This is a genomic window from Microcoleus sp. CAWBG58 (assembly GCF_020883045.1).
Classification (GTDB): domain Bacteria; phylum Cyanobacteriota; class Cyanobacteriia; order Cyanobacteriales; family Microcoleaceae; genus Microcoleus.
This window is the reverse complement of sequence record NZ_JAHRFA010000029.1, coordinates 1-57,671: the sequence shown is the minus strand read 5'-3', so window position 1 is coordinate 57,671 and position 57,671 is coordinate 1. Positions and strand designations below refer to the sequence as shown.

The window sequence follows — 57,671 nt, the reverse complement described above, 5'->3', positions numbered from 1 at the left end:
GAAATTTAGACTTGCTGCTGGGCTTAGAAAACCGCATTGTTTACACGGCATTAGAAGTTCTCGCCGGAGAGTGTCGCTTAGAGCAAGCTTTGGTGAAAGATAAGCGGCAGCCGCGCTTGGTGCTGTTGCCGGCGGCTCAAACTCGCATGAAGGATGCCATCAGCGCCGACCAAATGAAGCAGCTTGTGGGGATGTTGGGAGCAAAATATGACTATATTTTGATCGATTCTCCGGCTGGAATTGAGCAGGGTTTCCAAAATGCGATCGCCCCAGCGCAAGAAGGTATCATTGTCACGACTCCAGAAATCGCTGCTGTCCGCGATGCCGATCGAGTCATCGGCCTGCTGGAAGCCAACAATGTCAAGAAAATCAGGCTAATCGTCAACCGGATCAGGCCTGCAATGGTGCTGGCAAATGATATGATGTCGGTGCAAGACGTGCGAGAAATCCTTGCAATTCCGCTGTTAGGCGTCGTTCCCGACGACGAGCGGGTCATCGTTTCTACCAATCGAGGCGAACCATTAGTATTGTCGGAAACGACCTCTTTAGCTGGAACTGCCTTCGACAATATTGCCCGCCGTTTAGAAGGCGAAAAAGTTGATTTTTTAGATCTCACTCCTCGTCGGGAAACGTTTTTCACTCGCCTCCGCAAGTTTTTCAATACTAAAATTATGTGATGTGCTGCCCTATTGGCGATCGACCTTTAACAGCAGCCACTGCATCGCAAAAACTAGCCCAAAAATTCCCGGAGTAAAACCATTTCGCAAAAAGCATCAAACTGCTGCCCCCGACTCCAAACCAGACGGGAATAAATCATTCCCCAATCTAAAATTTCAAATCTAAAATCGACTGACTTTTTCTATGCCCAACCCTTGACAAAACCGCCTTAACTATGATATATACACTTCTCGAACGACTTTTCCCGCGCCTCCCTGACAACAGCCGCGACGATGTAAAACGCCGCCTCAAACTGGTTCTAGCCCACGATCGGTCAGAACTCAGCCCCGAAATGGTTGAGTCTATGCGCCGAGAAATTCTAGAGGTGGTATCTCGCTACGTAGAAATTGATACTACTGAGTCAGAGTTCGGTCTCGAAAGCGACCAGCGGGCAACATCACTGATCGCAAATCTGCCGATCCGGCGAGTTAGACCGGAAAATCCACCGGAAAATTTGCCCTATAAATTACCTGAGAAATCGCCGGAGAATCAACCCGAAAAGGTGGCTGAGTATGTACCGGAGTATGTAGTCGAAACTCTCCCCGAAACTAAAGAGGGATAGGAATTGGGATTTTCTGTTCGCTAAATGAGTGCGATCGGCTCGCCATTGAAATTAAACTATAGAAAACATATCGAGAACCCCGTCCTTTCAAGGCCCGGATGAAGGCTAGCCACAGCTTTTAAGCTGCCAGTCACCCAGCAAGATTTTGTTGTTGTCACGATATCTACAAAATGGTACAATATTTTGTAGAGTTGGTCAATAACCATGCTAAATCTCAGTTACGAGTACAAACTAAAGCCGACAAAAGAACAGATTTCTCAAATCGAACGAATTCTAGTGATTTGTAGTAAGGTCTGGAACTACGCATTGAGAGAACGGAAGGACTGGATTAACTCTCGTAAATGCTCGATTAATGCTTGCTCGATTGTGAACGAGTACATTATTCGTGCTGATGCTCCCTACCCAAATTATTATGTTCAGGCTGCCTTGCTCACTAAGGCTAAAGAGTTGTTTCCCGAACTAAAAACGGTTAACGCAAAAAGATGCTTCAACAGGTGTTAAGAAAGCTGGAGACAGCCTTCCTAGACATGAAGCGTAAGGGTATGGGGTTTCCGAGATTTAAAAGCAAATACCGAATGCGGTCATTTGTATTTCCTCAAATGCTCAAAAACTGCATCCAAGGAAATAGCATTAAGCTGCCACAATTAGGTGTTGTTGAGTTCATAAAATCTAGGGAGATTCCTAATGGGTTTGCAGTCAAACAAGCTCGAATCGTTCGTAAGGCTAGCGGATATTTCGTCATAATTTCACTAGAATGTGATGTTAATGTGCCTGAGCCTGTTGCAACTGGATATCCGATTGGCATAGATTTAGGCTTAGACCAATTTTTAGCAACCTCTGAGGGTAAATTAATTAAACGTCCTAAGTTTCTAGCAGTCGAACACCGCAAGCTGAAATTGCTGCAACGTCGGCTCAAGAACAAGAAGAAGGGATCTAACAACCGCCATAAGTTAAATCGAAAAATTGCTAGACTACATCAGCGTGTAACCGACACTAGAAAAGACTGGCATTTTAAATTGGCTCACGAAGTAGTAAAAGATGCGGGAATGATATTTGTTGAAGATATCGATTTTCGAGTTTGGGCTAAAGGTATGTTTTGCAAACACACTTTAGATGCTGGCTTTGGTCAATTTATTGCGATTCTTGCTTGGGTGTGCTGGAAGCGTGGGGTTTACTTTGAAAAAGTAAATAAGGATTTTACCTCTCAGGTATGCCCTAATTGTGATACGCATACTGGCAAGAAAGAGCTTAATAATCGAGTTCACACCTGTCCAGAATGCGGGTATACAACGCATCGAGATGTAGCAGCATCTCAAGTTATTCGTAATCGCGGATTATCCGCCGAGGGACGCTCGGTAGATATAAAAGAAATTGCCTGTGGAGATGGTCTGGCGGGGACTGGTAACAGTCTAGTTAAGAATCCGAGAAGCAGGAAAAAGAAGGCATGAAGGCGTGGCTAAAGCCCGCTTTCATGCAACCTTTGAGAATCCTCGCGCATTCATGCCGAGGAGTACGTCAACTCTCTACAATTAAAATCTTGTGGGGTGGGCTAAGATTGTCCGCCCCAAATATGTTATTTAAATAGCAAAAAGCTTGCCCTCTCGTTTGCGTTTGCATCAGAATCATGATTTTACCAGTGCGAGCTTAAGAGCTCGCAAGTTATCTCCTCTGGCGAGCGGGGACGATCGCACTTTCGACAATTCTGCTGTCACCGGATTTAATACGATCGCGGAAAACTCATCACTCAATCTTAATAACTAATTGCTCTTTCTAAAGCATCTTGTAACTGAAGTTCTAAAGGTCTATCCGAGCGAATTTGCAAACCAGGTAAATCGTGTTTCACTAACAGTTTTTCGCCTGTTTGGGCAGTGGAACTCGGCCAGAGCACCCAACGACTACCTGGTGTAAGAGTGCTTAAACTTGCAGAGTTTTGAGTCAGCCAAATTATCGATAGTTGCGATCGACTATCGATCGCATCTTCCCCAGCATTAACCGCCGCCAAGGTTTCCAAAACTACCCGGTTCCCCGATACAAGTCCGGTTCCGGCCGTCCAAAGTTTGACGTTTAACAGGCGCTTGCTAGCATAGAAGTAAAGAGACGCTGCTACTGTCACCGCTCGTTCAAATTCCTCTGGTTGCCACAATGCAGCGCTGTCGAGAGCAATAATAATTTCTTGACCGCCTGCTGCAACTTCTAACTCTCTCACCCGCAGTTCTCCGTAGCGGGCGCTGGTACGCCAGTGAATCAGGCGGGTGGGGTCTCCGTGACGGTAAGGTCTTAGGTTGCGGGTGAGGCCTTCGGTAGCGGTTTGCGATCGCAGGCGATCGTACAATTGCGGACTGTCTTCTTGACCGATGCGATCGATCAAAGGGCAAGTGCTCAACGGCAAAACCTGCGGGTAAACCACCGCCACCGCTTTTACCGGGCGGCTGCGACGGCACCAAAACAACCCTAAAGGCGCGGCAGTCCTCAAGTGCACCTCTTGCCAGCGATAGACGCCCCGCTGCCGGACTTCCAAGTAGTATGTATCCCTGTAGATACTTTTAGGCTCTACGATCTCGATCGGGCGGACAAGCTCTTTTCCCAATACAAACGGTAAGATGTCTACCACTTGCAACAAGGTTTTAGGTTGGCGGGCGCTATTTTCGATTTCTAGTTCCACGGTGATTTTATCGCCCGCACTCACAGGTTCGATCGGGTGGCGGCGCACTTCCAAGGAACGCAGCGATTTTGCAGGCAAAACCGCAGCTACTGCCAGCAGTGCCAAACTGCCACCGCTGAGCGCGTACAGCCACCCAGCCATTGTATTAGTAGCAGATCCAAAAAAGAACACCGTCATCCCTGAGAGCAGCCAACCCGCGTAGGCAGGAGTAACAGCCCGATTTTCGAGCCAATCGGCAATTTTGTGACGGATGTTCATAGAAGTTAAAATTGTTAATTACTCGATCGCCCATCAAGCCTAATTGTAAAATATTCTCAGCATTTGGCACCGAATTAGCAAGCGAGCGATTAGATTATAAATCGGGAATTTTTTCACTCATACCTTGACCCCGCCCAATAACGGATACAAGATCCCGACACTGAATCGCGCACGGTCAATCCCCAAATTTTAGACCATAGTTGAAACTCCCAGATTCAAACCTGCGAGTTAATCTAAAATCTAAAATCTAAAATCTAAAATCGACTGACTGGAGACTAAAAAATGAACCCATTAAACAATCCTACACCAGTTAAACCCGACCCTCAAGCCCGCCGCACCCCCCCGCCACCGCCACCCTTGGCTGCAACTCCTGCGCCACCACCACCACCCCCGGCGCCTGCTGCACACCCGCCGGCGCAGCAACAGCAGCAGCAACAGCAGCATCATCATCAGCGGGCTGTTGAGACTCCCATAAGTACGATCGAACAAATGGTCAGAGATGCCCATAGCGCCTCGGCTTCCGATATTCACATTCGAGTCGGCCAAGTACCTCGATTTCGGATTCGCGGCGTGATGCAAGTAGCAACCACCCACCCCAAAGTCACGCCAGAAATTTTTGAACAATACTTAGCCGAAATTCTCACCCCCGAACAGCGAAAACAGTTTGCAACTACCAAGGAATTAGATTCAGCAATTTTTTACCCAGGCTTCGTGCGGTGTCGGCTAAACTGTTTTGATTCCCTCAGCGGCGGCGCCCTAGTATTGCGGTTAATCAGTTTAGAAATACCCACTATCGACTCCTTGAGGTTGCCCGACGTTCTCAAAAAGATCATTTTGCGATCGCAAGGATTAATTTTGATTACAGGGCCTACGGGTTCAGGGAAATCGACAACAGTAGCTGCGATGATCGACCACCTCAATCAGACGGAACAGAAGCACGTAGTTACAATTGAAGACCCGATCGAATTCATTCACCCTTCTAAAAAATGCTTGGTCAGCCAGCGGGAAGTCGGCTTGCACACCCACGAGTTCCAGCAGGCTTTGCGGGCAGTTTTGCGGGAAGACCCCGATGTCATCCTGATCGGGGAAATGCGCGATCGCGTTACCATCAATACAGCCTTGCAAGCAGCTCAAACTGGTCACTTAGTATTGGGAACCCTCCACACTCGCAGCGCCATCAACGCTCTTAACCGCTTGTTAAACCTCTACCCGCCCGAGGAACAGCAGGCAATGCGGATTCAAATTTGCGATTCTTTAGTAGCAGTAATTGCCCAACTTTTGCTGCCAACAGTTGACAACCGCCGCGTCGCAGTTCACGATATTTTGGTGAACACGCCAGCCATGCACGATTACTTGATGAAAGGTGATGATGATGAAGCTTTCCGGTTGATGCAAAATGACACCTACGAAGGCATGAAGATTATCAACCAGGATCTTTACAAACTCGTACTTGAAGGTAGAGTGACAATCGAAGAAGCCACAAAAACTTCTCCCGAAGCCAGCGATTTAGACCGCCGCTTGCGGACAGGAGGCTACGAAGTTGGGTCGGCTCGAGACTTTGAAGGTAGCAAAAAAGAAAGGAGCGTTCGCGCCTAGCCTAATAGCAACATACATACAGGGGTAGGCACAGCAAGCCTACCCCACAAATTAATACCATTTAACGCACTTGCCATCTAGGTTGTAGGACTGCTACTTTGAGAGAGTTCAGGGAGCGCTGCGACTAATACCTTCAGCATATAGTCATCGCTCATAAAAATCAATACCGGATGCGGGAAACAAGCGTGACTTTAGTCCTTCCTAGGGAAGCGGCTCGGGGGACTTCAGTCAAGAGTGTTCTTTCTTTGCTATTTCTATTAAAATATTGTATTACGATCGAGAAGTGAGTAAGAACAACCATCTACGTGTTGAAACATCCTAGTTGGCGTGAAATTCCCGTCCCTGGAAACAACGGAAAGAGTGCAAACTTGATGACAGTATGACAGTAAAGGGCAAGTAATAGTAGGTTGTTGAGCGTACCGCATGAAGGCCGAGCGTGATGGACTTGGAAAGCGTTGAAACAGTAAAAGTAACTGGAAACCTAAATTAAATTTAGGTGACTAAGTAGACGGCGTTTGATGGTCGTAGCGGGAGTAAAACTTAAAGCTTACTTTGTCAGCAGAATCTCAGCGGCTTTAGCCCGCTCGAGTATCAACGCAGCCCGTCTCATTTTATGGACTAAACTGCGTTTTTTACGTGAGGATTGTCGATTGAGGGCATTGAGGGCGAACCGTCGTAAAACGGCCAGGTTCTGGGGATCAGGCATCGACCGAACGCGACAGGCATCTTCGCTAAAGGTGACATCGAGAACCCAATGTTGTGAGTTCTCAATGCCACAATGCTGGCGAATGGCACCGCCAATGCGTGGGTTATCGGCGTCCAGACTCGTGAGATAAAACTGGATCTCATGGGTGGTTTTGTTCCAAAATTGACGCGTTCGTTCCACATGGCCGGATTCCACCGTGTAGTCTGCACTTTTGGGTAAGGTGTTCTCAGTCTGTGCCGTCTCAAACCACGTCTGAACTTGCTGGAAGAGGGTGGGATGATTCTTTTTTGGCGTTGCTTAATCATGGTATGAAAAAAATAAGTTTAAAATCCAAAACCTTTGTGGATACTGGTTTCTATGACAGACCTATTTAGCCTTTCATACCGTAAATCAGCAACGCCCCCAGTTATCGAAGGCGGCTTCCATCTGTTTGGGGTGGAGACGTTCAATCACCCGCCGAAAGCTATCTGGGCTGGGGATGCCATTGGGGAGTGCTAAGAAGGTGGAGAGCCAAGCTTGTTTGCTACTGCCATAGAGTTCCACCATGGCTTAAGAGCTTTGTCCGCCTGCAATGGTGGAGAGAATCGCCACGATCAGAATATCGGATAAAGGATGCCATTGTCCCCGTTCGACTCGCTCGATCTTCGACGGATTTAAAACAGTCTACTAATCCTTGGCTTAAGGCTGATATTTCTAAGGGAACCGCACGAGGTGTGGGCAGCTCAACAGCGGGCAGCGGGCGCAAATCCTTGAGACATAACGGTAACCAAGAGGTGGGAATACCCTCCAGTGTTACCTTGTGTCAGCCTCGAAGCGAGGAAATCTAACAAACCTTTAGCATTGCACCTTTAACCTCAGTATCTGGCTTATTAATCTGTATCCTGAGCTACTATTTAACGTGCGCTTACCCTGCCTACAGTTAGCTACTATTTCGCTGATTTCTGTGCCTTTTTTTCCGATTCTACAGATTGCAAAGCTTCGTCCAGAATTGCCCGAGCTTCCTCAGCTTTGCCCCTAGCTTCTCGATAGCGGACATTAGCTTGAGCGAAGTTTTTGAGAACCTTAAAACCGTCTTTCAGACGACCAATTTCCTCCGCAGTCACAGGCTCATCTGTAAACAAAATATCGATCGCCTCCCGGATTTTTAGGGCTTCTTCCCGCGATTCCATCACCTTCAATTTGAGACTTGCCAAATTGCTCAAAATCTGCACTGCTTCAGTAATTGCGTCCTCGCCGTCAGACACAGCAGCATCTTCGATAACTTCAACAAACTGCTTTGGCCCAAATCCTTCTGCGAGCTCTGTAGGTAGCTTACCTTCATCCATCAGCAGCATCAGCTTATCCATTGCTTCTTCGCGGGCTTTCGCTGAATCTTTCCCTTTGACGGTTAAAATAATTTCGGGGCTTTGAGGAAGTGTATAACGAACCATATTTTGACCACAAGTATGCGAAAACAATTGAATGATATTTTATTTTATCTTGATTCGATCGCCTGTTGCAGCTATCCATCGGCCCCCTTACCAGAAAGAATTGGTTGAAAGCCCGCCCGCCGGAGTGGGAGAAATTAAAATCGGACTATTGATTACTTCAATCCTCTTTCTTCTAAGTAGAGGTCGCTCTCAAACTGTCAACTGTCAACTGTCAACTGTCAACTGTTGAACAATCGCTTGTCAAAAGTTGACACACATACACTCAAAAAGGAATCCTCGACCATGAAAGATAAAATTCTTAACTTCCTCAACTTGATTTTAGTCGCTGATGTGTTTTTCGTCTTGGCGATTTTTGCGTGGTTTGCGATCGCCGTTGCAGGGCGATCGACTGGCGTAAATCTCGGTTTCGATTTATGGTACAGTCTTTGGCAGCCCGTATTTAATCCTGCCCTCGGTATTCTCATGGGCGGTGCAATTCTCAGCGGTATCGTTAACCAAGTTTCTAAACGCCTCAATCCCAAGTAAAATTTATGTTGTATTTGAGACGGTGATTTGGGACGCTACGAAAGTTGGCGATCGAGCTTGTAGGGTGCATCAGAGATGAGCTGCTCAATTAGGTCGCTGAAGCTTGAAGATACATAAGTATGTTATTGCCAGTGAAACAAAGTGAAACGTTAGCGGAGCGATCCGAAGGAAAGCAATTACAAAGGTTATTATAGCTTTACATTCTGTTACAGAGTAAGGTTTATTTGTAACTACTTACGTCGAAAATCAGGATTGAACGAATCGGAATCTAAAAATATCAACCGTGTTCTGAGGAACAAAAGTCTGGCTAAATTATGGGAGAACAAAAACGTATCGGCATTCTCACCAGCGGGGGTGACTGTGCAGGCTTAAACGCCGTGATTAGAGCCGTTGTTTACCGCGCGACGGGAACATACAATTGGCAAGTGATGGGCATTCGTCAAGCCACCAAAGGGTTGATGAGTCGCCCTCCTGAAGCTACACCCTTGAATATTGAGAAAGTAGATTCCTGGCTGACTGTTGGGGGTACGATGCTAGGCACTACCAATGAGGGCAATCCTTTTGCTTTCCCGATGCCTGATGGAACTTTGCGCGATCGCTCTGATGATATTATTGAAGGCTACCATCAACTAGGTTTGGATGCCTTAATTGGGATTGGTGGTGATGGCAGTCTCGCCATTCTCAGAAAGATTGCTAAAGAAGGCAATTTGAATTTAGTTGCTATTCCTAAAACTATTGATAATGATGTCGGAATTACCGAGCGTTCGATCGGTTTTGATACTGCTGTCAATATTGCCACAGAAGCACTCGATCGCTTACATTTTACAGCGGCCAGTCACAGCCGCGTGATGATTGTTGAAGTCATGGGACGCGATGCCGGACATATTGCGATTAGTGCCGGAATTGCTGGCGGTGCTGATATAATTCTGATTCCCGAAATTCCTTACAAAATTTCCGAAATCTGCGCCAAAGTTCAAGAACGCCAACAACGCGGAAAAAACTACTGTTTAATTATAGTAGCGGAGGCTGTGCGGACAGAAGCAGGCGAGTTAGTAATGCACACAAATCGCTTAGGCCAAAGTCGATTAGGTGGAATTGGTCAGTATTTAGCTGATACAATTTCTGATTGTAGCGGTGCAGAAACTCGCGTCACAGTTTTGGGACACATTCAACGCGGAGGAACGCCTTCTCCGCTAGAAAGATTAATTGCTTCGGCTTTTGGTGTCGCAGCAGTTGATTTAGTTGCCGAAAAGAAATTTGACCGGATGGTATCTTGGCAACAGCGGGAAGTTGTGAGTGTTCCGTTGGAAGATGCGATCGCCAAATACAGACCTGTAGACTTCGATGGTACTTTGGTTAAAACGGCCCGCGGTTTGGGAATTTGTCTGGGAGATTAGTCAATTATCTGTCCGATTTCTCAAAGATTAACGAAGTTCAAGAAACTGGGTTTTTTGGCGATAGAGGGTTTATGGCTGCTATTTAGTTAAAAAACCCGGTTTCTGGCACCATATTTTTCACTTTCCCGTTAGGAAATCATCTGCGTTTATCTGTGTTTATCTGCTTAGCATCTGCGGTTACTCTATTAAGTTGATTTTGCGCTTGTCAAAAAAGTTTAGGGTGCAATCCGCCCGATCGCCCGATCGGCAGTTTGGATGTCGCAGAGGTACGATGGAATATAGGGAGGGAGACCAAGCCCGGTAAGGTTAAGCTTGGCGATAATACCCACAGGAAGGGAAAAATGACACTTAACTTGCGGCGACCAATTTTGATAGGCGGAATAGGACTTTCAGCAGCGCTGTGGCTGTTGGAAACTCTACAGTATTCGGGTTCAGAAATGGGAGAAACGGCACTCATCGGCTTGACGGCTGCCGGTGCGGGGTATTGGTGGTGGAAACAACAATCCCCCAAACTGGAACTCGAACTCCCGCAGCCCCTGGCGAAGCGGGAAGCTGCCGAAAAAGCGATCGCGACTGCCGAAGCAGCAATTAAATTGCTCGCCTCAGAAGCTCAAAACTCGCTAAATCCGGCTCATCTAACAGCAAAGCTCGATCGACTCAAAGCCGAATTAGACAGACAAGATTTGCGGATTACCGTAACTGGTGGCAAATCAGTCGGTAAAACCGCCTTAATTCAAGTTTTAAATTCTGATTGGACATCCCAACAGCCACAACAGCAGATTTTCTCAGAAACAGTACCGCTGTTTGCCAATACCACAAATTCCGATGCCAAAATCGGCGGTGATTTAGTGCTGTTTGTCACGGCGGGCGATATCACGGATTCCGAGTTTCAAACATTATCTCAACTAGCGTCCGCAGGTCAGCGCGTGCTGCTAGTTTTGAACAAACTAGACCAATATTTGCCAGCGCAGCAGTCACAAATTTTGCAGCAGTTGCACCAAAGAATGCAAGGAATATTGGGGACAGAAGATATAATTGCGATCGCAGCTTCTCCCAATTCGATTAAAGTGCGGCAGCACCAAGCGGACGGCACTGTTCAAGAACGGATTGAAACTCAAGTCTCTCAACTCGAACCGCTGACAGCAAGATTGACTCAAATCGTAACTGAAGAACGGCAACAGTTGGTCTGGGCGAGTGCAGTGCGCGAGGCTGCAACGGTTAAATTAGAAGCAAAAACTTTATTAAATGGCGTCAGGCGCGATCGGGCAATGCCCATCATCGAACAATATCAGTATATCGCCGCCGCCGCCGTTTTTGCTAACCCGGTTGCAGCCTTAGACTTGTTAGCCACAACCGCCATCAGCACCCAACTGGTAATCGACCTCGGCGCTATCTACAAGCAACAGTTTTCCTTAGATCAAGCTAAGACAGTAGCGGCAACTTTGGCAACCCAAATGTTCAAACTGGGATTGGTAGAAGTGTCTACCCAAACTATTGCTGGACTGCTCAAAAGCAATGCCGTTACCTATGCAGCCGGAGGCGCGGTGCAGGGAATTAGTGCAGCCTATTTTACCAGAATAGCTGGACTGAGTTTGATTGAATATTTCCAAAGTCAAGAACTGGAAAATGCTGCCAAAGGCATTTTCAGTCTCAATCAGTTGACTAAGACTTTGCAAGCAGTATTTCAGCAAAATCAACAAGTTTCCTTCTTGCAATCTTTCGTCAACCAAGTTGCAAGTCGTCTCTTGCCTCAGCCATCTGGGGCACAGTAGGTACGTAGTTGCGCTTGAGCGCTCTTATTCTATATATGAAAGAGCGCTAAAGCGCAACTACATACCTTGTTTGTGCGATATTTGCGCTCTTATTATGTATATGAAATATATGAAAGAGCGCCCAAGCGCAACTACATACCTTGTTTGTGCGATATTTGCGCTTTTATTATATATATGAAAGAGCGCTCAAGCGCAACTACGTACCTTGATTTCGTGGGACAGTTGGGTAAGTCATAAAATTTATCAAAAATTGTATTAAAATAAGAAATAGGATGTTATATTTCCACGCTCAATTACATAGCTTAAAAAAGCCGATCGCCAATGGCTGACAATTCCCTTCAAGAAAATCGCCTATCCCTAGCCCGCGCCAGTTTGCGCCAAGCCCTCGCGCGCTACTCCTACCTGCGCCAAGGCAAAAAAAACTCGAACAACACAGAATTAGAAGCCGCGCTGCAAACTCAGTTAGATATTTTAACTTCCACTTCCGAAAAACTCGACCATAATGTCATTCGCATTGCTACATTTGGGCTTGTCAGTCGCGGCAAATCAGCCGTATTAAACGCGCTGTTAGGTCAAAAAATCCTGCAAACAGGCCCCCTCAACGGCGTGACTCAGTGGCCGCGTTCGGTACGTTGGACAATTCCTTCTATTCCCACCGCCGACGGCACAGAAAAAATTCAAGTAGAATTAATTGATACTCCCGGACTTGATGAAGTTGGCGGGGAAGTACGGGGCGAGATGGCGAAACAAGTAACTCGCCAAGCTGACTTAATTCTGTTTGTTGTAGCTGGCGATATTACTCGCACTGAATATCAAGCTTTGTGCGAATTACAAACTGCTCAAAAGCCGCTAATTTTAGTTTTTAATAAAATTGACCTGTATCCAGAATTAGACCGAAAAGCTATTTACGAAAGCTTGCAAGCCCTGGGAAATTCCGAACAGCTAGCAGCCGACGCAGTAACAGATAAGGAAGAGTGGGATGATTTGGACGATCGCCAAAATAACATCCCTGCTCCTAAATCTACAGCAAAACCACCCGCTAAAATTGCCAAATCCTTAGAAATAGTCATGGTAGCCGCCGAACCCGCACCGGTGCAAGTGCGGGTAGAATGGTCAGATGGAAGTGTCACTCACGAATGGGAGTCCCCGCCTCCCCAAATAGACGAACTCAAGCACACAATTTTGACAATTCTTAACAGAGAAGGGCGATCGCTCCTCGCACTTAATGCTTTAGTAGAAGCTAGAGATGCCGAAACAAATCTTGCCCATCAAGTGCTCAAATTGCGGCAAACAGAAGCCGATGATTTAATCTGGCAATTCGCCAAATATAAAGCTTTGGCGGTAGGCTTAAATCCCGTTGCTTTCCTAGACATAATGGGCGCAACAGTCGCAGATTTAGCCTTAATTCGTTCTTTATCCAGACTTTACTGTTTACCGATGACTGGTTACGAAGCCGGCAAACTTTGGCAAACTATTTTCTCCAGCGCTGGCGGCGTACTTTTGGGAGAATTAGGTAGCAGTTTCCTCTTGGGATTTGGGAAAAGTGCGGCCGCTGTCGCCCCACAAATCGGCTTTTCGACTTTCGCCGGAGTCGCTGTCACTCAAGCTAGTTTAGCAGCCTACGGAACCTACGCTGTCGGTCGCGCCGCCCAAGTTTATTTAGAAAGAGGCTGCACCTGGGGCCCTCTGGGACAGGATACTGTCATTCAAGAGATTCTAGCTACCATCGAGCGCAATACAATTATCGATCGCTTGCAGCAAGAATTCAAAATTGGTAATTAAAAAAAGGCGATCGATATCTAGCAGCTATTGTCAATAATACTACATCCGATTGAGCTATCATCAACTTGGTTCGATCGTTCGGAATGTGAGTCCTAGTCATGAGAGATGCGGACTGAAGTCCTCACTACAAACCTAATGCGGACTGAAGTCCTCACTACAAACTTTTAAGGACTGAAGTCCTCACTACAAACCTAATGCGGATTATATTCTTATCGTCCGGCGATTCTCACACCTTCCCTAAAATGAACAATCGTCGCAATTACCGCAATACAAAAGTAAAATATTCTAATCAGCCAAAAACAAACCCGCATTGACCAAGAAACAATCGTCGGAGCAACACCAGTTAACTGCACAAATCTCGAATTAACCTTTTTTTCAAAGCTGTCGAGGTCTTTCATCTCAGATTGTTTTGTGGGAATCACCGGAAACTGACCGGTATATACATAATAACCGAGAAAACGCTCCACTCCTACCTTTCGCTTCAAAAATGAGTTAGTTAATGTTGCAGTTTCCGTCGGCGATAAGTTATCCGATTCCGCTACTTTGTCCAGCCAAGAATTATATCTGATGGCTGGCGTACTCATGAAAACTATGGGAACTATAGGTATCAACAAAGCCGCACTAATTTGGCGACTGTATTTAGGAGGTAGGAGTTTTGTCGCGATACCAAATCCCATGCCGATAAAAGCAAATACCAAGATATTTAACAGTTCAATAATTTCGATGCCCCTCAACAAATCACCGATAATCAGAATTGTATATAATAATTTATCTGCCAGCAGCAGAGCTGCGAACTTGATGAGAATTGACACGCCTACAATAATAGCTGCAATCGCCAGATAACCTATGCCACCTAGGACGTACAAGAAAATTGAACCGACTTGTTTTAATGGCTGCATGGAATTATTCACTCTTGTGAAAGTTTAGGAGTCTGATTGACAAAACAATTTAAAATTTTAGATAAATCTGGCTCTCCACATTTGATTCTTAAAATTGATTAGTTTGACATTTTGCAGTCAATCTAAAATCTAAAATCTAAAATCACTTGACAAGTTCCTGGGCGGCCGCTTTTGCGACTCGTGCGATCCGTTCCTTCACAACACCCTCTTCGTTAGCGCAGCCCTCGAAGAGGATCGCACTTTGGTCTGGTTCCTGTTCGCGATCGATCCCCAACCATAAAAGATACTCGATATTACCGGCCGGGCCAAGTAAAGGCGACCACGTTAAGCCTCTTTCCTGCCATCCTAAAGCTGTAGCTGCCTTCCACACTTGAAAAATCGCATCGGCTTGAGTTGCCGAGTCTCTGACTACGCCTTTTTTCCCGACGCGATCGCGCCCCACCTCAAATTGCGGCTTTACCAACAATACCGCTTCTCGCGGTGGTGCCAACAATTCCCACAGCGCCGGTAAAACCTTATCCAGCGAAATAAACGACACATCTACTACCGCCAAATCTGCATAAACTCCTTTTGGCAAAGCATCACCCAGGGGCAATTCTTGCTCCCCCCCTTGACAAGGGGGGGCTGGGGGGGGTGAGTCGCCGTAAAGCTCCGTAGCAGTCATGTAGCGCAAATTGGTGCGTTCTTTCAAAATTACCCTCGGATCGTTGCGTAAGCGCCAATCAGCTTGACCGTAGCCAACATCGATCCCGTATACCAGGGCCGCGCCGGCTTGCAGCAAACAGTCGGTAAAACCGCCTGTGGAAATACCCCCATCCAGACAAATTCTGTCCGTGACGGGAATTGCAAATATTTCTAAAGCTTTGGCTAATTTGTCGCCGCCTCTGGAAACGTAGCGCGATCGCTGTTTAATCAAAATATTGGCTGCAATGTCAACCTCAGTGCCCGGTTTGTCAATTACCTGTTGGTCGATCGAGACTTGGCCAGTCCGAATCAACGCTTGAGCTTGTTGTCGGGAGGTACATAAATCCAGGTCTACCAATAAAGTGTCTATTCGTTGTTTAGCCAAGGTGTTTAATCTGTACGGATAGGGTTAAGGACAGTATCAGATTAGCACTTACGCAAAAACCCGACTGCGGATTTTTTATAATTATTTGGGTTTTCCGAGGGCGATGCCCTCACATCAGCATTTTTATAGTATTTTGAAGCTCGATCGCCGATCGCTCCCACCCCACATGATGTGACTTAGATCGCTATGAGCCTGTAGTTTTATCACACATCGACATTCGTAGAATCACATAAAAAATGTCGCAAATCAAAGATTATGTAAATACAGGGGAATGCGCTACAAACACAATCAGGGCGATGGACATGAAAAAAACGAACTTTCCGATCAGAAATTCTGACATTTGTCAAGAAAATCCTCTGGCCTTCGTCAGTGGCAACATAATCCACATTCTTTACCCCAACGGCGAAGTAGAAGCAATCAGCACCGACCAAATCAACCGCCACCACACGAAAAATCCCCTCGACAAATGCCTCGTCTGGGGATATGTCGGCGATTTTTAATACCAATTTCCAACAAGAATACAACTTTCAACAGTTGACAGTTGACAGTTGACAGTTGACAGTTGGAGAGCGAACTCTACTAATACCCATTTCCCAACAGAATGCAACTTTCAACTTTCAACAGTTGACAGGTAAGCCAACTCCAAACCCTTATACAGCAAGTCATTCCCAATTCTTTACCGACTCTCGATCGAAAATGATATATAGCCTTTCTCAAAAAGATGAGGTACGTCTGAGAGCTGGTATAACCGCTTAGACGTATAGGGCTCGCATCCCAACAACATACCTCATCTTTCTGATAACCGCTATAAGTCATAAAAAAGATCGCTTTTCTGCTGCGATCCCAAAAAAGCGATCGAGAGCCTGCTACGTGCAAGCCACAAAAGCAATTTGCTGCTAAAAAAACCAGCTTGCTTGACTTAAATATCTTGTTCGCTCAATTCGCGAATCATATAATCAAAAGGCTGTTCTAGAAAAGGCCCGACAGACAAGCCGGCAGATTCAACCTGAGCCTTAACCATCTCCTTCATAATGCTAATCCCCATCACAGTCGGGCCGATGGGAACGCTCAGAGAATTGTAAGTTTCCCGCAAACCTTGGAGCACGCGCTCGTCCAGCACATCGGTACTTCCAGCCACCAAGGCGTAGGTAGCGTAGCGCAAGTAGTAGTCCATATCTCGCAGACAAGCCGCGTAGCGACGAGTTGTGTAGGCATTACCACCGGGACGAATCAGTTCGGGCTGTTCTGCAAATAGCTGAATACCAGCTTGCTTGACAATAGCCGCAGCATTGCTGTTAATCGCTGCTGCTGCTTGTACCCGTGCTGTGCCAGTTGCAAAATAAGATTTCAACCGATCGATACCATCTCGGTCTAAATACCTACCAGCAACATCATAATTTTCAATCAGACTCGTCACGGCATCGCGCATAAGTTTCTCTCCCAAAAATCTTTATCAATACTTTGCTATCTGAGATAGACCGCCTATTGTAGACTACTACAAATCGGCCTTTGATTAAGATTTGAGATAGGATTTGCACACAGGGTAGTCCCTCCCCGGCAAATGACCGCCAAATTCAGCCGTTTGCCCGATCTCAACAGCCGAAACACAGACAAGGCAATCATCACAAATTGTCCTGCTCCACTGGGCCCACTTTAATATTTTGTATCTATTGTTACAAAACTGTGGGTACTCAAGGCATAGGATCGCGCAAACAGTCTGAAATTTGCCGTTAGCGAAGCCCGCCCCTACGGGGGCTACGCCAACGAAGAGGATCGCCCGCAACAAAACCAATATCAGGAGTAAGTCATGTTCCAGACACCCCAAGAAGCCCTAAACTACATAAAAGAAAATAAGATCCAGATCGTTGACCTGAAATTCATCGATATGCCGGGGATCTGGCAACACCTTTCCCTGTACCACGACCAAATCGACGAAACCGCCTTCACCGACGGCGTACCCTTCGACGGTTCCAGCATTCGGGGCTGGAAAGCCATCAACGAATCAGACATGACAATGGTCATCGATCCTACCACTGCGTGGATGGATCCGTTCATGGCAGAACCCACCATCAGCTTTATTTGCAGCATCAAAGAACCCCGCACCGGCCAACCCTACAGCCGCTGTCCCCGCACCATTGCCCAAAAAGCCATAGACTACCTGCTGACCACCGGTCTCGGCGATACAGCATTCTTCGGCCCAGAAGCAGAATTCTTCATTTTTGACGATGTTCGCTTCGACCAAACGCAAAATTCTGGGTATTATTACGTAGATTCCGTCGAAGGTCGCTGGAATTCCGGCAAAGAAGAAGCAGGTGGCAACCTCGGCTACAAACCGCGTTACAAAGAAGGTTATTTCCCAGTAGCACCAACCGATACCTCTCAAGACATGAGAACGGAAATGTTGCTGACAATGGCCAAATGCGGCGTACCAATCGAAAAGCACCACCACGAAGTCGCCACCGGCGGACAGTGCGAACTCGGTTTCCGCTTTGCCACCTTAGTCCAAGCCGCTGACTATCTGCTGACATACAAATACGTCATCAAAAACGTCGGCAAAAAATACGGCAAAACCATCACCTTTATGCCCAAACCGCTGTTTAACGACAACGGTTCCGGGATGCACGTTCACCAGTCGATTTGGAAAGACGGCCAACCGCTATTTGCTGGCGATCAATATGCTGGTTTCAGTCAAATGGGACTGCATTATATCGGCGGCATTCTCAAGCACGCCCCGGCACTTTTGGCAATCACCAACCCGACGACTAACTCTTACAAGCGGTTGGTTCCCGGTTTTGAAGCGCCTGTAAACTTAGCTTATTCTCAAGGAAATCGATCGGCATCAGTGCGAATTCCCCTTTCTGGAAATAACCCGAAAGCCAAGCGCTTAGAATTCCGCTGCCCCGACGCGACATCCAATCCCTATTTAGCCTTTGCAGCCATGCTGTGTGCAGGCTTAGACGGCATCAAAAATCAAATCGATCCGGGCGAACCTTTGGACGTAGATATCTACGATTTGTCTCCCGAAGAATTAGCCAAAGTTCCTTCTACTCCCGGTTCCTTGGAAGGCGCGTTAGAAGCTTTAGAAAAAGACCACGCTTTCTTAACAGAAACAGGCGTCTTTACCGAAGACTTCATCCAAACCTGGATTTCTTACAAACTCGACAACGAAGTCAACCCGATGCGGTTGCGCCCTCACCCTTACGAGTTTGCTTTGTACTACGATTGTTAAAAACTTAAGAATCAAAAATGGAAATTATGCCATTTTTAATGCTTAGTTAAAAAGAACGCCGCCCTACAAAGCGGCGTTTTTTTATAGTTTAGAACTTCTGGATCGGCGCCCAGACTTTGCCTTTTTGTTAGCGTGCATCTGGTATGAATGAAAATATACTCGTAGGGGCGAAGCATTTCGGCAGTAAATCTGTAATTTCCACTGATAAATTATGTGCCGAAATGCTTCGCCCTTGCCTTGCGCCAGATGCACCCTTTTGTTAACATAAAAATTATAGCCTTTGTCAAAAAGATTAGGTATAACTGACAGCTTACATAACCAATGAAGCCAAGAGGGCCCAAGCCCAACAACGTCCGCGAATCTTTATGAGAACCGCTATAGATGTGTTCAACAATCAACAATTAACAGTCAACAGTCAACATCACCAGACGCTGCAACCGGAATTGTATTAGATGCAAACTAGATCGAGTACGTACTGAATCGGGACTTTGGGAGGCGTAAAGTATAGAAGTTGCCGAACAGGCGCACCGCGAGGTCGATCGACGGCCAGCAATTTGTTACCCTAAAAGTAGAATCATCCCTCCCTCAACGCATCCCATGAACAACGCCTCTCCCCTGATTCAAACTGTGACTCCAGAACGCTGGGCCGGGTTTAGCATGGACTTCATAGGGGCGGGTTGCACAGGTTTGTTGGTCAAAAACGGCCGCGCCGTGCGTACCCTGAAATCCGGGCGCCATTTCAGCTTCGCCCTTCCCCTGCTGGAACAGTGTCAAATTGTCCTCGTAGATACCAAACTTCGCAACTTGGACGTGCAGTCCCACGGAGATTTTTTGTCTAAGGATAGATTTTTAATTGATGCGACTTTGACGGTTATTTATCAAGTTATAGATCCGAAACGAGTAGCTTTGGAATTGTCCGATCCGATCGCAGCTTTGGCAAGTGCAGTGAAGGATTGTATGGGATTGGCGATCGGGCAATTTTCCTTACAACAGCTTATCACCCAAGGCCGGTTGTTGCTGCGCCAAAATTTGCTCGATCGCGTCCAAGACTTTTATCCCCTAGGTTTTAATTTAGAAGACGTGCGAATTGGCGATGTCAGCTTTCCCGAAACCAACGGAGTGATCCGCCAAGTTGAGGGAATGAGTGCGCGACAGGAAGCAGAAAATTCGGCCGCCCTGCAAATGAGAATTGCTGAAGCTGGCCGCCCGATCGTTCCTCAAGCTCCCGTCCAGCAGTTAAACTTAATTTCAGGTCATTCTCCTGCGAGTCTTCCAGCTTCTGAAACAGTCGCAGGATTCGATCGCGATTTGCAACAACTGAGCGAACAACTCGCTCAAAACAGTCTACCGCCCGCGAGAAATGCACCTTCACTTGCACCGACTGTACTCGCCAGCAGCGATCGCAAAAATACTGCCTATTTAATCTACAAGTTTTCTGGACAGGCGATCGGTTTAACTGCCAATCCTTTTACAATTGGACGAGAACCGACTAACACTTTGGTATTGCAAGATCCGCAAAGTTCCCGCTACCACGCCCAAATCCGCCGCGCCACTGACGAAGTTGGCAAACAGCGATATCAACTTGTCGATAGCGGTAGTTCCAACGGTACTTTTGTCGGAGGACAGAAACTGGCTGCTAACGAACCTTTTTGGTTGGCAAATGGTTGCGAAATTGCGATCGGCGACCAAAAATGGGTGTTTCAAGATGGGTAAAAACTACCATTTTTTCGATCGAACTTAACGCTCTGTCCAAACTCGGACTACGGGTATTTTGTGATACTGATTTTATCTATTTGTACTTAGGCTAACTGTAGGATAATCTGTGGCAATAGTAGCTGTGAAAATCGGATTTTTAAACTCATGCCGAGATTGGTGTCAGGCTGAAAGCCAGTTACCACGAGCATTGCAGCAAATAGCTTATAGGATGAATGTGTATTTTGAGTGAGTTTCGACTGTCAAAATGTCAGTAATTCGGGCGATCGGCTGCATCCTAACTATCAAAAAAAACAGGTGTCAGTTTATACCCAAAAACTGTTCCTTATTGTACATTTTTTGGGGTTGAAATAGGACTGCCCCTAACCCAAGATATTTTGAATTGCGGCGATCGAAATATCAGCAAGCAACCAATAAACTACAGACTTTCGATCGAGAGCATCCCATTTTTGTAGGGGCGAAGCATTCGCGCTAAAAATCTCTTTTATAATCGATAAAATACAAACGCGAATGCTTCGCCCTTGCAGATATGTTTGCACAATCGGGATGCTCCCCTTTCGATCTCCCATATCAGGTACTCATGGGAATAGGGCATAGGGCATCGGGATATCTAACTTTTTTTAGAACCGCAATACATCGCCCAAATAAAAATAACGGGTGTTGTTTTATACAAAAAAAAGGTTCTTGCACGAACATTTTGATTGTTGAAAATATTAGCAGGCAATCAGACTAATTGAAGATTGAGGGAGAGAAATAAATTGAGCTGATAAATTGCGTGCAAATCACGATCGCGTAAAAGTACAAAATTTAGGCAAAATCTGTAGTTGTCTATATTTTAGCCGTAGATTGCATCGCCCGGGCGATCGAACTGAACAAAGCCAAATAGCTGAGATTAGCTCAAACCGACCCGGACTTAAAGTCTTTGCACAAAACAAAAACAAGCGCTTTCAAAAGTTGGTAGGAAAAACGTTTTGAATCGGAGTTTAAATCACCGAAAATATTAGATTTCAAGCCTCCCCGTTTAGGCGGAAATCAAATAAAATGATTCATTGCTCCAATCCTCTTCTATCGACGGCTATGGGTAGCTGTCCCAGGTCAACTGTCCCAGGTCAACTGTCAACTGTCAAACGCACATCGCCCGTACCCAATTCCAAATATCTCAGAGTAGAATTGTCTTCCCAACCCTAGGGGGGATATCTCCACAAGCATTTCGAGCGAGAATTTGTCAAGATTGAAAATATAACGAGAGGACAACCCCATGAGCTTTTCTATAGAATCTGTTTACAACTGGTACCGCAACACGCTCCGCAACCCCAAGTACCGCTGGTGGATTATTCTGGGAACGCTGGCATATTTGGTAAGCCCGATCGACATTGCGCCGGATTTCCTCCCGGTAGTCGGACAAATTGACGATGTGGCGATCGCGGTATTGCTGATTTCGGAACTGTCCCAAATGGCGACTGACTATTTTAAATCCCGCCAAACACAGACAGCATCAGCTTCAGAACCAACGGACACCTATTCAGAAGGGACGACACCCCGCACCGTAGATGTAGAAGCCTCTTCGGTACAATAGTTGTCAAAAATAACTCAATACTTTTCAGCTTTTTAAAAGCGAGTGGGAGCAGAGGACATCGGCTCCCTTTTGCATGGACGCTGGTAAACTCATGGGTGGGCGATCGAACAGGTTCGATCGTTCGGACTTCAGTCCTTTCCAGGTTCGATCGTTCGGACTTCGGAAGCATCTGATTTTTGCAAAAAGCATTTTTTCTTTCAGTGCGAGCGTCCCCGCTCGCGTGCTTTATAAAGCACGCGAGCGAGACGCTCGCACTATAAATGCAAAACTGAGATGCTCCCAGGACTTCAGTCCTTTCCAGGTTCGTAGCGAGGACTTCAGTCCTTATAATTTTAGACAATCAAAACCGAAGACTAAATTTCTGACTGCAAACAATCGAACATGATATGATTTTGAGCTTGAGGAATCGGTGTTAACAGCAAATTTTCATTTATGCAGTTTAGCGACTTAGTAGAAAAACTGAATTTAGCCAACAGCCACAGCCTAAAAGCCTCCAGCGCTGCCGATCGAGAAATTACAGGCACCGCCCCAGTCGATGAAGCCACCGAGGGTACGATCAGTTACATAGAAGGAGCTAAATTTGCCGCTCATGCAGCCACTACAAACGCTTCAGCCTTAATTTTACCCTTAGATGAAGGCTTGCAAGCTCAATGCAGCGATCGCAACATTGCTTGGATTGCCGCAGCCGATCCCCGATTGCTATTTGCTCAAACCATCGGCATTTTTTACCAACCATTTCGCCCAGCATCCGAAATACATCCCTCCGCTACAATTCACCCCGAAGCCGAAATCGGTGAAAATGTCAGTATCGGCCCCCACACAGTTATTCAAGCAAAAGTCAAAATCGGCAATAACGTTTGCATTCATCCAAATGTCGTAATTTATCCAGATGCAGTAATTGGCGAAAATACAGTTTTACACGCTAACTGTGTGATTCACGAACGTGCTCGCATCGGGGCAAATTGCGTCATTCACAGCGGTGCGGCGATCGGGAGCGAAGGTTTTGGGTTTGTGCCGACAGCCTCAGGATGGGTCAAAATGGAGCAATCTGGCTGCACGGTATTGGAAGAGGGCGTTGAGGTGGGCTGCAACAGCACGATCGACAGGCCCGCCGTCGGAGAAACCCGCATCGGCCAGAATACGAAAATCGACAATTTAGTACACGTAGGTCACGGCTGTCAAATCGGGAAAAATTGCGCTTTTGCCGCCCACGTCGGCTTAGCGGGCGGAGTAATAATTGGCAATAATGTAATTTTGGCGGGTCAAGTAGGAATAGCCAATCAAGCTAAAATTGGAGATGGCGCGATCGCCACAGCCAAAGCCGGAATTCACAGCGACGTGCCCGCAGGTGCGATCGTGACTGGGGTTCCAGCAATTCCCCACAAACTCTTTCTCAAAGCCGCTGCTGTGTACAACCGCTTACCCGAAATGTACCAGTCCCTGAGACAAATTCAGCGCCGGATCGATCGCCTTTGAAGCCACTAAGGAACTCCGGTAACGAATACAGGATTTGATATTATATCATTTGCAGTCAATTCCTCAGCCTAAAAACAGTTTGTAGTGAGGACTTTAGTCCGCAGTTTGTAGTGAGGACTTTAGTCCGCAGTTTGTAGTGAGGACTTTAGTCCGCATCCATAATTACGACTAGAGTCTTGAGTGCGAACCAATTTTATTGTGTGGTTTTAGCGAACATAATTTTAGTAGTAAATATCCCATCGCCAAACCAAGCATATTCGGCAGAAACCTGGTTTAACAGCGTAAGTCCTATTACCCCTAAATCGCTGCACACTCTTCTATTTGTGAGAAAATCGCTTAAATGTGGAACAGCCTGAATAACCTGCGACTGATGTCGCCGTCAATACCGGCAATTGTCAAAGTAATTGTTTTTTTCTCAACTTGGGCTTGTTTGTGGCTACCTATAGCAATTATATTGGCGATCGCCCTAAAATGGCATCCGCCCCAACCTTTAGGCAACAAAAAACTGCCTTTACTCGCTTCCCTCTACTTAATTGTACCCTTAATTTTGTGGGCGACAACTTGGATCGAAGGCGCATCTTTGGCTGACTGGGGTTGGGATTGGCAACCCGCAACTTTCATATCCTCGCTGGTGGGATTAACATTAGCAGTAGTCAGCTTAACCATTTTGTTCGGCGTGCAATTAAGCGCTGGTTGGCTGGAACTACAAAACACCAAAGTTCAAACCGAAACAGGCGAAACAATCATTAATTTTCCCGCTGCAATTCTGAAGCCTTCAACTCTAATTACTCTGTTATTAGCCCTGTGGATTAGCGCGACAGAAGAGTTAATCTTTCGCGGCTGTTTGCAAAATCTACTTCAGCAAGATTACTCAATCTTAACCGCAGGGGCGATCGCCAGTTTGATTTTTGCGATCGCCCACCTAATTTGGGAGCCAAAAGAAACTATACCGCAACTACCAGGATTGTGGCTGATGGGTCTGGTTTTAAGCTTAGCCCGCATCGCCGACAATGGTAGCTTAGGATTGGCGATCGGACTCCACGCCGGTTGGATTTGGGGTATAACTACCGTAGATACAGAAGGACTAATTAATCAAACCAACAAAGTACCCGAATGGATTACAGGAATAGCAGAAAAACCCCTCGCAGGTGCGGCCGGAATCCTGTTATTGCTAGCAACAGCAGCCGTACTTTTGTTAATTTAAACCAGACTTATTGCATGAGGTATGTTGTTGGGCTTTAGCCCCAAGAGAGTTAAGGTACGTTGTTGGGCTTTAGCCCTCAGATAGTTGAAGTATGAGGTATGTTGTTGGGCTTTAGCCCTCAGATAGGCCTAGGGTGCGTCGCCACCAATAATTCTCGCTCTCAACCAAACTCCCAGCGAGCGACGCACCCCACAATTGATCGCTAAACTATTTTCCTATTACGCTGCATCGCGGACAGGAACAGGTTCAGACTTTTTTTGGGTGAAGTGTGCGGGGATTACAGATTGTCTGACACATCTCGATATCGATCGCAAATATCCCACTTCTGCTTGAATAGAATCCAGCGTAGAAAGACTGTCAACTAATTGCTCAAATTCATCAGCAGTAATTCCGGCACTCTTCAAGACTTCTTCGTTGAGCCGCCCGTACATTCCTTGCAGGAGGAGTTCGATAATCTCCGTGTAGTCAGCAATTTCTGTTCCGTAACCTTGCAATTTCTTGGGATTGATTCCCCACTGCAAAATCTTTAACAACTCTTGGGGAGAACTCCATGCAAAAGAAGAAGCAATCACTTCTTTTTCTGCTGCGACTAGAGCGTGCTTGATTTCCACTTCCGGTAAATCTGGAGTGTTGATTAATTTTTCCAGATTCGACACTTGTTCATCTAACACGCGCAAAGAAAAAGGAGCTAATTCTACAGTTACCATGTCGCCAGAATCATCCATGATTCTAAAAGGATCTTCCAGAACATTAATTAGCAGATGGATGTCTGTAGGCTTGTTCCAGTCAAACTGTCCGAGGAAAAACGGTTCTTCGTATCCCGGTAAAAGTCCTTGAAAATAAATCGGCAGATTTTTGCCTGATTCAAGAATTTTATAAAGAGCGACTTCCAAGGTTTCTGTCGGCCACCCGAGATTGCTGACGGCGACAAATTTGAGTTTTCCGGGAACTGACACTACCAGAGAGTTCAGCAATAAATGTACGGCTTCGACAAGATTTTGAGCGGTGACGTAGCGGTGGGGAGCGTGAACGTTGACAGTTTTACTTTGCTCTACTTTTTTGGACATTTGCTCGCAGAACAAGCTATTTTCCAACATATGAGTAAAGCGAACCATCCCGTAAGTGACGTTTCCTGCTTGAGCTGCTTTGGCAAATTGCCATTCGGCAAACTTTTTGGAGGCTGCGTAAACTTCGGTTGTAAAGTATCGAGATGTTTTGCCTGTTGAAGAGAATACGCAGTCTGCTACACCGTATTCTTCGCATAGCTGGATGACGTGTTTGCATCCTAACAGGCTGGTTGTAACTGTTTCTCGGATTTTGATTTCAGCTAGTCCGGGTTGGCGTTGGGCTGCTAGGTGAAAAACAATCTCTGGTTTTTCTACCTCAAATATATGTTTCAGTGCATCGAAGTTGCGAATGTCGGCCGCATAGAAAGTTACTGCACCTTCTTTGTTAAAATGCGGGAGAGTGTCTTCGGGGTTTTGACATCGGGCTTTATCTGCGGAAATGATTTTGGTTGCGCCTAATTCGAGAAGTTTTTCGATTAAGAAAGCACCGACGCATCCTTCTCCTCCGGTTACGAGAATGGTTTTTCCTTTGATTTTCCTGTTGACTGCGGATGCGTGCAGGTGAATTGTACGATCGCGCACGTCGGTAAAAGGATCGCTTTCTAGTTGTCCGTCGGCTTGATAGGCGGTGATTAGCTGTGCGGTGAGAGTTTGTAGGGCTGCTAGGATTTCAGGATCTTGGGGTTCCAGGGAACCTGGGGGAACTAACCGTTGGATGCGATCGATTATTTCGGCTTTGCTAGCACCTTCAAACACTTCTGAGGGGTTAATTACACTTTTCACTGTTGGCTCCTTGAGATTCTAGAAATACGGTTGCTGATAAGCGAGTTGTTAAACTGATTTTCGAGGGACAGAATCTTTTAAAGTCTGCTTGATTTTAAGATTTTTTGGACTGAAAGCGACTTGATGGGAAAGACACCCTATGGTAAAGACACCCTATCGGCTCTCATACTAATTACTTGTCTTCAGCCTACTTGTAGTTTTATTAAGCATTTTTTTACCGATTTATTTTGGCGATCGACTAAGTTGGAACACGATCTATCAAACATTTGTCTCTACAACTATAAACTTAAGTTGCTGGCTGTTGGCAATACTCAAAACATATCTTTACTATTTCTTTGCAATCACCTACGAGTTTTGACGCAATTTTAAAGTTCATATAAAGTAGCGCAAGCGTTAAAACTCTTAACATTATATTTGACAGCGATTCCACAGCCTTTTACTACTCAAGCTATCTGTATGGCAGGTTACCAAATATAGCTAATGTTTCAGTAAATTAGGACTTAAGCATTGACAAAATAACCAAATAGTGCATTGATAAAGAGGGAACATCTACGTGCCAGGTATCGGACAATCAGAAAAATAACTAAAACCTCGACAGCGCGATGCAATAAGGAGCTATACACCTTATTTTTACTCTCAGAACTCAAGTTTGGGGGGTGCAGTAGGCACTTCAGAGATATTGGGAGACGTTTCCGATGATAGTATTAATCGCTTTTTGGTGAGAGAGATATGAACCGTCAGATTTATTTTCGATAATAGAAAAGTTTATCAACTTAGAAGGAGGTATATTAAGTGTTGACGATACAGTCATATAAAAGCTGTATAGTGAACCAAAACATACAGAATTAATTAGCTATTTTTGGTCAGGTAAATACCATAAGCCGATCAGAGGATTAAACTCGATCGCGCTATATTATAGTGACATCTATGGTAATTCAGTGCCAATCAATTACAGAATTTACGATAAAAGAGAGGGAAAAACCAAAAACGATTATTTTAGATAAATGGTGAGGGAAATCACAGAATGGGGAGTACAACCAAGAATAGTAACGGGAGATATAGCCTTTCTCAAAAAGATGAGGTATAACTGACAGCTTATATAACCGCTTAAACCAAGAGGGCTGAAGCCCAACAACGTCCGCGAATCTTTGTGAGAACCGCTATAGTTGGTATTCAGGAGTAGAAAACTTAAAGTTTCTAAGAAACCAGAAACTGTTTTTTTATTCGGGATTTAAAAAAACAGAACCGTCTCTAATGAGCCGCACAAGTATTGCCAGGTAAGTAATTTAGAGATAGCAGATGAAGGATTAATAACTCATTTGAAAGAATTTGAATTTATAAAATTGTTTAGGAAAGACTTTAAAAAAGAAGACTCTAGACATTATATTTTATATCTGCCAGAACTGTCCAAGCTGCAAGAAACAAGTCGAAGTGAATTTATCACAATTCACGATATACATTGGGGCATTGAAACTTTTCATAGAGGACTCAAACAAGTATGTGGAATTTGTCGGTTCATGGTGAGAGACACCTCTGCGATCAAAACTCACATATAGCGGTTATCAGAAAGATGAGGTATGTTGTTGGGATGCGAGCCCTATACGTCTAAGCGGTTATACCAGCTCTCAGACGTACCTCATCTTTTTGAGAAAGGCTATATTTTGCTCACTTCACGCATTTATCAAATAGGAGTTGATGCGCTCTAAAAAGATAATTAGCAATTGGTATGAAGTCCAAAGGAATCTGTTCACTTTAGTTGTCCGTGAGCATATTTTGGCGAACCGATTCAGTGATGGCATTATCTAGAATACATAGGGCTTGCTGAATAAGCCTAAAACCCTTAGCTCAAAAGACTTTGACTCGCGATCGGCGCTGAAAATCTGTAATACCATTTTTTAAAGTTATGCTAGAGTTACCTGCCAAGTAAAGGAGAACATTAAAATGTCTGGGCGTCCTCATATAAAGATTACCGAATCTATAGAAGTATTGCTAGAGATTCGGAAAAAACAAAAAAGAATTTTAGCATATAATAAAGTTCAAATGCTTTATTTGTTTCAGTCAAGACAAGTAGAAACAGTCCGAGAAGTATCGTCATTTTTGGGTAAAAGTGAAACCACAATTCATCGCTGGCTCTTTCAATATAAAGAGGGTGGCATAGAAAACTTGTTAAAAAATCGGCAGATTTTTGGTAGACCAAAAAAAAAATCGGTTGAAGTAGCGGCTGCATTACAACAAGAATTGAGAGACCCCGAAGGATTTTCCAGTTAGTTATAAAGAAGTTCATCTCTGGCTATGGTTTATCAAAGAGATACCTAGTAGTTATCAAGCTGTATACTCATTGGTTAAAGGGGAGTTGAAAAGTAAATTAAAAATCCCAAGGCCCCGGAGTAGTGAACAAAATTTAACTGCAATCAATGAATTCAAGAATAGCCTGTCTCAAAAAATCAAAGCCTTGCTGAATAAAGCTCCTGACCAAGTAAAGAAATACAAAAAATTTCTGTTTTGGTGTAGTGATGAAACTCGATTAGGACTACATACAATTCAGAGACGAAGAATAACACTACGGGGTGTAAAACCCGTAGGAAAACATCAATGGAAATTTAAATATTTCTGGCTTTACGGAGCAGTATCTCCATCTACTGGACGAAGTTTTTTTTGGGAGTTTTCCCATTTAGATAAAGTTTGTTTTCAAGCATATTTGGAACAATTGTCGCTTGAATATCCCGATGAATTGCATATAGCCTTTCTCAAAAAGATGAGGTATGGCTGACAGCTTACATAACCGCTAAAATCAAGAGGGCTCTCTTCCCAACAACGTCCGCGAATCTTTGTGAAAACCGCTATATCATTCAAGTCGATAATGCTCCGGGTCATCTTTTAAGCACATTTGAATTGCCAGACAATATTATTTTACTATTTCAGCCTCTTCATTGTTCTGAAGTAAATCCAACAGAAAAAGTGTGGGAATACATCAAAGAATTTTAAGCGAAAGTTAGTTTTTAGTGATCTTGACAAACTCCGCGTAAAAGTTCAGGAAATCTTAGCATCTTTAACGAATCATGTCATTGGTTTTCTCACAGGATGGTCTTTAATTTTACATTATTTATTTCTAGCACATCTTTAAAAAAAATCGTATTACGCGACAAAAAAGCAGGCTATCTAAGCACTTGAATCACATCTGAAAGCTGATCGGGAAGGTTTTATTAAACATATTGATACTTATTACAGCGACCCTGTAGAGCCGGAACCGCAGGTTAGTGAAGCTGTTTTAAGGGAGGGATATGTCATTATTTAATGTCCACTAAAACAGGCGCTCTGGGTTCGTAGTGAGGACTTCAGTCCGCATAAATTCAGAGGACTGAAGTCCTCACTACGAACCTATGCTGATTAACTTAAATAAGGTAGGTTTACTACTTCTCCGGCAATTTCTCCTAGCTGCACTTTCAGTCCTTCGCCTCCGGCTTTGGTGCGGATGTAAGCAAGTCCAAAATAGCCGGATTCGGTTTTGACAAAACTGGTGAGTTTGCCGACTTTTTCTTCTCCAATTGTGATGACTGTTCCGGGTTCAACGGGGCCGCTCAATTGCACGCCCCAAAGTTCCTGTTTGACTCCTTGGTAGGTGTTCAACCGGGCAATTGTTTCTTGGCCGATGTAGCAGCCTTTGTCATAGGTAATTGTGTGTAAAAGGCGCGCTTCTAGGGGGTTGTAATCGTCTGTGAGTTCAAAATCGGGTGCGGGGCGTCCTTGTTCGATTCTCAGTTGTTCCCAAATTCGATCGCCCATTGGTACGGCCCCAGCTTTAACTAACTCAGTCCACAAGCGGGCTGCGTCGCTGGCTGGCGCAATTAACGTGTATCCAGGAGTTGCTAAACCGCTACCAACAGCAACTCGAACCTCCCCTTCATCCGCCGAAAGAGGGGGGGTTTTTATCGATTTGTGAGTAGCGTAGGATTGATTGTCTAGTTCGGTAACTCCGAGTTTTTCTAGTAGTTGAGTGCTTTCGGGGCCGAGGAGACTGAAAGCAACGGTTGTATCGGTTATATCTGTTAATTCTACGCGATCCATTGGGAAAATATAGCGATCGAGCAATTCGAGCAATTGGCGCCGGCGGTTGGCTGAAACTAGCAATATGACAGCATCTTCTGTAGCATAGGCTGTCGCGAGGTCGATCGTCCGTGCGGTGGATGTGACGAACACGGTGTCGCAACCTTGACCGGGTTTGAGTATGTTAAAGTTATTGGTACTTTGATTGTGCAAGAACCGCAGGCGATCGCTATCGGAGATTTGAATGCGTCCCCAGTGAGTGCGATCGCACAAAGCCACACCTTGTTTAGTTGCTGCCATGGCGGCAGCGTCGTTACCAAAACTGATAGGGACTGTTTCTGTGGTTGCTAACTCTGCAAAAGTAGCGCCTGCTGCGGCTTGAATGTCGTGCAATTCTTGAATTAGCATAGGATTTGAGATTTGAGATTTAAGCTTTCAGCGTGTATTGAATTATTAATGCTTGCTTTTGAGTTTGCGATCGCACTCCGAGGCCGAGAAACCGGATTTTTTACATAATCTTGGGATTGTAACCAATTATTATCGTGAAAAAACCCGGTTTCTGACTACCGATGACAACTGTCAACTTACAACTAAGAGGGCAGGCACGGGGGCACTGCCCCTACAACTGTCAACTGTCAACTGTCAACTGTCAACTGACTCAAATTAGCAAAAACTTCTTGTATTAATTGACTCGCTTTGGCATCAAGACGATTCCAATGTACATCACCAGTGTCTTCGTCAATTAAATCAGTGTCAATTACAACTTCCTGGCTTTGCATTGGAGTGTGGGCTGGCTGGTAGTTGACAAAGCAGACTCGATAGCAAAGTTCCCAAATATCGACGGATCTGCGATCGCCTTGATGCTCTAAAATTAGTTGATAGCCGGGAATCGGAACCTGTACTTCTTGATAAGTTCCTGTCCAGACTGACTCCTCTAGTTGTTTGCGGATGTTGTCTAGCACTCGGATCATCGCCGGCTGCATGAGTAGTTCAGCTTGTTTCCAGGCGATCGGGCTAGTTATTTTAGGCTTCATATATCTGACGATGTTAAAAAGGAAAATCAATCAATAGATTAATTTTCCAGCATTGAGTGCCTACTTGTGGGACATCCGCCACAAAATGTTAAGTTTGGTCGATCGCACATCTTGCACCATTCCCCATAAGTTTTTTTAACAACAGGCAAGATGCCTGTTGCACAAGAAATTAAATCTGTTGTGGAACAGGCAAGATGCCTGTTCCCAAGCAAAAGCTGTTACCAAAGGTTTAAAAATTTAATCCCTTAGTAATAGCTTTTCAATTGGATATGGGCGATGTAGGATTTGAACCTACGGCATCCTGCGTGTAAAGCAGGCGCTCTACCACTGAGCTAATCGCCCAATTGCGCTTACAGGGACTTATCATATCACAGTATCCCAGAAAGATCAACTAAAAAAATCATAAACTTTTAATGCCCTCTGGCCGCACGCACGATCGAATCACCCTATGGTGTTTGCCCCTGGTGGCAGGCGTCACCTTTGGCCACACTCAAAACAGCAACCTGACTTTGCTCGTTTCCGGCAGCTTCCTAGTCGGCGGACTGATGTTTGGCCCGGATTTAGATATTTACTCCTGTCAGTACCAGCGCTGGGGATGGTTCAAATTTATTTGGCTTCCCTACCAAAAAAGCCTGCGCCACCGATCTTTTTTGTCCCACGGGCCTCTGATCGGCACTGCTTTGCGAATCTTGTACCTCGCTATCTGGATCGCCGTTATAGGAGTCTTGGGATTGACGATCGCCGAAAAAATTGGCAACTTAGCCGGAAATTGGCAGGAAGCGGTTTTGGGTTACGGTCGATCGCTCTTGGAACACTATATCGAATTTATAGCCATCTACGTCGGTCTGGAATTGGGCGCGATGAGCCACTATCTCAGCGATTGGGGCGGTTCGGCTTACAAACAGTTCAAAAAGAAAGGATTGAGCGGGTTGCACGCTCCTAAGACTATTAAGAGGCGCAAAAGCAAAGCTCCCCGCCGCACGTCTAGCAAATCTAAGAGGTGAACAAGTAAATCCACCTAATAAAATGTAAAAATATCGCTCGCGATCGAGCTGGCTGTCTATGTATTCCTTCTACCTTCTACCTTCTACCTTCGGAGTGACATCCGTTACATCCGTTACATCCGTTACAGAATCCGTTGCCGAACTTCCCTCTTCTTAAGGTAAATTCTCATGTCTAATTCCCACAGTCGATCGCTCGTAGCACTCGAAAACCTGATAGAAGTTGTGGCCAAATTGCGATCGCCCGACGGCGGATGTCCTTGGGATTTAGCCCAAACTCCCGAAACTCTGATTCCGCATATCATCGAAGAAGCCTATGAAACCGCCGACGCGATTCGTAAAGGAGACAAAAGTGCGATCGTTGAAGAATTGGGCGACTTATTATTACAGGTAATTTTGCAAGCTCAAATTGCCAGCGAATCCGAACAATTTACCTTCGCCGAAGTCGCTGCGGGAATCACGGAAAAACTGATTCGGCGCCATCCCCACGTCTTCGGAGATGTAGAAATTAACAGTGTCGATGAAGTTAACGAAAACTGGGAAAAAATCAAAGCAGCAGAAAAGGGCATAACTGCCGAAAAGCCACCAACTTTAGCCTCGAAAATGAGCCGTTATGCCAGCACTTTGCCGCCAATTACCGCCGCAGCCAAAATCTCTCAAAAAGCTGCGGAGGTGAGTTTTGATTGGGACAGTGTAGACGGCGTTTGGGATAAGTTTCACGAGGAAATGGCGGAATTTGAACACGCTCTCAAACACGAGGATAAGGCCGCCCAGCAGTCGGAATTGGGAGATATTATGTTTGTGTTGGTTCAATTGGCTCGCTGGTACGACTTAGATCCGTCGGCTGCTTTGCAGGGAACGAACGATCGCTTCGTACAGCGGTTTGCTAAAGTTGAGGCTGCGTGCGATCGACCTTTATCCGATTATCCGCCCGAAGAGTTAGATGCTTTGTGGCAAAAAGCTAAGGCTTTACTGGCCAAGCAAAAGAGCGATGCTTAACATCAAATCCGTGGGTATCAGAACGATCGATCTCTCTCTTTTCTCCTCCTCTGCGCCCTCTGCGCTCTCTGCGGTTAAAAACTCCAAATCTAACTAATTTGGTTTAATAAGTTCAGATATCAACTACTCGTAGAGCTTCGCATCGTTGTACGGCGGATGTTCGCAAGCGATATAGAGAGCGTTTGTCGGTTCGAGGGGTTGACTTGTTACAGGATCGATCGGCTTTAGGACAAAGCATAACAGAGAGAGCGATCGCCAATCCAAGCTTTCTAACTTCCCCCGTTCGTAGCGACTGACAGTAGCATTACTAATGCCGACATCTTTTGGTACAGGCTCTCCTGCTGTCCGAAACAGAGCGGCCTCGTATTCTTTTGTTACCATTTCTGTTTCAATAATCGACCAACCTCGAAGCTCTCTACCTGCTTTCAGAAGCTTTCCGAGTCTACCGCGTCCCGTATCGGTAAATCGCACAGGACGCAGCTTTTCCTGCTCGACTACAGCCTTAAAGTCTAGAAATCCCGGCATTTTACAGACCTAATTTAACCCTTAAGCGAGCTTTACTTTTGCTCTGCGAAAGGCAGCATACAAGATTTGAGCATTACACATTCACAAACATAGTTGCAATTTCTCTGCATTCGTGTAGAATGATATGATACACCAACTCACCCAAGTAAGTTCAGGAGTGACTCAGCCATGACAGCACTATTCCGTCGCATCTTACCCTCGAAAAAGCTCCGCATCACCGTCAGGTCGATCGCCCAATTCCTGAAAATGGGTCAAAATCTGATTAAGCGAGTCGAGTCCTGGGCTTATGTAGTGTTCGTGCACCATCATAAAGGCGGACAATTTATCTCGTATCGCAGACTCGAAGAATGGCAAAATGCGATCGCCCATCAAATCCAAACCTGCCCCACACTTGGACAACTCTCGCAGCTCAAAACATCGATTCAGCACGACAGTCGGAAATTCAAAAAACAATATCAATCAAAAACTCTTGACTTTTTAATTGAAATGTGCGTAGAAAGACAAGATATTTTAGAAATCTGGGAAAGCTCAAACTGGATTGCTTCGTAACAGAAACTCAGCAGATTTCCTAAATTTAAGAACCGCATCCGACTGTGAGAACGCCGTTAATTGCTTAAGGCATTGCCTTCAATTCAGTCAACTGTCAACTGTCAACTGTCAACTGTCAACTGTCAATTGAAGCGAAACATTTGCGAGCAATTGCGAGATAAAATCACCCCAAAATCACCCGCGAATGCTCCGCCACATCCACAAAAGCGATCGCCTCTTCAATTAAGACATTGCTTGAGCGATATAATCAAAATAAGGAGCAGCTTCCTTAGCATCATCCTGGTTGAGCAAAGCCAAAGAAGCTTCCTTCAAACAGCGAATAGCTTCAACCATTCCAGGAACAGGAACGCCCAGAGAATTGTACATTTCCCGAACGCCAATCAAGCCGATGCTTTCGATCGGTTCCTTGTCACCGGCTAAGATACCGTAGGTAATCAGGCGCAAATACCAGCCGTAATCGCGCAGACACAAAGCTCGTTCGCGCTGGCCGTAAGCATTGCCCCCTGGAGAGATAAAATCAGGGCGTTTTTTCCAAAGTTTTTTACTAGCTTCTTCAACAATTTTTTTCTCACTGTCAGACAACGCAGTAGCAATACGCACCCGCTGTTCTCCCGTCTTAAAAAAATCATTGATGCTTTGGAGTTCGCCGGTACTGGGATAACGAAGTTCGTCATCGGCTTGGAGAATAAATTGGCTAACTACGCTCATTGTTATTCAAATTTGAGGATATTTGAGGAAAAGATTGATTGACATTCTCATCTGTTAAAGATGAGATTCTTGCTTGGGCGACTTACCTTGCTGCTAACATTAAATCGATCTTAGAAGCAGGCGGTCAACCTCCGCAAGCGTTATGCTTAGTCACTAAGCTAGTTTCCTTGTGTCGCAAGGTACTCTGGGAAAATTTCAAAAACTGCGATCGAGAGTTTGGATGTCGGCAGACATTTAGACTGTTTCACGAGTTTTGGCCCATCAAGCCCCAACAGCATATCGCACAGGCTCGATCGAGAACAATGTTCTCTAACGCAAGCTTTGGCTGTAGCAGAAAGGGGTTCGGAAGCAGGAAGACTGCCTGCACTTGAGCTTGAGTGCGATGGCTTGCGCCTCGCTTCGCTACGACTCATCTCAAACAAGAGAGAGCGATATTGCATTACCATATTAAATCCTACCACGACTACTTGTGAGCAAATCTAAATTCCCCACCCGAAACTCGACGAAAGTGGCAAACCCTTGCCAGCAAGGTCAACTGATTGAGATAGAGATTACGGACTTGACAGACACCGGAGACGGAGTTGGTCGTTTTGGTGAGTTAGTGGTGTTTGTACCCGATACCGTCACGGGCGATCGCATCCTCGCGCGCCTCGTGCAAGTCAAATCCAGCTATGCTACAGGCAAGCTGGACACACTTCTGGAAGCCTCCGAACACCGCATCCGAGCCAACTGCATTGTCGCCGACAAGTGCGGTGGCTGTCAGTGGCAGCACGTAGATTATCAATACCAGCTTGCAGCCAAGCAAAATCAAATCATTCAAGCTTTAGAACGAATTGGCGGATTTAGCGATGTGCAAGTCGATGAAATCTTAACGGGAAAAATCGAAGGATTTCCCCAATTTTTGGGATACCGCAACAAAGCTACTTATCCGGTAGCAATTTCTGCGACTAATCAAGTGCAAGCAGGTTACTATCAAAAAAGTACCCACAAATTAGTCAATCTAAATCAGTGTCCGGTGCAAGATCCGCGCCTCAATCCTTTGTTAAAAGAAGTCAAAGAAGACATTCACTGGCGGGATTGGCCAGTTTATGATGAAAAGAAACATACAGGAGAATTGCGTCATTTGTCCTTGCGAATTGGACGGCGCACAGGAGAAATGTTGCTAACTTTAATAGTTCGCACGGGAGAGTTGCCGGGAATCGAAGCACAAGCCGCTGAGTGGCTGAAACAATATCCTCAACTTGTCGGTGTTTGTTTGAATGTAAATCCAGCTCAAACTAATGTAATTTTTGGTGCAGAAACTCGCTGCATTGCTGGCCAGTCTTATCTGCGAGAAAAGTTTGCGGGTTTGAATTTTCAGCTAAGGGCAGATACTTTCTTCCAGGTAAACACAGAGGCTGCTGAGGCCTTGTTGCAGGTGATTGTCGGAGAGTTGAATTTGCACGGAAGCGAGGTTTTGGTTGACGCTTACTGCGGAATTGGGACTTTTACTTTGCCGCTGGCAAAACAAGTCAAAATAGCGATCGGTTTAGAAGTGCAACCTGCTGCGATCGAGCAAGCCAAATTAAATGCTGAGTTAAATGATTTGAAAAATGTCGATTTTCAGGTGGGAACTGTAGAGAGTTTGCTGCCTGCTTTGGGATTGACACCGGATATTGTGCTGCTCGATCCGCCTAGGAAAGGGTGCGATCGCGCGGTGTTAGAAACGATCGAGGAAATCAAACCGAATCGCATTGTTTATGTTAGCTGCAAACCAGCGACTTTGGCTCGCGACTTGAAGATTTTGTGCGAAAATGGGGATTATCAGTTAGCTCGGGTGCAGCCGGCAGATTTCTTTCCTCAGACTTCTCATGTTGAGTGTGTGGCGTTTTTGGTGAAGCGACCCCCTGTATGATTCGGCGATTGACATCCTTGTCGCGAGTCAAACTCTCCTCCGCCGATATCGCGTTTAGCGCTGGCTGCGTCGGTTTCGCGGGTTTAGAGACAGACGGTAATGTTTGACGGGGTGACAGACTTCGCATTTTATGCCGATCTGGCTAAATAGAATTAATTATCTCGAAGTCCTGTTGCTTGTATCTAATTTTGCAGTGCCAGCATTAATTGCGATCGTCCAATCAGTAAGTTAGATCGTGTCCGCTCAATTACCATAACAATGAAAGTTTGTAGTGCGGACTTCAGTCCGCATTATGCGGACTGAAGTCCGCACTACGAACCGCAATCTGTATCGCTTCAGTTATTTAATTGCAACTCCTAAATTGACAAAAGATTCAAAATCCAACTGGGAACTCTTGGCACTCCCAAAACTCCTCACCTCCGACTGATGCGGACACAGCAAATTCAGATATATACTCTTAAGCGCAATGAACTAACAGATAGGTGACATGAGATACAAACTACTAGGTCACAGCGGACTTCGCGTTTCCGAAATCTGCCTCGGAACCATGACTTTTGGTGAAGAATGGGGTTGGGGCGGTTCCTACGACGAAAGCCGGAAGATGTTCGACGCCTTTGCAGAAGCGGGCGGCAATTTCATCGATACCGCGAATCTCTACACCAACGGTACCAGCGAAAAATATGTCGGTGACTTCATCGGGGGCGATCGCGAAAAATGGGTAGTTGCCACCAAATACAGTCTTAACATGAAAAATGGCGAAATCAACGGTTTCGGCAACCACCGCAAAAATATGGTGCAAGCAGTAGAAGCCAGTTTGAAGCGATTGCAAGTTGAATACATAGATTTGCTGTGGCTGCACGCTTGGGATTTTACGACACCCGTCGAAGAAGTAATGCGCGCCTTTGACGACTTGGTACGCGCCGGCAAAATTCTTTACATCGGCATTTCCGATACACCGGCTTGGATTATTTCTCAAGCAAATACGATCGCCAACCTGCGCGGCTGGACACCATTTATCGGCTTGCAAATCGAGTATTCTTTAAAAGAGCGAACTCCCGAACGCGATTTGCTCCCCATGGCAAAAGCCTTCGATATTGGCGTCACAGCTTGGAGTCCCCTAGCAGGCGGTTTGCTAACCGGAAAATACAACATTTCAGAAACCGCAGGCGAAGCTAAACGGCTTAATTCATCTGAATCTGGAAAAATTAGCGAACGAGACCTCAATATTGCGGCTGAAGTTAGTAAAATAGCAGCCGAAATTGGCAAACCTAGTTCTCAAGTAGCCCTGAATTGGTTGCGACAACAGTCAGTCGATGTGATTCCGATTGTTGGTTCCCGCAAACTCTCGCAACTTCAAGAAAATCTGGCTTGTTTGGAGTTTGAATTAACTGCCGAACAAATGCAGCAGCTAGACAAAGTAAGTGCCATTGAATTGGGTTTTCCCCACGATTTCTTAAAGAGTTCGATGGTGCAAGATTTTGCCTTTGGAGGGGGAATCGCCAAAATTGACAGCCGCCGACTTTCAGTTGACAGTTGACAGTTGACAGTTGACAGTTGTAGGGGCAGTGGATGGTGCGGGCCTGCCCTCTTAGTTGACAGTTGACCAATTGAGGGCTACCTCTCCATAAAAGTCCGAGGATTGAAACAGTGAATAATTTTGTTTTATTTCCCTCTAGCTAGAAGGAGGAGGCTTTAAACCCATTCTTCTTGGTAAATTTCCTGCTATCTTCTAGTCGCGGGTTTGCGTCGATATTTGGTGCGGGAATCGCAGATATCGGCAAACCCGCCCTTAGAGGGATGATTGAGATTTGTACCCTGGGTGTCAGTTTAACCTCACATCTTGCACCAATCTCCTCACCTTGGTTTCTTGTCGCAGACTCGCGTAAAATCCTACGTTTCTCGTCGCTGTTACCTGGTTTCTCTGGTATAGTTGAGAAGAGTACCAGATGTGGGTTGAACCCAAATACATAAACTGTCAATTGTTAATCTATCGGAAGTCATAAATGTCGGCAAAGCAATTGTATATGAAGATACAAATTTTGTAGGTGTGCGATCGCATAAGTTGAAAAAATGCGAAGTTGGCTAAAGCAAATAGCAACAAAAACTCGATCGCAATTTTTCTCTACTCTCCCAATAAAAACCTAAAACTCGCTCAGTTTTAACACCTGTTTAAAAACACAATGCAAGGGTAGCCAAGCTTCAAACCCTTAATTCATCAGCCCTTCCCAATTATTCAATCTCAAACCTCAAATCTCAAATCTCAAATCCTAGAGCCCTGTACCTGCCAGTTAAGAGTCATTTTACAAGAGCGATCGCCATTTTAAACGCTTTTGAAAAGCGTGCAAGCTAGGCACAGCGCTCGAAGTCATCCTTCAGATAGAAGTAATCGCAGAAAAACTGAGTTAGATTTAACAACAATAGCAAGTCTAAGAATATTAACTTATCTCCAGTTTCACTTCTGAAAAAAGCAGATAAGCGTGTTTTTCCGCACCTAAGCAGTTGCTTTGTTTGAGCCAATAAATGCGGCGCTTGCTCGTCAACTAAAAATTCTCAGATTGATGCTTGCGAATTTCAGTAAGACACTGCTGAGAAGGATATTTTATTGACAAATTTTCACTAACCAATTTTCATTAACAAATTTTCATTGACAAATTCCAGAGGCTAATTATGTCCCCCCCAGAAAACTCAGCAAACAAAAATTATAGCAATAAAGGTCGAGCATGGGAGATCCGATTTACCTCGATAGATCCCGCAAAATCTCCCTCTCAATTCGCACCCTCACCCGCATTGCGCGCTAACTTATCAAAACCTGCTGCTTTAGATGCACCGGATTTAGTTTGCCTGTCTCATTTGCGGTGGAATTTCGTCTATCAGCGCCCGCAACATCTCTTAGGCCGCTGTGCCAAAAATCGCCGCGTATTTTTTGTAGAAGAACCTGTTTTTAGCTCGGCTACAGATTGGCGGCTTGATGTCAGCATTCACGAAAACGGCGTCTGGATAATAGTACCGCACCTGAGCGAAGGAATCAGCGAAGAAACTGCACAAACTGCTCAGCAAGCCATGCTTGATGATTTGTTTCAAGCAGCAGAAATTAGCCAGTACATCCTCTGGTATTACACACCAATGGCTGTCAGTTTCACAAACCACTTAAAGCCGCTAGCTGTAGTCTACGACTGCATGGATGAACTGTCAGCATTTCACGGCGCGCACCCGGATTTAAAAGCAAATGAAATCCAATTATTAAAGCGGGCAAACGTCGTATTTACAGGCGGGCACAGCCTATACGAAGCGAAACAGCACCAGCATCACAACATTCATGCTTTCCCCAGCAGCATCGAAAAAGAACATTTTGCTATAGCGAGAAATCTTTCAGAAGAACCGACGGATCAAAAAGATATTCCTCACCCGCGTTTGGGATTTTTTGGGGTTATAGACGAACGCATGGATATCGAACTGCTGCGCGGCATTGCTGAAGCGAAGCCGGACTGGCATTTAGTCATAATTGGCCCGGTGGTGAAAATCGACCCGGCTACTCTCCCAACTCACCCAAACATACACTATCTCGGCGGCAAATCTTATCAAGAACTGCCAGCGTATCTGGGCGGATGGGATATAGCAATGCTGCCTTTTGCGATTAACGAATCGACTAAATTTATTAGTCCGACGAAAACTCCCGAATACCTCGCTGCCGGCAAACCGGTGATTTCTACTCCGATCCGCGACGTGGTGCGCCCCTACGGAGAAAACGGCTTGGTTCGGATTGCCAGCAATGTTGCAGAATTCGTTGCTGCTGCTGAAGAAATCATGGGCGAAACTTCGGAAGCTCGGGCCAAGTGGGTGAGCGAAGTTGACGCCTTTTTAGCAGACAATTCTTGGGACAATACCTGGGGCGAAATGCTGGGGTTGATCGAAAGTGCGATCGAAAGTAAGAAGTCAGTTGGCAGTTGGCAGTTGGCAGTTGGCAGTTGACAGTTGATAGTTGGTAGTTTGGAGTTGCTACCAATAACTAATAACTAATAACTAATAACTAATAACTAATAACTAATAACTAATAACTAATAACTAATAACTAATAACCATTCCCCATTCCCCATTACCAGAGGTGTTTTAATGTTTGACTATTTAATTGTCGGAGCCGGATTTGCAGGTAGCGTTATTGCCGAAAGACTAGCAACTCAGGCGGGAAAAACAGTCTTGATAATTGATACCCGCAACCACATAGGCGGCAACGCATACGACCATTACGACAATCACGGCATCCTCGTTCACAAATACGGCCCCCACATTTTTCACACCAATTCGCGCCAAGTTTTCGAGTACCTTTCGCAGTTCACCGAGTGGCGGCCATACGAACACCGCGTCCTCGCCAGCGTTGACGGTCAACTGCTGCCAATTCCGATAAATCTCAACACCGTCAACAAACTTTACGGACTGAATCTGACATCATTTGAAGTTGAAGATTTTTTCGCGAAGGTAGCGGAACCAAAGGATTACATTCGCACTTCCGAAGATGTCGTTGTCGGCAAAGTCGGCCGCGAACTTTACGAGAAATTCTTCCGCAACTACACTCGCAAACAGTGGGGAATGGATCCGTCGGAACTCGACAAATCAGTGATTGCGCGCGTGCCCACCCGCACTAACCGGGACGATAGGTATTTTACCGATACCTATCAAGCAATGCCACTGCACGGCTACACCCGGATGTTTGAAAAGATGCTGTCTCACCCAAACATCAAGGTGATGCTGAATACCGACTACCGCGAGATTGAGGGTTTTATTCCTTACGGGGAAATGATTTACACCGGGCCGGTGGATTCCTATTTCAATTATTGCTATGGAAAACTGCCTTACCGTTCCTTGGAATTCAAGCACGAGACGCTGAACGTACCCGTACACCAAGCTGCACCGGTGGTAAATTACCCGAACGAGCATTTATATACTCGCTGCACGGAGTTTAAATACCTCACCGGACAAGAGCATTCAAAAACGAGCATTGTCTACGAATATCCCCAAGCTGAGGGAGACCCTTACTACCCGGTTCCGCGTCCGGAAAATGCGGAAATTTACAAGAAATATAAGGCTTTGGCTGATGCGACTCCCGGAGTTTCTTTTGTGGGAAGGCTGGCGACTTACAGGTATTACAACATGGATCAAGTTGTCGCTCAAGCTTTGACAACTTATACTCAAATTACGACAAATCCGGTGATTGAATTGGCGGCAAATCTTAACGATGGTGCCTCTAATTTGAGTTCGTCGAACGCAGTTGCTGAACTCCCAGCCGCTGCTTCTCTAGAAGTTGCTGCTGTCAACGGCAATGGCAAATCTGCTAGCAAGTATAACAGTCCCAAATGAGTCGTAAAGTTTTTTACCCCACCCCAACCCTCCCCTTATTAAGGGGAGGGAGTAAGAAATTTACAAATGATTAATGAGTCGTAAAGTTTTTTACCCCACCCCAACCCTCCCCTTATTAAGGGGAGGGAGTAAGAAATTTACAAATGATTTAGGATTGCTATAGCTGCAAGCTGTGAGTTGGTAAGGCTAAAAATGTCAGTTGATAGTTGACAGTTGACAGTTGACAGATGAGGGCGACCTCTACCTATAAGGAAGAGCATTGGGGTAATGAATTGTCTTCTTTTAATTTATCGCGATCGGGTTCCGGCTTTCAACCAATGTTTTCTGGTAAAAATGTAAGGTGCGCGCTTTACTCTGCTTTTCTCAAAAGTTATTAAACAATTCAAACAAGGGTTAAGGTGAACATGAGCACTATCGTTAAAACTGTTTTGTCTCATCAGGTTTTGGAAGGTTCTCAATTTCCTCAGTTTCAGAAAGAAATAGAGCGCCTAATTGAAAGGGGTGGCAAAATTCTGATGCTCGATTTTTCAAATATCATTTTCCTTAAAAATTCGGAATTAATGGCTGTAGTGGCGATTATGAAATTAGTTAGAGACAGCGGATGTATACTTTTGATATCTGCCATGAGCGAACAAGTTAGAATGCTATTTGAACTCACGGGACTAGAACAGATATTTCAGTGTTTGCCACCTCCGGAAGAAGTTCCTTTCACAGGTGACCTAACTGAACCTTTAGAAGGTTTGCAAAGTGTTGCTAACTAGGAGAGAGTGGGAGTATTTCTAGGGTACATCGAAGCCAGACAATCCCTATGGCATTTTTCAGATATAGCCTTTCTCAAAAAGATGAGGTATGGCTGACAGCTTACATAACCGCTTAAATCAAGAGGGCTCTCTTCCCAACAACGTCCGCTAATCTTTGTGAGAACCGCTATAGATGAGGCACGCTTATGATAATTGGTAATTGGTGAGGGGCTTCTGGGCTTTTAAACCTGAAGCTTTTTTATAATTGCCGATTTTCTTTTAAATTGATTACTTGAAAAACAGGCATATAGCCCAATACGGTTTACTTAAGGCAGATCCCCCCTAACCCCCCTTCCCAAGGGGGGGACAAGAAAGCTCTTAAGTCCCCCTTCTTAAGGGGGATTTAGGGGGATCTCCGGGGCATAAAAAGTGTTAAGTAAACCGTATTGGCATATAGCCTTTCTCAGATAGATGAGGTATGACTGTAAATGGAGTTGTTAGGTGCATATCTTGCTATACAACAAATTCAAAGAGGGCTGAAGCCCAACAACATACCTCATCTTTTTGAGAAAGGCTATACCTTATTTTTTTGATCGAGGCTATAATTGTGGGATTTTTGGGTACGAACTATTCAAGAAATCAGGTGCGTCGCTACTCGAAAAGTCGATTTTTTTTAGGGATTTTTAACGGATCCGCACCCTACGACTTAATAATTTGTTCGCTTAAGGTTCAGTTTGTTTGATTTAAAGTTCAGGCTGTTTGAAGTGAAAATTTTTAATTATTGAGGGATAAATTAGATTGCAAAAAACTTGTCAAAGTCGCGGGAATAGTCGCTAACCTATACATATAACTTCGGGTAGATGTGCCGATGAGTTGGTTAGGTAGAGAACTAGAAAATTGTGATATAGAAGAGTCTTCCACTCTAGACAATAAGGTGACTGTTCAAGGGCGGAAAACAGGTTATCCGCGCCCCCAATTGCGCCGCAGCAACTGGATTTGTCTGAACGGTAAGTGGAGGTTTGCTTATGATGACGCGGGACGCTGCGTGCAGCCGATCGACATTACGGACTGGAGTCACACTATAGAAGTGCCGTTTGTTCCCGAATCAATCAAAAGCGGGATCGGCGACACAAATTTTCACGCTAACTGTTGGTACGATCGCGAATTTGACGTACCCCACACAGAAAGCAGAGTTCTCCTCCACTTCGGCGCCGTAGACTACCGCGCCCGCGTCTGGGTAAACGGTCAGTTTGTCATCGAACACGAAGGCGGGCACACTCCTTTCACGGCAGACATTACAGCAGTTTTAAACCCCGCGGGGCCGCAGCGAATTACCGTCTGGGCCCAGGACGACCCGCAAGATTTGGCAAAACCGCGCGGCAAGCAAGATTGGCAAGTGGAACCCCACAGCATCTGGTACCCGCGCACAACTGGCATTTGGCAGACGGTGTGGGTAGAATTGGTGCCTCATACTTATATCGATCGCATCCGCTGGACTCCGCAGTTTGAACGCTGGGAAATCGGTTTTGAAGCGTTTGTGGCGGGCGATCGCCAATCGGGGATTCAAATTAAGGTTAAACTGTCGATCGGCTGCTTGCTGCTGGTTAACGATACCTACGAAGTCATCAACGGCGAAATCCACCGCCGCATTGCCCTTTCAGATCCGGGAATCGACGACTACCGCAACGAACTGCTGTGGAGTCCCGAAAAACCTACATTAATTAACGCACAGGTGGAGCTCTGGGCCGACGGCAAACTGCTTGACGAGATTAAATCCTACACCGCGATGCGGACTGTCAGCATTCAGCGCGATCGCTTCATGCTAAACGGCCGCCCCTACTACCTGAGACTGGTACTCGACCAAGGTTACTGGCCCGATACCCTGATGACGGCCCCTTCCGACGAAGCCTTGCGCCGCGATGTCGAATTAGTCAAAGCAATGGGTTTCAACGGCGTCCGGAAACACCAAAAAATCGAAGATCCGCGATTTTTGTATTGGGCCGACGTGTTGGGGCTGTTAGTTTGGGAAGAAATGCCCAGCGCCTACCGCTTCACTCCCAAGGCCGTTGACAGATTGACGCGGGAGTGGACGGAAGCGATCGATCGCGACTCCAGCCATCCCTGTATTGTAGTTTGGGTGCCGTTCAACGAATCCTGGGGAGTTCCGAATTTAGTCGAAGCGGCAGCCCACCGCCACTACGTGCAAGCCCTATATTTTTTGACCAAAACCCTCGATCCGACTCGCCCCGTAATTAGCAACGACGGCTGGGAAAGCACAGATACCGACATCCTGGCGATTCACGACTACGACAACAACCCGCAAACTGTGGCAAAACGCTACGGGCCGGAAGTCCAGTTAGCCGATTTGTTCGATCGCGGGCGTCCCGGCGGGCGAGTTCTCACCCTCGACGGACACCCACATCAAGGACAGCCCGTGATGCTGACAGAGTTCGGCGGCATCGCCTGCGCCGGCCGCGAAAACCCCGATTTTCACAGAGTTTGGGGCTACGTGCGCGCCTCCGACACCTCTGAATTGCGACACCGCTACAGCGCGCTGTTGAAAGTAGTAAATCGAGTGGAAATGTTCAGCGGATTTTGCTATACACAGTTAACCGATACTTTCCAAGAAGCTAACGGTTTGCTGTATGCCGATCGCACTCCCAAGTTTCCCATAGAGGCGATCGCGGCGGCAACTCTCGGTTGGGATATTCCCGAAGAAAGTACACAGCAAACTACAACTCAGTGCTAAATAGACTAAAGAATCAAGAGGGTATTTAAGTAAAAGTAGGGTGCGTCGCTGCGACAATCCCAGCTATTTACCAAGATTCCTTAGCGACGCACCACAACTAAAAAATCAAGAGGGTATTTAAGTAAAAGTAGGGTGCGTCGCTGCGACAATCCCAGCTATTTACAAAGATTCCTTAGCGACGCACCATAACGCCATAAGTCTGACGTAACTTACTGTTTAGTCTGGTGCGTCGCTACTGAGATTTTTAGTTTGAGTTGAAGCTAGTCGAGGGCGACGCACCCTACGATACTACGATACTAAAGGTGCGTCGCTACTGAGATTTTTGGTTTGAGTTGAAATTAGTCGAGGGCGACGCACCCTACGATACTAAAGGTGCGTCGCTACTGAGATTTTTGGTTTGAGTTGAAGTTAGTCGAGGGCGACGCACCCTACTAAATTCGCAATAACCAACAACCAATAACCAATAACCAATAACCAATAACCAATAACCAATAACCAGCAATGTTTCAAAGTTTTTTCATGGGCGGATTTGAATGTTCCACCCACAAATTGCGATCGGGAAAACGCCTCGATGTCACAGCCGCCACCGGCCACGATAAATTTGCAGCAGCCGACTACCAACGCTTGCAAGAACAGGGCATTTACACAGTCCGCGAAGGCCTCCGCTGGCATTTGATAGAACAGACTCCCGGAAAATACGATTTTTCCAGTTCCCTACCAATTATCCGCGCCGCCCGCGACACCAAAATGCAGGTAATTTGGGATTTGTTTCACTACGGCTGGCCCGACGATATTGATATTTTCAGCCCCGAATTCGTGACCAGGTTTGCCAATATGGTGCGTGCTTTTATGCAAGTGCTAACGGAGGAAACAGACCAAACACCTTTCGTGACACCTGTCAATGAAATTTCATTTATTGCTTGGGCCGGCGGCGATGTTGCTTATATCAATCCGTTTGCAAAAGGGCGGGGAGACGAACTCAAAATCCAGTTGATCAAAGCGTCGATCGCAGCGATAGAATCAGTTTGGGAAGTCAATCCCAGCACGCGCATCGTGCAAATCGACCCGGTAATTAACATTATTGCCGACCCCGACAAACCGGAGGATAAAGACGCGGCGGAAGGTTATCGTTTATCTCAATATCAAGCTTGGGATATGTTGGCCGGACGTTTTCGCCCCGAACTCGGCGGCCAGGAAAAGTATCTCGATATTATTGGGGTGAATTATTACGATCGCAATCAGTGGATTCACAATGAAAATCCGATGAAATACACCGATCCGCTGTACCGCCCGTTTAGCGAAATGCTGCAAGAAGTGTTCGATCGCTACGGCCGGCCCTTATTCGTTGCAGAAACAGGTACTGAAGACGATTTTAGACCTGTCTGGTTCAATTATGTGTGCACGGAGGTAGCGGCGGCGATCAAAGCCGGAGTTCCGGTGGATGGAGTTTGTTTGTATCCGATTGTCAACCATCCTGGTTGGGATGACGATCGCCACTGTTACAATGGTTTGTGGGATTATTGCGATGAAAAGGGCGATCGGGAAATTTACCAGCCTTTGGCGGATGAATTGCAGTTTCAAAGGCAGCAGATTGAACCGTTGATGAAGTTGCAGGATTGACAATCTGGGCGATCGGCGATTTAAAAATAGGCGATTTCAATCGGCGATTGAAATCGCTTCTATACAAACGAAGTCCGCCTTCGCGGACTAAGAGATTGAGGGGGTATTTAAGCCGGATTTGGGATTAGATATAAAGGGGCGATCGCTCTTCTATTTTCGAGGGGGAGAGAAGGGCGATCGCAATTGCCAGCAAAACACGCCGATTATTTACCAGCCTGAACTTACGCAACTGGCCCAATTAGTAGGGTGCGTCAGTTGAGAAAACTCAAAGTTTTCGTAAAAAATTCAAGACTGACGCACCCTACAAGCTACTAGCAAGCATGAACAACATCGATCGAATTAGCTTTCAAATCCAAGGGAACATAAAAGATAATTTCTATAACCCTCCCGAAGACGAATTAGATGAATATTCTGAGTTTGAAATGAATTTAAAACGTTTTTTTTGAACACAATCGTTATGTTATCATACAATTAGCTGGCAAAAAGATAGAACTACATTTATATCATGACATTCTTGATGCTTTTGAGGAACAATGGTGCTGGCAGATTTTAGAACTATCTGCTGGAAGGAAAGCGAGTATAACTTTTAACGATTTTCTATTAAAAATCGCACCAATCCTTAATAAAAATTTGGCAGATTGTGAATTTACAATTCTTGGGACAGGGGAATATAATTCCTGCACTTTGGATTTATCGCAGCTTTTAGATACAATGCATATTTTTGTTAATGAAATTCTTGGTAGTGCAGTAAAAGAAGGTTATATTAATGCCGAAGATATTGCTAAGCATTTAGGATGGCAACTAAATAGTGTTTCTTGATGTGTCTGTTTTTATTTCAAACTATCGACTTCGATCCGCTCGATCGGTGTATGTGCCAGTTGGGGGTGAAGAATGTGGGTTTTAAGATAATTTGCGACTTTAGGTAGGGGCGGATTCTCACAGCACGAAGTTATACTCCTAACATCTATTAAAAGCGATCGCCCGCCCGACAAAAATGCACTCCCAAACATTGCGAAAACCCGACGGCCGCCCCCTGACACTCTACAGCCGCTACCCAATCCCAGAAGGAATCGCGGCCGTAAGTCCCAGCAATGAACCGGTACAAGCAAACCCGCACTTTCGCTGGCATCCTTTGCGCGGGGAATGGGTAGCCTACGCCAGCCACCGCCAGGGAAGAACTTTCATGCCGCCACCAGAATACAACCCGCTGGCTGCGACAATTAACCCCAAATTTCCGACAGAATTGCCGCCGGGAGATTACGATGTGGCAGTGTTTGACAACCGCTTTCCATCGATGACTTTGCAGGCAAAAAACGCACCTCCAAATATTGTCGAAACTCTGCCAGCTAAGGGCATTTGCGAAGTCGTTGTTTTCACTCAAGATCCGCAGGCTTCCCTCGGTTCTTTAGAGTTATCTCACTTGGAATTGCTGTTAGAAGTATGGGCCGATCGCACTTCAGTTATTGGCAGCAATCCCGAAATTCAATACGTCTTGCCCTTTGAAAATCGCGGCGTCGAAGTTGGAGTAACTCTGCACCATCCCCACGGTCAAATTTACGCTTATCCGTTCGTGCCACCAGTGCCCGCACGGATGTTAGAATGTCAGTCGGTTTACTATCAAAAAAACAGTTCCGGTTTACTGCAAGATTTGATTCAAAAAGAGATTGCTGACAAACAGCGAATTCTTTATTTAGACGAAGAGGCGATCGCCTTTGTGCCCGCTTGCGCCCGCTACCCTTACGAAGTGTGGATTGCGCCCATAACTCCCGCTGCCACATTTATCGATCTTACCGAACCGCAGCGCCGATCGCTCGCCAAAGCCTTGAAAACAGTCACCCTCAAATACGACGGTTTGTGGAACCGCCCGTTTCCTTACTTGATGGCTTGGTTTCAAGGGCCGACAGATGGGAAACTGCATCCAGAGGCGCATTTGCACGCTCAATTTTATCCGCCCTATCGATCGAGCGATCGGCTAAAATATCTAGCAGGAACCGAACTCGCCGCCGGAATGTTTGCCAACGACGCATTACCCGAAGAAAAAGCCAAAGAATTGCAAGCCGTATCCGTAAATCTATTTTAATAAAACAGGTTCGTAGTAAGGACTTTAGTCCTTTCTTCAGAGAGGACTGAAGTCCTCACTACGAACCTTTTAGAGAGGACTGAAGTCCTCACTACGAACCTTTTAGGAAGGACTGAAGTCCTCACTACGAACCTTTTAGGAAGGACTGAAGTCCTCACTACGAACCTTTAGGAAGGACTGAAGTCCTCACTACTAACCTTTATGATAAACTCATTAAACCCAGAAGTCGATCGCAAACTCGAATTTATCCGCCAAACCTTAACAGAAACCGGATCGATAGCCCTGCGGTTGCGCGGTACAGACTGGTTTGCCTGGGCAACTGCGGGCGCTTCCAACACAGTATTGCTAACCGCAGAAACCGGAGTTGCAGAAATATTAATTACCGCCGATACAGCTTGGGTACTGACAGATGAAATCGAAGCCCAGCGCTTGCAAGACGAAGAATTGCCAGCCAACTTTCAAATGTACATCTATCCTTGGGCGGATGTTGCACAGCGCGAGAGTTTTGTCAAAGAGATCGCTGGTGGCGGTAACGTGATGTGCGATCGACCAAATGCGACAGAAAGGGCGATCGCCCCATCCTTAAAATCCCGCAAACAAACCATGATGTCAAGCGAATTAGAGCGCTACCGGCGAGTCGGAAGTTTAGCCAGCGAAGCGATGACAGAGGTACTTTCGGCAGCCAAACCAACATGGACAGAATATCAGCTAGCGGGTGCCGGTGCAGAAGCTTTGTGGGCGAGAGGTTTGCATCCAGCCCTGACGTTAGTTGCTGGAGAAAGGCGTTTGCGGCTATACCGCCACGCCACCGCTACCGCCGAACAAATCGGGAAGCAAGCAATGCTAGTATTTTGCGCTAGAGGCAACGGTTTGTATGCGAATTTAACCAGGTTTGTCTGTTTCGATTTCCTGGAACCAAAGGATGATGAATTGCACCAAACAGTCAGAGAAATTGAAGCCGCCGCGCTGAATTTTTGCCTGCCAGGAGTATCGCTGAATGCTGTTTATTATGCGCTGAAAACAGCTTACGAAAAGCACGGATATCCTCAAGCAATTCGGGAACACCATCAAGGCGGAACTACTGGATATTTGGCGCGAGAAGTGGTGGCGAATCCGGCTACTTCAGATGTTTTATCAGAAAATATGGTTGTGGCTTGGAATCCGAGTTTGTCGGGAGCAAAAATTGAGGATACGTTTGTAATTGGTAGCGATGGAACTTTGGAAAATTTGACTTTCGATCGCAATTGGCCGAGTGTAGAAGTAGAGGGAAGGTTGCGCCCGTTGCCACTGGAAATATAGCTGAAGGAAGAAGGAAGAAGGAAGAAGTAAGAAGGAAGAAGATAAATGCAATTCGCGCAATGATTGCAGCAATTAATCAGGTTGTAAAAACCGAGAATGTTTCTATATCTGTAAACCCGCCCGGAATGTTTTTTTTAAACTCTCAATACAGGCCTTTCGGGATTTTCGGGATTGGGAACTAGACGCTGATTCTTGCAATCTACTAGCAAATCTAAAGTTTCTAACACGGTTTGACCGATTAGCACGATATCGGCTAAAACCATCGCCGCCTCGATCGTCTCGCGCCCTTCTATTTCAATAATCACAGGCCCACTCAATCCCACTGTTTCTTGTCTGCCATCAGCATACTTTGCTATTTCCTGACTCCGAATTCTTAAGCCGAGGTGTTCGCAAACTTCTACAGGAATTGCTGTGCGTACTGCACCAGTATTTATCACTGCTTCTGCTTCGGCAACGCGCACAAGATTCGGTTTGAGCAATCCTCGATTAACCAAGACTTCATCAATTGCATTCGTAAGCTTGACTTTGACTCGAACTGCAACCTTATTTTTATTAATCTGAATTCGATCGCAATTTATCATAAAAATTGCCTCTTTTTTCGTCTCCAAAGTCTACCTTTAATTTTAGCTTTAAATTCGTGCAGCCACAAGTTAGAACCTGTGGCTGCAACCGCACCCCAAATATAGCCTTTCTCAAAAAGATGAGGTATAACTGACAGCTTATATAACCACTCTACTCAGAGGGCTAAAGCCCAACAACGTACCTCATATGAGAGCTCGATCGACTATATCTCTAAAAATTACTAATCTTCAGCATAGATATACCGATACAATTCGCTCGGATCTGGCTCGGGGCTTTTCTCCGCAAACTCTACTGCATCATCAATTACAGCTTCGATCTTTTTGTCGATCGCCTTTAATTCTTCAGCAGTAGCCAAAGTGCGATCGATCAAATCAGCAGCCAACTTCTTAATCGGATCGCGGGGGAACCAATATTCCTTCTCTTCCTTCGATCGCAATTCATCAGGATCTGCCAAGGAATGGCCGCGAAAACGATAAGTCAAAGCCTCGATCACAGTCGGCCCTTCGCCGGCCCGCGCCCGCGCTACAGCTTCCTTCGCGACTTCCCGCACCGCCAAAACATCCATCCCGTCAACCTCAAAACCGGCCATGCCAAAAGCATGAGCCTTCTTGTAAATCAGCGGGTCAGAAGTAGCTCGCTCGTGGGCCATGCCGATCGCCCATTTGTTGTTTTCGATAACATAAAGAATCGGCAATTTCCACAAAGCAGCCATGTTCAAACACTCGAAAAACTGCCCGTTATTCGCAGCACCATCGCCAAAGAAACAAGCAGTCACGCCATCGGAACTTTCATCTCCCAAAGCTTCGCGCCGGTACTTCGATTGAAAAGCCGCCCCCGTAGCTACAGGAATCCCCTCAGCCACAAAAGCATAGCCTCCCAAGAGCCGGTGTTCGGCTGAAAACATATGCATCGAACCGCCGCGGCCCTTCGAGCAACCAGTTTCCTTCCCGAACAACTCTGCCATCACTTCCCGCGCCGGTACGCCCGCGCTCAAAGCGTGAACGTGATCGCGGTAGGTGCTGCTGACGTAATCGGTACTATCCCGACGCATCGATCGAATCACGCCAGTCGAGACCGCTTCTTGCCCGTTGTACAAGTGGACAAAACCAAACATTTTGCCCCGGTAGTACATTTCAGCGCACTTGTCTTCAAAGTAGCGCCCCAAAACCATATCCTCGTAGAGCATTAAGCCCTCATCCCGAGAAATAGTTACGCTTTGTGCGTCAAAAACTGGTAAAGTCCGTTCCATAAAAAATTAATACCCGATCGGCGAACTAGACAGGTGGCATCTTGCCATACTCCAATCAATGTAAACCGAGAGTGGACAGAACCGCAGCAGAAAACGATCGCACATTTTCTGTGCAGCCGATAGTTCGTTGTTAAAATGAACTTTGGGGTGTCAAAGGTGAGTAGGGGGAGAACCAACCCCATCAAAACCCGATTAAGTTGTCAGCAATGCTTTTGTTACAAACCAACCTTAGCTAAGATAGGCTAATTCAGTTGCTAGCGCTTTGGGGAAGTGGACAGTGCTCATTCCACTAGATTACTACCGTATTTTGGGTCTACCGATTCAAGCTACTGCCGAACAGTTGCAGCAGGCTCACCGCGATCGAACTTTACAGCTTCCACGCCGGGAGTATTCCGAAGTTGCGATCGTCGCCCGCAAACAACTGATCGATGAAGCCTGCGCCGTTCTGTCAGACTCAGACGGGCGCAAAGCTTATGATGTCAGTTTTTTAGCCAAAACTTACGATCGAGAGTCGGAAGCAGCCATGGCGGCCAAGCAGAGGTCGAAAACCTCTACTGGGCCGGCCACAGTCCTGCAAGATGCAGGAGAAACCGTTGCGGCAGAGTCTAAGGCTTTAGACGCTGCTCCTGACCCCCACACTCCAAGTATTGAAATCGATGACAACCAATTCGTAGGAGCCCTGCTCGTACTGCAAGAACTGGGGGAATACGAACTCGTACAGAAGCTGGGGCGCCCGTATCTCAACAATGGCAGCATCGCGATCGACGAAGGCCGCTTCGGCGACCCGCAGCTCGTGCGGCCCGATATCGTTTTAACCGTAGCCCTGGCCTGCCTAGAACTCGGCCGCGAACAGTGGCAGCAAGGTCAATACCAAAATGCGGCAAAATCACTAGACGCAGGTCAAGAACTGCTGCTGCGCGAAAGCTTATTTCCAAGCGTGAGGGGTGAAATGCAAACCGATATATACAAACTCCGTCCGTACAACATTTTAGAATTACTATCGCTCCCCGAAGAAAAAGTCTCCGAGCGCCGCCAGGGACTGCAAATCCTGCGAGAAATGCTGGAGGAACGGGGTGGCATCGATGGCTCGGGGGACGATCGATCGGGTTTAGGAATAGAAGACTTCCTCCGCTTCGTCCAGCAACTCCGCAAACACCTAACCAGTAGCGAGCAGCAGACCCTATTTGAAGCTGAAGCCGGCCGCCCCTCCGCAGTGGCCACTTACCTCTCGGTCTACACCCTGTTAGCCCAAGGATTTGCCGCCAGACAGCCTTCGATGATCCGCCGCGCCAAGCTGATGCTGATGCAGCTCGGCCGCCGCCAAGACGTTCACCTCGAAAAAGCCGTGTGTTCGCTGCTGCTGGGCCAGACAGAAGAAGCCAGCAGATCTCTCGAACTCAGTTCGGAAAAAGAACCCCTCGCTTTCATTCGCGAACATTCCCAAGATTCTCCCGATTTGTTGCCGGGACTCTGCTTGTACGCCGAACACTGGCTGCAAGAAGAAGTGTTTCCTCACTTCCGCGACTTGGCAAACCAGCCTGTCTCTTTGAAAGATTATTTTGCCGATCCCAAAGTCCAAGCTTACCTAGAAGCTTTGCCCTCGGATGCCGAAACTGCGAACGAATGGGTCGTCGTGCAACCGAGATCGGGCAAACCTCAGGGGAAACTGCAACCACCGGGCGATCGCCCGCCTGCACCTCCTCTGCCTCCGGCAGCCAAACAGGCAGCCAGTAGTCTCACCTTGACCCCCGTACCGACTGACAGCTCCAGCGCAGCTTCAGCGCCGAAATATCAGGCAACGGCGGCAGGAATCGGGGCGGGGGCGGCGGCCGTCTCTCTCCCGACAGCTACGGCGGGACGGCCTGCCGCCTCGACCTCAAAACCGCGCAGGAGCCCGAGTTCGAGCCGACGCAGCGGAGCGATCGGGCAGGGATTAACAGGTTCTTTTGCCGATCGGGCGCGCACCCTAGGATCCCAAATTTCCGCCCAAGTCAAGTCCCTGCCACCAAATAAACTGGCTCTGCTTGTCGTCGCAGCCGTCCTGAGCCTGTTAATTCTGTGGTTAATACTCAGTCTGTTTTTGAGTGCCTTGCAAGCCCTCTCAGGCCCATCTCTCGAAGGAGAACAAGCCCGCGTCAGCCTGGATGCACCGCCCATAGAAATCCCCGCACTAGCCCCGGCCCCAGAGCCTGGTGCCCCGGCCCCCGCGCCTGTGTCGGGAGCAATGACGGAAGAAGGAGCCAAACAAATAGTTCAAGACTGGCTGTCAGCGAAAGCAGCGGCCTTGGGCCCCAATCATGCTGTCGAAGAATTACAGAAAGTTCTCACAGAACCGGCTTTGTCTCGCTGGCAATTGATGGCAGATGCCCAACAGAAAAACAACGCCCACCAGCGTTACGTGCACAAGCTAGAAGTGAAAGGAGTTAAGACGAATCCGACTAATCCCGATCGCGCCGAAGTAGAAGCCCAAGTCAGCGAAAAAGCCGAAACCTTCGATCGCGATCAGCTAGTGACTTCCCGGGACGAAAACCTGCGGATCCGCTACGATTTAATCCGCCAAGACGGACAGTGGCGGATTATGGATTGGCAGGTGATGAAGTAAGGAATTGGTAATGGGTAATTGGTAGTGGGTAATTTGTGGTTGCTAGTTACCCGAGGATCTCAATGAATGTGAAAAGCATTTTTTTGTGAGTAGTGCGAGCGTCTTCGCTCGCTATATAGCCTTTCTCAAAAATATGAGGTATAACTGATAGCGCACACAACCCTTAAACGTATAGGGCCTTCTTCCCAACAACGTCCGCGAATCTTTCTGATAAATGCTATATATACAAGATTTGCGATCGGGGACGCTGGCACGACAAAAGCACTGATTGAGATACTCCCACTAATTGCCAATTACCAATTTCTAATAATTATTGAAAATATTAATTCTTAAAGTCGGAGTTGTGAATTGCAGATAATTGTTGAAGGCGGGCGTTTTATTTATGATTCCTATGGTGTAGCCAATAAAGGTTGAGGTTTTAATCCCTAGTAGGGGTTTAGTTTGATTGCGGCTCAAAGCCCCCAATTGAGCCTCTGGCTATCTCCAGCATATCAGTTTCAATCCCTAGTAGGGGTTTAGTTTGATTGCGGCGTTACAATTGTTTTAGGGGAGCATCCCACTTTTTAACTAAGCAGAAGTACCGAGTTTGATCTGGTTATTTAAATATGCACATCTCAGTCTTAAAATTTGAGGCACATTTTTTTCGTTCCACTGTGCACATACAATCTTAATTCTTGCTCCAATCTGTTTTATTAAAGACTCTACAGCTCCCGAACCAATGTCAATGCCCTGAATAAAGATAATTTTGGTAATCTGGGATTCTTGATTGATGTTTTAGCAGATATTTCTGGAACTTTTCACTCCCTTTACTCGTAACTCCTACAAATTCGGCTATAGCTTCTAATGTTGACCCTTCCCACAGTTTGTGAAAGCGCTCTCCTCAGTCATTTGAGCGAACCTCCTACTTTATGTAAATTTTCTATTCCCCTGATACCAATCTAGTACCTCTCTTCTTTGTTCTCTAGTCCCAATTTGATTAAATAGATTCCACACTCCATCATGACCATCTCCCAAACAAGTTATTGCTTCACTCTTGATTTGGCTATTTACCCACGCCACTAAATCTGGATTATTTTGAAAGAAGGCTGCTCCTACTTGACTATGTACCTTAACTGCCTTATAATTGCTCCAGATACTTTCTTCTCCTAAAGCAGTTCTTAGTCTGACGTTTCCTCCGTCTATACTCAATGCTTGTACTTTCTCGGTAGTTTGAGGCTCAGGCAATTTGTAACGCTCTAACAGCCGATGTTGTGCACTGTGGGGCACATAAATTCCTGTCAACATTTTGAGCTCTCTCTCGGCATTGGCAAAAGATTCATTTCCCACTAATAATAAACAACATTTTTCACTCATTAGGACTTAGACGACTTCCCTTCTTTACTCCCAACCTTTGCGCTTGTTTACTCGATAGAGTTATTTCTCCTACACAACTTTTTATAGTTCTTTTTCTACCAGAACCTAGTCCACCCGCTGAGTTAAAAAAAACTGCTAATTTCTGGTGCTACTGTTTCAATTAAATGTTCCCTCACACTCAGTTCTACAGCCCCAAAGTCTTGTAGTTTTTCTACTGGGGTGTTTTTATAAAAGATAGCTGCTATTTCTTGGAGATTTATTTTGACTTTTTGCTCTTCTTCTGGGGTCATATCTATTTTGTTTGTCGTATTGTCTCTCAATACTCCGGACAGTTTTAGATCTAAGGAGAGTATCTCAAACCTTTGATGGCTATAGGGATGAGTATTTTTTCAATCTTTAACTCTAGCCCGCTCGTTTCAAAAAAACATTAAAAATGCCAGGGCTTACGCTGTAACGCTTACAGAGTCGTTCAAAAACTGTCCGAAGTATTGGTCTCTGATTTCTATTTTCCGATCGATCTGCTGTAATTTCTATCGGTATTTATACTTACTACAAAATTGGGATGCTCCCAGGAAAAAAGAATTTTTATCAAACCGTCCAGAATTTTTGACCGGCCACGCCTTGCAAAATATTTGTAATTTATCATCCCGTTGTGTCACCCAATGACTAGATAAATAAGCCCGGTCAATATGTAACTCGGCTAGGTGAGTATTTTGAAATTTTAAGTCACGATAAGGGTCAATTCGCCAATTCAAATCTGAAGTGCAACAGTGTCTGATGTATGTCCATAGAATACTTCAAAAGGGGTTCGATAGTCAAGCGATTTCCTCGGTCGATTGTTAATCAAATCCACTGCCTTTTCTAACTC

The 57,671-nt window shown here is 45.9% G+C and carries 49 protein-coding genes, 1 tRNA gene and 6 pseudogenes (1 of these 56 running past the window's edge); 37 read left to right on the top strand and 19 right to left on the bottom strand.

What is annotated here, in order from left to right:
- From minD to QZ918_RS15225, 4 genes and pseudogenes are all read left to right on the top strand, one after another.
- On the top strand, nucleotides 1-677 hold the 3' portion of the coding sequence (minD, locus tag QZ918_RS15240; RefSeq protein WP_293143547.1) for a septum site-determining protein MinD. It extends 130 nt beyond the left edge of the window; only the last 677 of its 807 coding nucleotides appear in the window; its start codon lies beyond the left edge, outside the window; the stop codon is at nucleotides 675-677.
- A 215-nt stretch (nucleotides 678-892) separates the two neighbouring features.
- Nucleotides 893-1,279, top strand: a complete 387-nt coding sequence (gene minE / locus QZ918_RS15235; RefSeq protein ID WP_293336392.1) for a cell division topological specificity factor MinE — start codon at nucleotides 893-895, stop codon at nucleotides 1,277-1,279.
- Nucleotides 1,280-1,483: 204 nt separating this feature from the next.
- A pseudogene (locus QZ918_RS15230) lies at nucleotides 1,484-2,727 on the top strand (transposase).
- A gap of 145 nt (nucleotides 2,728-2,872) precedes the next feature.
- The gene (locus QZ918_RS15225; protein WP_293336390.1) at nucleotides 2,873-3,040 is read left to right on the top strand and encodes a hypothetical protein; all 168 of its coding nucleotides are present in this window, start codon (nucleotides 2,873-2,875) and stop codon (nucleotides 3,038-3,040) included.
- Here QZ918_RS15225 and QZ918_RS15220 read toward each other — a convergent pair.
- Nucleotides 3,030-4,199 (bottom strand): DUF58 domain-containing protein, encoded by a 1,170-nt coding sequence (locus QZ918_RS15220; RefSeq protein WP_293336388.1) that lies wholly within the window; start codon nucleotides 4,197-4,199, stop codon nucleotides 3,030-3,032. The two genes, QZ918_RS15225 and QZ918_RS15220, sit on opposite strands and share 11 nt — an antisense overlap.
- A 282-nt stretch (nucleotides 4,200-4,481) precedes the next feature.
- Here QZ918_RS15220 and QZ918_RS15215 point away from each other — a divergent pair, with 282 nt between their 5' ends.
- Complete coding sequence (locus QZ918_RS15215) at nucleotides 4,482-5,795, top strand: type IV pilus twitching motility protein PilT (RefSeq protein ID WP_293336386.1); 1,314 nt, start codon at nucleotides 4,482-4,484, stop codon at nucleotides 5,793-5,795.
- 547 nt (nucleotides 5,796-6,342) lie between these two features.
- On the opposite strand, the pseudogene QZ918_RS15210 reads toward QZ918_RS15215, so the two are convergent.
- The 3 genes and pseudogenes from QZ918_RS15210 to QZ918_RS15200 form a co-directional block, all read right to left on the bottom strand.
- Nucleotides 6,343-6,681: pseudogene (locus tag QZ918_RS15210) on the bottom strand (ISAs1 family transposase); the annotation flags it as partial.
- Nucleotides 6,682-6,891: 210 nt separating this feature from the next.
- Nucleotides 6,892-7,047, bottom strand: a complete 156-nt coding sequence (locus QZ918_RS15205) for a transposase family protein (RefSeq protein WP_293143535.1) — start codon at nucleotides 7,045-7,047, stop codon at nucleotides 6,892-6,894.
- A 380-nt stretch (nucleotides 7,048-7,427) separates the two neighbouring features.
- On the bottom strand, nucleotides 7,428-7,931 hold the full coding sequence (locus tag QZ918_RS15200; RefSeq protein WP_293336384.1) for a hypothetical protein: 504 nt from the start codon (nucleotides 7,929-7,931) through the stop codon (nucleotides 7,428-7,430).
- A 31-nt stretch (nucleotides 7,932-7,962) separates the two neighbouring features.
- On the opposite strand from QZ918_RS15200, the gene QZ918_RS15195 reads away from it, so the two are divergent.
- The 5 genes from QZ918_RS15195 (at nucleotide 7,963) to QZ918_RS15175 (ending at nucleotide 13,407) form a co-directional block, all read left to right on the top strand.
- Nucleotides 7,963-8,160: a hypothetical protein gene (locus QZ918_RS15195; protein ID WP_293336382.1), complete on the top strand. Its 198-nt coding sequence runs from the start codon at nucleotides 7,963-7,965 to the stop codon at nucleotides 8,158-8,160.
- Between the two features lie 8 nt (nucleotides 8,161-8,168).
- Nucleotides 8,169-8,456, top strand: a complete 288-nt coding sequence (locus QZ918_RS15190; protein WP_524538436.1) for a DUF8620 family protein — start codon at nucleotides 8,169-8,171, stop codon at nucleotides 8,454-8,456.
- Between the two features lie 314 nt (nucleotides 8,457-8,770).
- The gene (locus tag QZ918_RS15185) at nucleotides 8,771-9,853 is read left to right on the top strand and encodes an ATP-dependent 6-phosphofructokinase (protein WP_293336380.1); all 1,083 of its coding nucleotides are present in this window, start codon (nucleotides 8,771-8,773) and stop codon (nucleotides 9,851-9,853) included.
- A 341-nt stretch (nucleotides 9,854-10,194) separates the two neighbouring features.
- Nucleotides 10,195-11,625 carry a YcjF family protein gene (locus QZ918_RS15180; protein WP_293336378.1) on the top strand — a complete coding sequence of 477 codons (1,431 nt, stop codon included), beginning with the start codon at nucleotides 10,195-10,197 and terminating at the stop codon, nucleotides 11,623-11,625.
- Nucleotides 11,626-11,946: 321 nt separating this feature from the next.
- The gene (locus QZ918_RS15175) at nucleotides 11,947-13,407 is read left to right on the top strand and encodes a GTP-binding protein (protein WP_293336376.1); all 1,461 of its coding nucleotides are present in this window, start codon (nucleotides 11,947-11,949) and stop codon (nucleotides 13,405-13,407) included.
- Between the two features lie 209 nt (nucleotides 13,408-13,616).
- Here the strand turns inward: QZ918_RS15175 and QZ918_RS15170 are convergent, their stop codons facing one another.
- Both QZ918_RS15170 and QZ918_RS15165 read right to left on the bottom strand, forming a co-directional pair.
- Nucleotides 13,617-14,306, bottom strand: coding sequence for a hypothetical protein (locus QZ918_RS15170; RefSeq protein WP_293336374.1), 690 nt, complete (start codon nucleotides 14,304-14,306; stop codon nucleotides 13,617-13,619).
- Nucleotides 14,307-14,448: 142 nt separating this feature from the next.
- Nucleotides 14,449-15,375 carry a TlyA family RNA methyltransferase gene (locus QZ918_RS15165; RefSeq protein ID WP_293336372.1) on the bottom strand — a complete coding sequence of 309 codons (927 nt, stop codon included), beginning with the start codon at nucleotides 15,373-15,375 and terminating at the stop codon, nucleotides 14,449-14,451.
- A 236-nt stretch (nucleotides 15,376-15,611) separates the two neighbouring features.
- Between QZ918_RS15165 and QZ918_RS15160 the strand changes: the two genes are divergently transcribed.
- Nucleotides 15,612-15,875 (top strand): hypothetical protein, encoded by a 264-nt coding sequence (locus QZ918_RS15160; protein WP_293143503.1) that lies wholly within the window; start codon nucleotides 15,612-15,614, stop codon nucleotides 15,873-15,875.
- Between the two features lie 419 nt (nucleotides 15,876-16,294).
- On the opposite strand, the gene apcB is transcribed toward QZ918_RS15160, so the two are convergent.
- Nucleotides 16,295-16,804 carry an allophycocyanin subunit beta gene (gene apcB, locus QZ918_RS15155; RefSeq protein ID WP_293143500.1) on the bottom strand — a complete coding sequence of 170 codons (510 nt, stop codon included), beginning with the start codon at nucleotides 16,802-16,804 and terminating at the stop codon, nucleotides 16,295-16,297.
- A gap of 378 nt (nucleotides 16,805-17,182) precedes the next feature.
- Here apcB and glnA point away from each other — a divergent pair, with 378 nt between their 5' ends.
- Both glnA and QZ918_RS15145 read left to right on the top strand, forming a co-directional pair.
- Nucleotides 17,183-18,604 carry a type I glutamate--ammonia ligase gene (glnA, locus tag QZ918_RS15150; RefSeq protein WP_293143493.1) on the top strand — a complete coding sequence of 474 codons (1,422 nt, stop codon included), beginning with the start codon at nucleotides 17,183-17,185 and terminating at the stop codon, nucleotides 18,602-18,604.
- 597 nt (nucleotides 18,605-19,201) lie between these two features.
- Entirely contained in the window at nucleotides 19,202-20,317 is a 1,116-nt protein-coding gene (locus QZ918_RS15145; RefSeq protein WP_293336370.1) for an SPFH domain-containing protein, read from the top strand.
- A gap of 362 nt (nucleotides 20,318-20,679) precedes the next feature.
- Here QZ918_RS15145 and QZ918_RS15140 read toward each other — a convergent pair whose 3' ends face one another.
- The gene (locus tag QZ918_RS15140) at nucleotides 20,680-20,886 is read right to left on the bottom strand and encodes a hypothetical protein (RefSeq protein ID WP_293336368.1); all 207 of its coding nucleotides are present in this window, start codon (nucleotides 20,884-20,886) and stop codon (nucleotides 20,680-20,682) included.
- A gap of 472 nt (nucleotides 20,887-21,358) precedes the next feature.
- Here QZ918_RS15140 and QZ918_RS15135 point away from each other — a divergent pair, with 472 nt between their 5' ends.
- The 4 genes from QZ918_RS15135 to QZ918_RS15120 all read left to right on the top strand — a co-directional run bounded on the left by QZ918_RS15135 (nucleotide 21,359) and on the right by QZ918_RS15120 (nucleotide 24,573).
- A complete protein-coding gene (locus QZ918_RS15135; RefSeq protein WP_293336366.1) occupies nucleotides 21,359-21,505 on the top strand; it encodes a hypothetical protein in 147 nt (48 codons plus the stop codon).
- A 70-nt stretch (nucleotides 21,506-21,575) separates the two neighbouring features.
- Nucleotides 21,576-21,893, top strand: a complete 318-nt coding sequence (locus QZ918_RS15130) for a YkvA family protein (protein WP_293336364.1) — start codon at nucleotides 21,576-21,578, stop codon at nucleotides 21,891-21,893.
- A 432-nt stretch (nucleotides 21,894-22,325) separates the two neighbouring features.
- Nucleotides 22,326-23,369: a UDP-3-O-(3-hydroxymyristoyl)glucosamine N-acyltransferase gene (gene lpxD / locus QZ918_RS15125; RefSeq protein WP_293143485.1), complete on the top strand. Its 1,044-nt coding sequence runs from the start codon at nucleotides 22,326-22,328 to the stop codon at nucleotides 23,367-23,369.
- 340 nt (nucleotides 23,370-23,709) lie between these two features.
- Complete coding sequence (locus QZ918_RS15120; protein WP_293336362.1) at nucleotides 23,710-24,573, top strand: CPBP family intramembrane glutamic endopeptidase; 864 nt, start codon at nucleotides 23,710-23,712, stop codon at nucleotides 24,571-24,573.
- Between the two features lie 218 nt (nucleotides 24,574-24,791).
- On the opposite strand, the gene QZ918_RS15115 is transcribed toward QZ918_RS15120, so the two are convergent.
- Complete coding sequence (locus QZ918_RS15115; RefSeq protein ID WP_293336360.1) at nucleotides 24,792-26,423, bottom strand: polysaccharide biosynthesis protein; 1,632 nt, start codon at nucleotides 26,421-26,423, stop codon at nucleotides 24,792-24,794.
- A gap of 570 nt (nucleotides 26,424-26,993) precedes the next feature.
- Between QZ918_RS15115 and QZ918_RS33275 the strand changes: the two are divergent.
- From QZ918_RS33275 to QZ918_RS33270, 4 genes and pseudogenes are all read left to right on the top strand, one after another.
- Nucleotides 26,994-27,973, top strand: a pseudogene (locus QZ918_RS33275) (hypothetical protein); the annotation flags it as partial.
- Nucleotides 27,974-28,364: 391 nt separating this feature from the next.
- Nucleotides 28,365-28,691, top strand: coding sequence for a helix-turn-helix domain-containing protein (locus QZ918_RS15100; RefSeq protein ID WP_293143477.1), 327 nt, complete (start codon nucleotides 28,365-28,367; stop codon nucleotides 28,689-28,691).
- Between the two features lie 85 nt (nucleotides 28,692-28,776).
- Complete coding sequence (locus tag QZ918_RS15095) at nucleotides 28,777-29,193, top strand: hypothetical protein (RefSeq protein WP_293336358.1); 417 nt, start codon at nucleotides 28,777-28,779, stop codon at nucleotides 29,191-29,193.
- Between the two features lie 74 nt (nucleotides 29,194-29,267).
- A pseudogene (locus QZ918_RS33270) lies at nucleotides 29,268-29,399 on the top strand (IS630-like element ISMae27 family transposase); the annotation flags it as partial.
- 411 nt (nucleotides 29,400-29,810) lie between these two features.
- Here the strand turns inward: QZ918_RS33270 and ygfZ are convergent.
- Nucleotides 29,811-30,875, bottom strand: coding sequence for a CAF17-like 4Fe-4S cluster assembly/insertion protein YgfZ (gene ygfZ, locus QZ918_RS15090; protein WP_293336356.1), 1,065 nt, complete (start codon nucleotides 30,873-30,875; stop codon nucleotides 29,811-29,813).
- Nucleotides 30,876-30,927: 52 nt separating this feature from the next.
- On the opposite strand from ygfZ, the gene QZ918_RS15085 reads away from it, so the two are divergent.
- A complete protein-coding gene (locus QZ918_RS15085) occupies nucleotides 30,928-31,134 on the top strand; it encodes a hypothetical protein (RefSeq protein WP_293336354.1) in 207 nt (68 codons plus the stop codon).
- On the opposite strand, the gene QZ918_RS15080 is transcribed toward QZ918_RS15085, so the two are convergent.
- Nucleotides 31,103-31,501 carry a hypothetical protein gene (locus tag QZ918_RS15080; protein WP_293336352.1) on the bottom strand — a complete coding sequence of 133 codons (399 nt, stop codon included), beginning with the start codon at nucleotides 31,499-31,501 and terminating at the stop codon, nucleotides 31,103-31,105. The genes QZ918_RS15085 and QZ918_RS15080 overlap by 32 nt on opposite strands.
- Nucleotides 31,502-31,771: 270 nt before the next feature.
- Nucleotides 31,772-31,843 (bottom strand) — tRNA-Val (locus tag QZ918_RS15075).
- 71 nt (nucleotides 31,844-31,914) lie between these two features.
- Here QZ918_RS15075 and QZ918_RS15070 point away from each other — a divergent pair.
- Both QZ918_RS15070 and mazG read left to right on the top strand, forming a co-directional pair.
- Complete coding sequence (locus tag QZ918_RS15070) at nucleotides 31,915-32,505, top strand: metal-binding protein (protein ID WP_293336350.1); 591 nt, start codon at nucleotides 31,915-31,917, stop codon at nucleotides 32,503-32,505.
- 168 nt (nucleotides 32,506-32,673) lie between these two features.
- The gene (mazG, locus tag QZ918_RS15065; RefSeq protein ID WP_293336348.1) at nucleotides 32,674-33,501 is read left to right on the top strand and encodes a nucleoside triphosphate pyrophosphohydrolase; all 828 of its coding nucleotides are present in this window, start codon (nucleotides 32,674-32,676) and stop codon (nucleotides 33,499-33,501) included.
- A 123-nt stretch (nucleotides 33,502-33,624) separates the two neighbouring features.
- On the opposite strand, the gene QZ918_RS15060 is transcribed toward mazG, so the two are convergent.
- A complete protein-coding gene (locus QZ918_RS15060; protein ID WP_293336346.1) occupies nucleotides 33,625-34,026 on the bottom strand; it encodes a helix-turn-helix domain-containing protein in 402 nt (133 codons plus the stop codon).
- A 168-nt stretch (nucleotides 34,027-34,194) separates the two neighbouring features.
- Between QZ918_RS15060 and QZ918_RS15055 the strand changes: the two genes are divergently transcribed.
- Nucleotides 34,195-34,575: a hypothetical protein gene (locus QZ918_RS15055; protein WP_293336344.1), complete on the top strand. Its 381-nt coding sequence runs from the start codon at nucleotides 34,195-34,197 to the stop codon at nucleotides 34,573-34,575.
- Between the two features lie 222 nt (nucleotides 34,576-34,797).
- Here the strand turns inward: QZ918_RS15055 and QZ918_RS15050 are convergent, their stop codons facing one another.
- Both QZ918_RS15050 and QZ918_RS15045 read right to left on the bottom strand, forming a co-directional pair.
- Nucleotides 34,798-35,283: an allophycocyanin subunit alpha-B gene (locus QZ918_RS15050; RefSeq protein ID WP_293336342.1), complete on the bottom strand. Its 486-nt coding sequence runs from the start codon at nucleotides 35,281-35,283 to the stop codon at nucleotides 34,798-34,800.
- Between the two features lie 158 nt (nucleotides 35,284-35,441).
- Nucleotides 35,442-35,723: a hypothetical protein gene (locus QZ918_RS15045; protein WP_293336340.1), complete on the bottom strand. Its 282-nt coding sequence runs from the start codon at nucleotides 35,721-35,723 to the stop codon at nucleotides 35,442-35,444.
- 29 nt (nucleotides 35,724-35,752) lie between these two features.
- Between QZ918_RS15045 and rlmD the strand changes: the two genes are divergently transcribed.
- The 11 genes from rlmD (at nucleotide 35,753) to QZ918_RS14990 (ending at nucleotide 51,017) form a co-directional block, all read left to right on the top strand.
- Nucleotides 35,753-37,177 (top strand): 23S rRNA (uracil(1939)-C(5))-methyltransferase RlmD, encoded by a 1,425-nt coding sequence (gene rlmD, locus QZ918_RS15040; RefSeq protein WP_293336338.1) that lies wholly within the window; start codon nucleotides 35,753-35,755, stop codon nucleotides 37,175-37,177.
- Nucleotides 37,178-37,448: 271 nt separating this feature from the next.
- Nucleotides 37,449-37,604: a hypothetical protein gene (locus QZ918_RS15035; RefSeq protein WP_293336336.1), complete on the top strand. Its 156-nt coding sequence runs from the start codon at nucleotides 37,449-37,451 to the stop codon at nucleotides 37,602-37,604.
- A gap of 60 nt (nucleotides 37,605-37,664) precedes the next feature.
- Nucleotides 37,665-38,714 carry an aldo/keto reductase gene (locus tag QZ918_RS15030; protein WP_293336334.1) on the top strand — a complete coding sequence of 350 codons (1,050 nt, stop codon included), beginning with the start codon at nucleotides 37,665-37,667 and terminating at the stop codon, nucleotides 38,712-38,714.
- 1,130 nt (nucleotides 38,715-39,844) lie between these two features.
- Nucleotides 39,845-41,146, top strand: coding sequence for a glycosyltransferase family 1 protein (locus QZ918_RS15025; protein ID WP_293336332.1), 1,302 nt, complete (start codon nucleotides 39,845-39,847; stop codon nucleotides 41,144-41,146).
- Nucleotides 41,147-41,287: 141 nt separating this feature from the next.
- Complete coding sequence (gene glf, locus QZ918_RS15020; protein ID WP_293336330.1) at nucleotides 41,288-42,529, top strand: UDP-galactopyranose mutase; 1,242 nt, start codon at nucleotides 41,288-41,290, stop codon at nucleotides 42,527-42,529.
- Between the two features lie 404 nt (nucleotides 42,530-42,933).
- Nucleotides 42,934-43,290, top strand: a complete 357-nt coding sequence (locus tag QZ918_RS15015) for an STAS domain-containing protein (RefSeq protein WP_293143439.1) — start codon at nucleotides 42,934-42,936, stop codon at nucleotides 43,288-43,290.
- 847 nt (nucleotides 43,291-44,137) lie between these two features.
- Nucleotides 44,138-46,018: a glycoside hydrolase family 2 protein gene (locus QZ918_RS15010; RefSeq protein WP_293336328.1), complete on the top strand. Its 1,881-nt coding sequence runs from the start codon at nucleotides 44,138-44,140 to the stop codon at nucleotides 46,016-46,018.
- A 501-nt stretch (nucleotides 46,019-46,519) separates the two neighbouring features.
- Nucleotides 46,520-47,638 (top strand): glycoside hydrolase family 1 protein, encoded by a 1,119-nt coding sequence (locus tag QZ918_RS15005; protein ID WP_293336326.1) that lies wholly within the window; start codon nucleotides 46,520-46,522, stop codon nucleotides 47,636-47,638.
- Nucleotides 47,639-48,268: 630 nt separating this feature from the next.
- Nucleotides 48,269-48,457: a hypothetical protein gene (locus tag QZ918_RS15000; protein WP_293143430.1), complete on the top strand. Its 189-nt coding sequence runs from the start codon at nucleotides 48,269-48,271 to the stop codon at nucleotides 48,455-48,457.
- A gap of 175 nt (nucleotides 48,458-48,632) precedes the next feature.
- Complete coding sequence (galT, locus tag QZ918_RS14995; RefSeq protein ID WP_293336324.1) at nucleotides 48,633-49,718, top strand: galactose-1-phosphate uridylyltransferase; 1,086 nt, start codon at nucleotides 48,633-48,635, stop codon at nucleotides 49,716-49,718.
- A 201-nt stretch (nucleotides 49,719-49,919) separates the two neighbouring features.
- Nucleotides 49,920-51,017: a M24 family metallopeptidase gene (locus tag QZ918_RS14990; protein WP_293336322.1), complete on the top strand. Its 1,098-nt coding sequence runs from the start codon at nucleotides 49,920-49,922 to the stop codon at nucleotides 51,015-51,017.
- 134 nt (nucleotides 51,018-51,151) lie between these two features.
- Here QZ918_RS14990 and QZ918_RS14985 read toward each other — a convergent pair whose 3' ends face one another.
- Both QZ918_RS14985 and pdhA read right to left on the bottom strand, forming a co-directional pair.
- Nucleotides 51,152-51,598, bottom strand: a complete 447-nt coding sequence (locus QZ918_RS14985) for a pepsin/retropepsin-like aspartic protease family protein (RefSeq protein ID WP_293336320.1) — start codon at nucleotides 51,596-51,598, stop codon at nucleotides 51,152-51,154.
- A 221-nt stretch (nucleotides 51,599-51,819) separates the two neighbouring features.
- Nucleotides 51,820-52,848, bottom strand: a complete 1,029-nt coding sequence (gene pdhA, locus QZ918_RS14980) for a pyruvate dehydrogenase (acetyl-transferring) E1 component subunit alpha (protein WP_293143419.1) — start codon at nucleotides 52,846-52,848, stop codon at nucleotides 51,820-51,822.
- A 277-nt stretch (nucleotides 52,849-53,125) separates the two neighbouring features.
- On the opposite strand from pdhA, the gene QZ918_RS14975 reads away from it, so the two are divergent.
- Nucleotides 53,126-55,450 (top strand): IMS domain-containing protein, encoded by a 2,325-nt coding sequence (locus QZ918_RS14975; protein ID WP_293336318.1) that lies wholly within the window; start codon nucleotides 53,126-53,128, stop codon nucleotides 55,448-55,450.
- 567 nt (nucleotides 55,451-56,017) lie between these two features.
- Here the strand turns inward: QZ918_RS14975 and QZ918_RS33265 are convergent.
- A pseudogene (locus tag QZ918_RS33265) lies at nucleotides 56,018-57,093 on the bottom strand (ISKra4 family transposase).
- Between the two features lie 461 nt (nucleotides 57,094-57,554).
- Nucleotides 57,555-57,671, bottom strand: a pseudogene (locus QZ918_RS14960) (IS30 family transposase); the annotation flags it as partial.

Excerpts from the sequence above, each read along its gene's own strand:
- minE (WP_293336392.1), top strand. The coding sequence starts at position 893 with ATGATATATACACTTCTCGAACGACTTTTCCCGCGCCTCCCTGACAAC.
- QZ918_RS15025 (WP_293336332.1), top strand. The coding sequence starts at position 39,845 with ATGTCCCCCCCAGAAAACTCAGCAAACAAAAATTATAGCAATAAAGGT.
- QZ918_RS15180 (WP_293336378.1), top strand. The coding sequence starts at position 10,195 with ATGACACTTAACTTGCGGCGACCAATTTTGATAGGCGGAATAGGACTT.
- QZ918_RS15130 (WP_293336364.1), top strand. The coding sequence starts at position 21,576 with ATGAGCTTTTCTATAGAATCTGTTTACAACTGGTACCGCAACACGCTC.
- ygfZ (WP_293336356.1), bottom strand. The coding sequence starts at position 30,875 with ATGCTAATTCAAGAATTGCACGACATTCAAGCCGCAGCAGGCGCTACT.
- pdhA (WP_293143419.1), bottom strand. The coding sequence starts at position 52,848 with ATGGAACGGACTTTACCAGTTTTTGACGCACAAAGCGTAACTATTTCT.
- galT (WP_293336324.1), top strand. The coding sequence starts at position 48,633 with ATGCACTCCCAAACATTGCGAAAACCCGACGGCCGCCCCCTGACACTC.
- QZ918_RS14985 (WP_293336320.1), bottom strand. The coding sequence starts at position 51,598 with ATGATAAATTGCGATCGAATTCAGATTAATAAAAATAAGGTTGCAGTT.
- QZ918_RS15170 (WP_293336374.1), bottom strand. The coding sequence starts at position 14,306 with ATGCAGCCATTAAAACAAGTCGGTTCAATTTTCTTGTACGTCCTAGGT.
- QZ918_RS15050 (WP_293336342.1), bottom strand. The coding sequence starts at position 35,283 with ATGAGCGTAGTTAGCCAATTTATTCTCCAAGCCGATGACGAACTTCGT.
- QZ918_RS15030 (WP_293336334.1), top strand. The coding sequence starts at position 37,665 with ATGAGATACAAACTACTAGGTCACAGCGGACTTCGCGTTTCCGAAATC.
- QZ918_RS15205 (WP_293143535.1), bottom strand. The coding sequence starts at position 7,047 with ATGGTGGAACTCTATGGCAGTAGCAAACAAGCTTGGCTCTCCACCTTC.
- QZ918_RS15120 (WP_293336362.1), top strand. The coding sequence starts at position 23,710 with ATGTGGAACAGCCTGAATAACCTGCGACTGATGTCGCCGTCAATACCG.
- QZ918_RS15185 (WP_293336380.1), top strand. The coding sequence starts at position 8,771 with ATGGGAGAACAAAAACGTATCGGCATTCTCACCAGCGGGGGTGACTGT.
- QZ918_RS15220 (WP_293336388.1), bottom strand. The coding sequence starts at position 4,199 with ATGAACATCCGTCACAAAATTGCCGATTGGCTCGAAAATCGGGCTGTT.
- QZ918_RS15080 (WP_293336352.1), bottom strand. The coding sequence starts at position 31,501 with ATGAAGCCTAAAATAACTAGCCCGATCGCCTGGAAACAAGCTGAACTA.
- QZ918_RS15215 (WP_293336386.1), top strand. The coding sequence starts at position 4,482 with ATGAACCCATTAAACAATCCTACACCAGTTAAACCCGACCCTCAAGCC.
- glf (WP_293336330.1), top strand. The coding sequence starts at position 41,288 with ATGTTTGACTATTTAATTGTCGGAGCCGGATTTGCAGGTAGCGTTATT.
- QZ918_RS15070 (WP_293336350.1), top strand. The coding sequence starts at position 31,915 with ATGCCCTCTGGCCGCACGCACGATCGAATCACCCTATGGTGTTTGCCC.
- QZ918_RS15005 (WP_293336326.1), top strand. The coding sequence starts at position 46,520 with ATGTTTCAAAGTTTTTTCATGGGCGGATTTGAATGTTCCACCCACAAA.
- QZ918_RS15045 (WP_293336340.1), bottom strand. The coding sequence starts at position 35,723 with ATGCAATATCGCTCTCTCTTGTTTGAGATGAGTCGTAGCGAAGCGAGG.
- QZ918_RS15200 (WP_293336384.1), bottom strand. The coding sequence starts at position 7,931 with ATGGTTCGTTATACACTTCCTCAAAGCCCCGAAATTATTTTAACCGTC.
- QZ918_RS15100 (WP_293143477.1), top strand. The coding sequence starts at position 28,365 with ATGTCTGGGCGTCCTCATATAAAGATTACCGAATCTATAGAAGTATTG.
- mazG (WP_293336348.1), top strand. The coding sequence starts at position 32,674 with ATGTCTAATTCCCACAGTCGATCGCTCGTAGCACTCGAAAACCTGATA.
- QZ918_RS15195 (WP_293336382.1), top strand. The coding sequence starts at position 7,963 with ATGATATTTTATTTTATCTTGATTCGATCGCCTGTTGCAGCTATCCAT.
- apcB (WP_293143500.1), bottom strand. The coding sequence starts at position 16,804 with ATGCGCGATGCCGTGACGAGTCTGATTGAAAATTATGATGTTGCTGGT.
- QZ918_RS15060 (WP_293336346.1), bottom strand. The coding sequence starts at position 34,026 with ATGCCGGGATTTCTAGACTTTAAGGCTGTAGTCGAGCAGGAAAAGCTG.
- QZ918_RS15145 (WP_293336370.1), top strand. The coding sequence starts at position 19,202 with ATGAACAACGCCTCTCCCCTGATTCAAACTGTGACTCCAGAACGCTGG.
- QZ918_RS15135 (WP_293336366.1), top strand. The coding sequence starts at position 21,359 with ATGATTCATTGCTCCAATCCTCTTCTATCGACGGCTATGGGTAGCTGT.
- QZ918_RS15055 (WP_293336344.1), top strand. The coding sequence starts at position 34,195 with ATGACAGCACTATTCCGTCGCATCTTACCCTCGAAAAAGCTCCGCATC.
- QZ918_RS15010 (WP_293336328.1), top strand. The coding sequence starts at position 44,138 with ATGAGTTGGTTAGGTAGAGAACTAGAAAATTGTGATATAGAAGAGTCT.
- QZ918_RS15160 (WP_293143503.1), top strand. The coding sequence starts at position 15,612 with ATGTCGCAAATCAAAGATTATGTAAATACAGGGGAATGCGCTACAAAC.
- QZ918_RS15015 (WP_293143439.1), top strand. The coding sequence starts at position 42,934 with ATGAGCACTATCGTTAAAACTGTTTTGTCTCATCAGGTTTTGGAAGGT.
- lpxD (WP_293143485.1), top strand. The coding sequence starts at position 22,326 with ATGCAGTTTAGCGACTTAGTAGAAAAACTGAATTTAGCCAACAGCCAC.
- QZ918_RS15140 (WP_293336368.1), bottom strand. The coding sequence starts at position 20,886 with ATGGGAGATCGAAAGGGGAGCATCCCGATTGTGCAAACATATCTGCAA.
- glnA (WP_293143493.1), top strand. The coding sequence starts at position 17,183 with ATGTTCCAGACACCCCAAGAAGCCCTAAACTACATAAAAGAAAATAAG.
- QZ918_RS14990 (WP_293336322.1), top strand. The coding sequence starts at position 49,920 with ATGATAAACTCATTAAACCCAGAAGTCGATCGCAAACTCGAATTTATC.
- QZ918_RS15175 (WP_293336376.1), top strand. The coding sequence starts at position 11,947 with ATGGCTGACAATTCCCTTCAAGAAAATCGCCTATCCCTAGCCCGCGCC.